The following is a 56,061-nucleotide window of genomic DNA, read 5'->3' on the forward strand; positions in this document are numbered from 1 at the left end:
CCTGACGAATCTGCCGCACCATCGGCAGGAAGACCGTGTCGCGCAATTGCGCGCGCTGGGCATCGACGTGCCGGTCTATTGCAACCAGGGGCCCAAGGGTCCGGCGCTGCAGAGGATCCTCGACGAACGCGGCGCGGATCGCACCGTGGTCTTCATCGACGATCTGGCCATCCACATCGGGTCGGTGGCCGAGGTTGCGCCGCAGGTGTCGCGTCTCCATTTCGTCGGCGAACCGGGGGTCGCTCCGCATTCGCCCTGCGCGCTGGAGGCGGGGCACGCCCACGCCCGAATCGATACCTGGGCCGAGGCGCTGCCCTGGCTGCTGCAACACCTGAAGATCGAAACGAAGGACACCGATTGATGAGCAAGATCGAAGCCCGCCTCGCCGAACTGGGCATCGCGCTTCCCGCACCCGCCGCCCCGGTGGCGAGCTATGTCCCGGCGGTCGAGGTCGGCGGCTTGCTGCACGTGTCGGGCCAGTTGCCCTTCATCGACGGCACGCTGGTCACCGGACGGCTGGGCGAGGACGTGTCGCTCGAACGCGGGGCAGAGGCGGCGCGCGCCTGCGGCGTGATGATCCTCGCGCAGGCGAAGCAGGCGCTCGGCTCGCTGGACCGCGTGGTCCGGGTGGTGAAGCTCGGCGGCTTCGTCAATTCCACAGGCGACTTCACCGACCAGCCCAAGGTGATCAACGGCGCCTCCGACCTGATGCTCGAGGTGTTCGGCGACGATGGGCGCCATGCGCGCAGCGCGGTCGGCGTGCCGGTCCTGCCGCTGGGGGCGGCGGTGGAAGTGGACGCGATCCTGCAGGTGCGGGACTGATCGCATCATGGTGCCGGGCCGGCTGCTGGCGAGTGTCGAGGGACAGGACTGGCTGGGCGACTGGATCTACGCCCACCGGGGCCTGCACGGCGCCGGCATCTGTGAAAATTCGCCGGCCGCCTTCGCTGCGGCCATCGCCGCGGGGCTGGGCATCGAGTGCGACGTGCAGCTTTCGCGCGACGGGCAGGCGATGGTTTTCCATGACTGGACGCTGGAGCGGCTGACGGCCGAAACCGGCGCGTTGCGCGAGCGGGACGCCGCCGATCTGGCGCGGATCGAACTGCATTCGGGCGAGCGCATCCCTACGCTTCCGGACTTCCTCGCCTTTGTCGGGGGGCGGGTCCCGGTGCTGATCGAGGTGAAGTCGAAGCGTCACATGGCGTGGAAACCGCTGGCCCGCGCCGTTGTCGCGGCGCTGCGCGGGTATCGCGGCGCGGCGGCGGTGATGAGCTTCGACCCGCGCATCGTCCGCTGGCTGGAAAAGCGCCTGCCCAACCGCCCGCGCGGGCTGGTCACCGGGCGCGGGGAGCGGCGGAGGCTGGCCTTCGGCATCGAGCGGGCGGTGGCCGTCGCCCATGCGCGGCCTACCTTCCTGGCCTGCGACATCCGCGACCTGCCCGATCCGTGGCTGGCCCGCCAGCGCGCCCGCGTGCCGCTGCTGACATGGACGGTGCGCACGCCCGCGCTCATGGCCCGGGCGCGGCTTCACGCCGATGCGCCCATTGCCGAGGGGGCCGGCCTGTCGTGAGCGAGGACGATGCCGTCACCGTTCGGCTGAACCCGTCGGTTTCGGACCTTTGCGCCGAGGAATGGGATGCGCTCGATCCCACCGGCAATCCGTTCGTCAGCCACCGCTTCCTGTCGCTGCTCGAAGCCTCCGGCAGTGTCGGTCCGGGCACCGGCTGGTCGCCCGCGCCGCTGACGATCGCCGGGCCGGACGGCACGCTGCTGGCCGCGATGCCCGCCTATCTCAAGGGGCACAGCCAGGGCGAATATGTCTTCGATCACGGCTGGGCCGATGCCTGGCAGCGGGCCGGGGGACGCTACTACCCCAAGCTCCAGATCGCCGCGCCGTTCACGCCCGCCACCGGGCCGCGGGTGCTCGCGCGCGATCCGGCCCTGGCCCGTGCACTGATCCACGCAGCGGAAACCTTGTGCCGCAACAAAGGCCTGTCCTCGGCCCATGCGACGTTCGTGTCGGAAAACCAGATTCCGCTTTTCGAGGAGGCCGGCTGGCTGATCCGCAGCGACATCCAGTTCCACTGGTCCAACCCGGGTTTCGCCAATTTCGACGATTTCCTCGCCACCTTGTCGTCGCGCAAGCGCAAGGCGATCCGCAAGGAGCGCGAGCGCGCGGTCGAAGGCCTGACCATCCGCCACCTGACCGGGAGCAGCCTGAAACCCGAGCATTGGGAGGTGTTCTGGCTGTTCTACCAGGATACCGGCGCGCGCAAGTGGGGCCGTCCCTACCTGACACGCGAGGCGTTCGACCTGATCGGCGCGACGATGGCGGACGACGTGATCCTGATGCTGGCCTATGACGGCGACCGACCGATCGCGGGCGCGCTCAACTTTCTCGGCGCCGATGCGCTCTATGGCCGCTACTGGGGCGCGCTGGTAGACCGCCCCTTCCTGCATTTCGAGCTGTGCTATTACCAGGCGATCGACGTCGCGATCGCGCGCGGCCTCTCGCGGGTGGAAGCGGGAGCGCAGGGGTCGCACAAGCTGGCGCGGGGATATGCGCCGGTGCAGACCCGTTCGGCCCACTTCATCCCGCACGACGGGTTTCGCGAGGCTGTTGCCGAGTTCCTGGCGGCGGAGCGGCGCGGCATCGGTGCGGAGCAGGCCGCGCTCATGGCGCTGGCACCGTTCCGCAAGGACGGCTGATCAGGCGACGCGGCGGCTGGTGTCGTGCTCGGCGAGGAAGGCGCGGGCGCGGCGCTGGGCTTCGACGATTTCGCGCGCGGTCATTTCCTCGGCCACTTCGGCGCGGCAGTGCTGCGCTTCTTCGTGCCCGCGCGAAGCGGCGAGATTGAACCACTTGTGCGCCTCGACGAGATCGCAGATCGCGCCGCGGCTGCCGGTCGAGAAGGCGCAACCGAGATCGAATAGCGCGTCCTCGTCGCCGTCGAAGAAATCCGACAGGCACTTTCCGACGAGTGCTTCGCTGCTGGCAAGCAGGGCCGGATCGATCGCCGGTCCGGTTTCGACGAGGTAAAGATGTTCACCGTAAGCCATGTTGATCATCCCCTGTTGTGCGGGGGTCTTCAAGCTTCCCCCGCAAGGCACAGGTTCGATCATCGTGGTCAACAATTGGTTAACGTCATAATTCGGCAAGAAGATCGGGCAACAAGCCCCGACGGCAACGGGCGGCCAAGTGTTCGGCAAAGCTTAATCTGTGGGTGACTATGGCTTTCGTTCAAAATGCGCTTGTTTGCGAATCGGCGGGAACCTATAGGCCCGCCATGGGATCGAAGGGCCGGTGGCCGCTAGTCGCCGGCCGATGCGGAGTGTAACGCATGGGCCTTGCGGCTGCTAATGAGATCGACGTACTCGCGGCGGCGCGCCGCAATGTTTCGGGGGGCTACGTGCCGGATGCCTCGGAACCCTACATGAACCCCGAACAGCTTGAATTCTTTCGTAATCTCCTGATCGAGTGGAAACACTCGATCCTCGACGCCGCCGCCGGAACGCTGCAACAGCTCCAGGACGGGCCGATCCGCGAACCCGACCTCAACGATCGCGCGTCGAGCGAGACCGACTGGGGTATCGAACTGCGCACCCGCGATCGCCAGCGCAAGCTTATCGCGAAAATCGACAGCGCCCTGCGCCGCATCGACGAGGGTGAGTACGGTTATTGCGAAGTGACCGGCGAACCGATCGGCCTTGGCCGCCTCATCGCCCGGCCCATCGCGACGATGACGGTCGAGGCGCAGGAAGCGCACGAACGCCGCGAAAAGATCTCGCGCGACGACTGAACGGCGCACTTCCATCCCTGCGGGCACGAGTTCCGCGGGCTGTCCTTTAAGGGCCGGGCCACCCCCGGCCCCGCCTCTTCCACTGCTGAAGCGCGGCTGTGCCGGATCAGAACAGGTGACAAACGCAGGTGTTTCCGCCCGGCCGTTTCTTTACATTTCGTTATCCCTAATCCGTTAATCGTGTTGCATCACGACCGGTGCGGGGAAGGCGACCGTCTGCCAATCGCCGGTCACGGGCCAAAGGGGTTGAGTCATGCGGGAACAGGACCACCGCAAGCACGATCGCGATTCGCTGTTCCTCGTCGCGGAACTGCGGCTGGAGCTTGACGGCGCCCCCTACGGGGTGAAGCTGCGCAACATCTCCGACGCGGGGGTCATGGCCGAAGGGTCGATGCGGGTGTCGCGCGGGCAGCAGGTCTATGTCGAACTCCACAATGTCGGCTCGGTCGCCGGAACGGTGGCCTGGGCGGCGGGAAACCGCTGCGGCATCGCCTTCGATCGCACGATTAACGCCGCCGCGGTGCGCTATCCGGTAGAGGACGTCGATCTGCCGGAGGGCCAGCGCGTCTCCCTGCCGCGGGACTGATCGGGCGCGGCTCGATCGTCTTTTACCCGGCCCGAGGGCTCTAAATAGCTGACCGGCGGGCTTGCGGCTGGTAGGACCGCGCACACCATGTCGGTCCGCTTGCGTCTCCTATGCCGAATCCCCGCGATCTGCACGGCAGTGCTCTTCGCCTCCGCCTGCGACGGAGGCGACAGCGCGCGCTACGATGTCCTGTTGGTCGGCGATCCGGAAGTGGTCGCGTCAGAGGCGGTGCCCCTGCCTTCGGCCGGCGCGCTTCTGCGCGAGGCGACGGCGAGCGGGATCGTGGCGCTCGATGCGGAGGGTCGGATCCAGCCGGACCTGGCGGCGCGCTGGATCGTCACCGACGACGGCCTAAGCTACATCTTCCGGTTCGAGGATTTCGAGACTGACGACGACAAGGCGCTGACCGCCCTCGACGTGCGCCGGGCGCTGCGCGACCGGATCCGGCAGTTGCGCGGCAGCGCGCTCGGCCTCGACCTTTCGGTGATCGACGGCATCTACGCCCGCACCGACGAGGTGATCGAGATCCGCCTGAAGACCGCGATGCCGGAGTTCTTGCAGCTCCTGGCCGAGCCGGAGCTGGCACTAACTTTCAAGGGCCATGAAACGGGCGCGCTGGTGCTGTCGGGCGAAGGGCCGGTCCTGACCCTTTCGCGACCGGAGCGGCCGGGCATGCCGGCGGCCGAGCTGGCGGTGCAGGTCTCGCCCGCGGCCGAAGCTGTGCGCCGATTCCAGGACGGGCAGGCCGAATTGATGCTCGGCGGCGATCTCGATGCGCTGCCCCATGTGGAGAAGGGCGGGCTGCTGCGCGGCACGATCCGGCTCGATCCGGTGGCAGGGATGTTCGGGCTGGCGATCGCGAAGGAGGAGGGCTTCCTCTCGCTCGCCGCCAATCGCGAGGCGCTGTCGATGGCCATCGATCGCCCGGCCCTGATCGAGCCGTTCGGCATCGGCGGCTGGCTGCCGCGGGCGAGGCCGGTGCCGGTGGGCCCGCTCGGCACGGTGCAGCCGCCCGACTTGTGGAACGCCTATACCATCGAGCAGCGCCAGTCCGTCGCCGCGCAGCGGGTCCGTGCGTGGGCGGCGACGCGGGGTGCCCTCGAACCCTTTACCGTCGCCCTCCCGCCGGGCACCGGCGGTGACATCCTGATGCGGCGGCTGTCGGAGGACATGGTCAAGATCGGCATCACGCTGAAACGGGTCGGCCCGGACGATGAAGCACAACTTCGCCTGGTCGAGGAGGTCGCCTGGATGGATCGTCCCGAATGGTACCTGCACCGTTACAACTGCGCCGTGACCAAGTCGGTCTGCGACCCGCAGGCCGATGCCCTTGTCGCCCAGGCAATCGCCGAACCCGATGCGGCGATCCGGGCCGAAATGCTGGCCGAGGCGCAGGCCAAGCTGACCGCCGGGCACGTCTTCATTTCGTTCGGCGCGCCGATCCGCTTTTCGCTGGTGCGCGGCGGGGTCGACGGTTTTGCGGTCAATCGCTGGGGCTTCCATCCCTTGTCGCAGCTTTTCGCGGACCCCATCTAGCACGGAGCGGCCCGTACTGGCGGTCGCCCCGGTGAGGATGGAGAATGCCCGCTTGACCCCTCTCGACACCGACACCCCCGCCGGCCCCGGCCCCGGCCCCGGCCCCGACGCCGCCGCGCGCGGCAAGGCCCGCCGGATGGAGATCATCGACAGCCTTCCGCTCGGCAATGAACCCGCCGCGATCCGCCAGAGGATCGAGGCGATGGAAATGCTGCTCGAACGCAGCATGACCGTGCCTGGCACGAACTATCGCATCGGCCTCGATTCAATCGCCGGACTGGTTCCGGTGGTCGGCGATCTGATCACCGCGGCGATGGGGGCCTATATCGTGTGGGAAGCGCGCAATCTCGGCATGCCGAAGTGGAAGCTGTGGTCGATGGGCGCGAATGTCGCGTTCGACACCGCGATCGGCGCGATCCCCGTGGTCGGCGATGCCTTCGATTTCCTGTTCCGTTCGAACAGCCGCAATCTGAAGATTATCCGCAAGCACCTCGACCGCCATCACCCGGCGGCCCGCACGATCGAGGGCTGATACCTTCTAGAAATCGATCGCGATTCCGTTCTTTTCCCAGTCGCCGAAGCGGGTGGGATCGGGGCGCTCTTCATCCTCGTGCCGCGAACCGGGTCCGGGCGCGGGCGCGGGCTGGTTGGTCCAGTGCGCGGGCTTGGCAAAAGGCGCGGGTCGCCTGGTGGCGCGGGGCGTCGGCTCGGTCATGGCAGACTAGATGGGACAGGCATGCGCGCGATGCAATGAGGCGTTGCCACGCGGGCCATGCGGGGCCATGGCGCGGGGCATGACCGAACCTGCCGGCCTTCCTGCCCGCCGCGCCGCGCTGCGCATGCTCGATGCCGTGCTGCGGCGGGGCGACACGCTCGACACCGCGATCGGCGCGGCCAAGGGCCTGCCGCCCGCCGATGCCGCGCTCGCCCGCGCGATTGCCGCCGAAGTCCTGCGTCGCCTGCCCGACATCGATGCCCTGATCGACGGCGCCACGCGCCAGCGCTTGCCCGACGATGCCAAGGCGCGGATGGTGTTGCGGATGATGCTGGCGCAGGCCTTGCGGATGGACATCGCGCCCCACGCGGTAATCGCGACCGGGCTGGAACTGCTGGAGGGCGGGCCTCGCCGCCTCGCTCATGGGGTCTTCTCCGCCATCCTCAAGCGCGAAACGGGACTGCCCGCAACGCCCCGCCTGCCCGGACCGGTGGCGAAACGCTGGACCCGTGCCTGGCCCGACCGGGTGGATGCCATCGCCGCCGGGCTGGCGGAACCGCCGCCCCTCGACCTGTCGCTGCGCGATCCTGCCGAAACCGATGCATGGGCCGCGCGGCTGGACGCGGCCGTGATGGCGCCTGGACAGCTCCGCCTGGGGCGGGGGCAGGCGGTGGAAAGCCTGCCCGGTTTCGACGAGGGCGCCTGGTGGGTGCAGGACTTCGCCGCCTCGATCCCGGCCAGCCTCCTGGGTTCGGGCGCGGGACGGCGGGTGCTGGACCTCTGCGCCGCGCCGGGCGGCAAGACGATGCAATTGGCGGCGGCGGGGTGGCGCGTCACGGCGCTCGACATCGCGAAACGGCGGCTGGAGCGGCTGCGCCAGAACCTCTTGCGCACCGGCCTTGCCGCCGATGTCGTCTGCGCCGACGCGCTGCAATGGCAGCCGGAGGCACCGTTCGACGCCATCCTGCTCGACGCCCCGTGCACCGCCACCGGCACCTGCCGCCGCCATCCTGACGTCCTGCACCGGATCGGCTCGCGGCAGATCGCGGAACTGGCCGAACTGCAATCGGCCCTCATCGCAAGGGCCGCCGAATGGCTCGCGCCGGGCGGAACCCTGGTCTACGCGACTTGCTCGCTGGAACCCGAGGAGGGCGAGGAACGGGCGGCAGCCGCGTCGCTGACGCCCGAACCGATCACCGCAGCCGAACTGCCCGAAGGCCTGTCTCCGACTGCGCAGGGTTGGCTGCGCACCGATCCCGGCATGCTGGCCGGGGCGGGCGGGCTCGACGGGTTCTTCGTCGCCCGCTTCCGCCGATAGCGGCTCAGCCCGGGCGCACCTTGTCGGCAAAGCTCTTGCGCAGCTTGTCGAGCTTGGGTGGGATGGTCGCGACGCAATAGGGGTTCCGCTGCCCGTCGTTGACCCAGTATTCCTGGTGGTAGTCCTCTGCCGGATACCAGGTCGCCGGGCCTTCGATGGTGGTGACCACCGGCTTGTCCCGCTCGGCCTGCGCCCGCTCGATCGCGGCCTCGGCCTCGGCGCGCTGCGCGTCGTCCATCGGGAAGATGGCCGACCGGTACTGGGTGCCGACGTCGTTGCCCTGACGGTTCAGCTGCGTCGGATCGTGCGTCGCGAAAAAGATGTCGAGAAGGTCGCCATAGCGGACGATCTCTGGGTTGAAGGTGATCTTCACCGCCTCGGCATGGCCGGTGCGGCCCGAACAGACCTCCTTGTAGGTGGGGTTCTCGGTTTCGCCGCCGATGTACCCGCTTTCCACGCCGCTGACGCCCTGGACGTCGTTGTAGACCGCTTCGGTGCACCAGAAGCAGCCGCCTGCCACGATTGCCGTTTGCATTGTGCCGATAATCTCCTTGCTCGCCGCCAGAGATGGGGACGGCAGGGGCAATTGTCACCCGCCGCGATGATCCCGTCGTCAACGGTTCAGCTTGGCCGCTGTATCCCGGCGATTGTCTTTTGCGTTTCGGGGGCCCGATCATGAAGAAAGCGATTGCCGTCGCGGCCCTGCCGCTCCTCGCGGCCTGTGCGGAAAAGGACGAGGACGTCCGCGGCGTCACCCATGACGAGACACTGTTGTCGGTGAGCGCCAGCGGCGAGGCGGAGACGCGGCCGGACCAGGCCCAGTTAGAGGCCGGCATCCAGGCGTGGTCCGCAACCGCGCGCGGGGCAAGCGACGCCGCGAATACGCAGATCGCCAAGGTCGTCGCCGCGCTGAAGGTGATGGGCATCGACGACAAGGACATCCAGACGCGCAATGTCGGGGTGGGCCGGATCGACTGGGGTGATCGCAAGGGGCAATACCAGGCCAGCAACACCGTCCTCGTCACCGTTCGCGACGTGGCGAAGGCGGGCGCGGCCGTCACCGCCGTGACCGAAGCGGGAGCCAATGTCATGGCGGGCCCGAACCTGCGCATGTCCGATCCCGAAGCCGTCGCCAACAGCGCCTATGCCGCTGCCTACAAGGCGGCGCGCAAGCGGGCGGAGGCCTATGCCGAGGCGGCCGGCATGGAGATCTCGCGCGTGCTTTACATTCGCGATGCGGGCGGTTCGCAAGGCAACCGGTACCTCCAGGCTGCGGTGCCGATCGCTCCGCCGCCCGCATCGCCCGTCAACCAGAATCATGCCCGGCCCGAGAGCATGGATGCGACCGGCGCGGTCATGACCGGGCAGACGACCAGCAACGTGACGGTTCAGGTGGACTTCGCCCTCGTCCCGAAATAACCGGGGCGCATGACAAGGATCACCGTCGCCGCGCTGCAATGCGCGCTGGGCTCGGATGACGAGCAGGACAACATCGGCCGCACTGCCGCAATGGTGGAGCAGGCCGCGGGGCAGGGCGCGCAGATCGTGCTTCCGCCCGAGCTGTTCTCCGGCCCCTACTTCTGCCGGGAAGAGGACGAGGCGCTGTTCGCGCTCGCCCGCCCGACGGCGGAGCATCCCAGTGTCGTCGCCATGCAGGCGCTGGCCGCAAAGCTGAAGATCGCGATCCCGACCAGCTTCTTCGAGCGGGACGGACATCACTACTACAACACGCTGGCGATGATCGGCCCCGACGGCGCGATCATGGGCACCTATCGCAAGAGCCACATTCCCGACGGGCCGGGTTACGAGGAAAAGTACTATTTCCGCCCGGGCAACACCGGGTTCCGGGTGTGGGACCTGTTCGGCACGCGCATCGGCGTGGGCGTCTGCTGGGACCAGTGGTATCCCGAATGCGCGCGGGCGATGGCGCTGATGGGGGCAGAAGCGCTGTTCTATCCCACCGCGATCGGGTCCGAACCCTATGACGCCGATCTCGACACCAGCCGCATGTGGCGCCGCGCGATGATCGGACATTCGGTGTCGAACTGCATGCCGGTCATCGCCGCCAACCGCATCGGCCGCGAAGGCGAGCACCAGACCTTCTACGGCCATTCGTTCATCAGCGACGAATGGGGCGATCTCGTCGCCGAATTCGGCTGCGACGAGACCGGCGTATTGGTGGCGGAACTGGACCTTGCCCGCGCCGCCATGCACCGGGCGGGCATGGGCTTCTTCCGCGACCGGCGGCCGCAGCTTTACGGGCGGCTGGCCGAAGACGTCTGAGCGCATGCTGGGCGAGCGTCACCGCTACCTCATCGCGCTGGGCGGCAACGTCCGTCATCACCGCCATGGCCCGCCCGAAGCGGTGCTGCGCGCCGCGATGGTCGCGCTGGAGGAACTCGGCAGGGTCCGCGCATGTTCGAACGTGTTGCGCTCATCTCCCCTCGGGCCGTCGAAGCGGTGCTATGCCAATGCGGCGCTCGTGCTGGAAACGAGGAAGCGCCCGCGCAAGCTGCTTCACGCGCTGAAGACGCTGGAGCGAAAGTTCGACCGGCGCGGCGGCGGACAGCGATGGAGCGCGCGCACGCTCGACCTCGACATCGTGCTGTGGTCGGGCGGGGCCTGGGGCGATGACGCGCTGACCATACCGCATCCCGAGTTCCGCCGCCGCGACTTCGTCCTGCGCCCCGCCGCGGCCATCGCGCCGCAATGGCGCGATCCGCTGACGGGTCTGACCGTGGCGCAGCTACTTTTCCGCCTCCGCCGCCAAGGCGCTTGACCCACGCCCACCCCCTGCCTAGTTGACGGCCCGTGGAACGGCTGCACCTGCGGCCTCTCCGGGCCCTTAGCTCAGTCGGTAGAGCAACTGACTTTTAATCAGTAGGTCGCTGGTTCGAACCCAGCAGGGCTCACCACACAGTCTCCCCAATCACCGTAAAAGTGTGTCTCACGAGCTGTGGGCCGATTTATGCCCGAGTTTCCGCGGGTTTGCAGAAGTCGCTCTGGCGGAGAGCAGGACGCGAGACGCCTTGTCCTGCGCTATCGGACGCAGAATGGCCGACTGTCTCAGCTGGCCGAAAAGTGTCCTACAAATCGGTGTGATGGTCAGGCGGCAGGGAAGTCGAGCAACGCACGTTGCTCCGCCCAGGACAGCGGCAGACTGGAAAGTCGGATCAGCTTGCGCGCGGTGACCTGACGAGGATGCGTGCCGTCGAGGATGGCGGTGACGATGTCGGGCGCAAGATAACTGAGCCGGGCGGTCCGTTCGAGATGGCGCCGCTGGGCAGAGGGCATGGCGCTGATCGCCGTTTCGGACAGGGCAAGCAACTCATCGCGTGCCGAGAATGCCCGGGCAATGAGCTGAACCAGATTGTCGACCATGACCGCATCGGGTTTGATCGAAGGGTTGAGCCGAAGCCTTGGCTCGTGGCCGTGGGCGGACGGGCAGCAGGAAATGACCAGTTCGATTGAGCTGGCATCGATGCCAGCGAGCCCGGCGGAGGCAAGAAGCTGGTTGCCGCACAAGGTGACGGTAATCCTGTGGTCACCCAATACCGCCGTGCATTCGAGTTGCTTCAGGACCTCGCGAAGGTCGCCGACCGCCATGCCTTCCATGCGATTTGCCAGGTTGGTGCAGGATCGGGTGAGGCCTGCCAGCTGATCGGTGGTGAGTGAGGGCGCAACCGTTCGAGTCTGCGACGGATTCATCAGATACTGGGAGACAGCCTTTCTGACCGCGTCATCGAGATCGCCCGCGGGCAGTCGAATCGCGGGCTCGATCGAACCGTCGTTCCGATTGGAGGCATAGTAGCGATAGCGCTTGCCATGGTTCCGGGTGTGCGCAGGCGACATCGGTCGCCCATGCTGATCACGGATCAGCCCTGCCAGCAAACTGACCGCTCCGCGACCGGACCGTCCATCTGCTATAGCGGATTTCTGCCACACCGTGCGCTGGGCCAGCTTGTCCTGCACGGCATCGAACAGGTCTTTATCGACAATGGCATCATGCTGCCCGGGATAGCGGGTTCCCTTGTGGACGGTCTCGCCGACATAGATCCGGTTGCGCAGGAGATGATGCAGCGCGCCCCGGCGGAAGGGAATTCCGCCACGGATCGAGCCGTCTCGCATGGTCACTTTCTTGCTGACGATGCCGGCGCGCTCGAGATCGACCAGAAGTTCACGGACGGAGGCTGCTTCAAGATAGCGCCGCATGATGCCCCGAACCGTTTCGGCTTCCCCGGGGACGACGACCAGCTTGCGATCCTCCACGCGATAACCCAGCGGTACCGGCCCGCCCATCCACATCCCCCGGGCCTTGGACGCGGCGACCTTGTCACGGATCCGCTCGGAGATGACCTCGCGTTCGAACTGCGCGAAGCTCAAGAGGACATTCAAGGTCAGCCGTCCCATCGAGTTGGTGGTATTGAACGCCTGGGTGACGCTGACGAACGAGGCCCCAGCATCATCGAGCACTTCGACGATCTTGGCGAAGTCAGCGAGGCTGCGGGTCAGGCGGTCGACCTTGTAGACGACAACGACATCGACGCGTCCCGCTTTCACGTCGTCGAGGAGCTGCTGCAGCCCGGGACGATCCATATTGCCGCCGGTAAAACCGCCGTCGTCGTAGAGATCGGGATGCAGAACCCATCCTTCGTGCTTCTGCGAGAGCACGTAGGCGGCACAGGCTTCGCGCTGGGCATCGAGACTGTTGAAGTCCTTGTCCAACCCTTCGTCCGTGGACTTGCGGGTGTAGATCGCACAGCGCAGGCGCGAGGAGGAAGATCTAGCCACTGGCTGATACGCCCAGCCTGCCCAGCCGGGGGCTGTGCAGGCCGAAGAAGCGGGGGCCGGACCAAGCGGCCCCCGTGATCGTCTTCGCCACCGCGCTCAGCGAGATATAGCGCTGATCGCGATACTCGAACCCGCTTTCCAGCACGATGACCAGATGCGTCTCGCCGTGCCACGTGCGGGACAGCCAGGTGCCGGGCTTGAGCGAAGGGGAGGGGGGCTTGCGATCCCCGCTCTTGCTGCCAACCGCTGCGATCCTGCGCAGCTGCGTCTTGCCAAGGCCGCCGGTCGCCTGTTCCTGTACGCGATAAGCCAAAGCCCGCGCCAGCAGCCCTGAGCCGAAGGCCGGTGGCGCAGAGGTGCCGAACACCCTTCGCCACTCGGCCTTGCGCTCGCGGGCCGACATCGCCTCGATGGCGGCAATCTGCTCAGCCAGCTTGCTCATTGGGCTGCCTCGGCGGTGTGCAGAACCCGATAAGTGCGAACGCCATCGACCTTGGTGCTGGCGATCTCATGCCCACGCTTGCGCAATCCCGTCAGCGCCGCCCGCGTCGTGTGCGGCAACCAGCCGGTCGCGCCGGTCATATCCTCCAGCGTCGCGCCTTCCTTGCGCTCCATGAGCGATACGATCGTGCCGGTCTTGGTCTGCGGAGGCACATCGGGCACCAGCTCGCGCCCGGCATCGGTGACGGCAAGACCGATCATGTCATCGCCCTTGCGGCGCCAGCAATGGCGTTCGTCCGTGACGGCTACCTCGGTGACAAGCTGGCGGCGCTTGAGGCTGGCGATGGCGCGGCCGATGGCGAGCCGGTCCTTGCCCGCGGCGACGGGCAGGGGATGGACAAAGCCGTGCTGGCTACGGGCGGCGACGATGAGGATGATGTCGGCAAGATCGCCGAGGGGCTTTTGGTCTGACATGGTGGGTCTCCGATAGCGGGCAGCGTGATTGCTGCTCCCACCACCTGCAGCCCCACCGATCGCATCGGTTAGGGCAGCGGCCGATCGGGTCGGCCGTCATCTGTCACAGCCACCAATGCTCCGCTTTCCCGGGAAGTCCAGTCGATCTCGAACAGGATCTGCAAGATCAGCAAATGCTGGGGATGGACTTGTCCATCATGTCGCGGCTTGGTGCAGGGACGAGGTGCAAGGATGAGCGACATTCAGGATGACGAACGGGCAGAGCGGATCGCTGCGGCGTTCGCGCTGCTGACAGCCAGGCTTGAGGATGCAGCAGGCCTTGCTGGCGAGGGGCAGGCCTATAAGCCGGATGTCGAGCTGAAGCTTCTGGCCAAGCAGATCGCCGAGCTGGCCAACGAGGCGGGCGTGATAGCGGCCGCCTTGGCTGAGCTCCTGCTTGCCTCCGACCAAGATCCCCCAGCGTGAGTCAGGCGTCGAGCAGCTCGCCGGGCGTCACCTCGAGGGCAATCGCCAACCGGTCGACTACCACAATCGTGGGATTGCGCGCGCCGCGTTCCAGATCGCTGATGTAGGTCCGATGGAGCCCGACCTCGAACGCGAAGGCTTCCTGCGAAAGCCCCCGCCGGGTGCGGAGCGCACGAAGATTGTTGGCGAGGCGAAGGCGGACATCCACGAGCCCACGGTCGCGGCAATGTCGCCGGACAGTCTACAGACTATCAGTGACATATCGCGTTCGGCCCGGTACCGGTTCGAAGACTGGAATCGGGAGGGCGAGATGATTGGCAGGTTGGAGCGGGTTCCACTCAGGGAAGTGTGGGTGCACGAGGCCCTGGACTTCACTCAGTGGCTCGAACTCAACATCGATGTTCTCAACGATGCGCTCGATCTCGAGATCGTCAACGTCGACCGTGAGCAGGCCGCAGGCAAGTTCAGCATCGATCTGGTTGCAGAGGATATCCACGGCCGCCAGCTGATCATCGAAAACCAGCTTGAGAAGAGCGATCATGATCATCTCGGCAAGCTGATCACCTATTTGACCGCCTTGGGCGCCAAAGGCGCAATCTGGATCGTGAAGGACCCGCGGCCCGAGCATGTGGCGGCGGTGCAGTGGCTCAATCAGGCACTCGATACCGACTTCTACATGGTCAAGGTCGAGGCGGTGAAGATCCTCGATTCTGCCCCGGCGCCGCTATTCACCCTGATCGTTGGCCCTTCACGCGAGGCGAAGGAGGTAGGACAGACGCGCAAGGACGTGGCGGAGCGCTACGCCATCCGCAATCGCTGGTGGGCAAATCTGATCGAACGCTCCGCGCAGCGGACGAGACTGCACGCCCATATTACTCCCGGTGAGTACAGCTGGATCGGCGTGTCAGCGGGTCACCCCGGTATCAACTACAATTACACGGTCACCCAGGGGGGACGAACCGTTGAACTCTACATCGACCGTGGGCGCGGGGCGGAGGAACTGAACAAGGCGCTCTTCGAGCAGTTGCATCAACACCGTAACGAGATCGAGACGGCATTCGGCGGCGAACTTGCATGGGAAGCGCTGGACGGGAAGCGGGCCTGCCGGATCCGGTATTCCATGGGCGACGGTGGTTATCGTAACCCGGAAGACGAGTGGTCCTCACTTCATGAGAGCCAGATCGATGCAATGATCCGGTTGGAAAAGGCAATGAAGCCGTTTGTGAGAGGACTCCGGTCGGCGTCCTAACCAAGGCGTCTGCTTTGCGCCCTCATCCCAGTCATTCGACAACCTTTGGCACGTCGCCCGAAGCTGTCGTTCCCGGAGCGGGAGTTTACGGCGACCCAATGGTCTGGATTTGGGACAATTCTGACGTTCCAGAGAAATAGTTCGAACGGCAGATCTCACCGGGAACGGACATTGAGCGATTGCGTGACTAGCGCTGTTGGTCGACAGAAAATTGGGGTAATGATGGTCATCCACCGAACATGGAAATAAGGGGTGCCCACACTGGTGCTGCAGCTATCGCCGTTCCCGCAGCGCCTCCGATTGCGCCTTCGACGATTGTCTTTAGAGATTTGCCTGCCGAGTCAATGATAGCCGGGTCCGGCTCGTCCATCAGCTGTGCTTCGATTGTCGCCACCTGCGCGTCGGCTTTCCGTCGCTTCGCGCCATCAAGCCCAAGCTCGTCTACATGTTGCCTGTAGAGCGCGACGATCGAACGAAGATCATCCGACGAATAGGTCGTCGTTTGTGTCCCATAACCGCCGGACGAAATGTGCTGAAGAGGTGAGTTGTGCATCTCGCCAATATTGTAGGTTACGCTAGACGGTTCCCGCGAACTTTGCTCCACTCGTTTCCTCGCGCTCGATGAAAGATCGACATAGAGCATGGCGCCGGTGGGATTGAGCGCCGACCCCTCTTCCAAAAGAGCTTCCGTGACACTGGTGAGGCGATCGCGATCCCACTCTGGAAAATACTTATTGGCGGCATCCTGGATAGATGGTCGCTTCCCATCCTGTCCTAGCCGAAACAACGCTTGGAGGAGATCCCTTTTATCCTCTTCGGTTACTATTTCTGATTTCGCACCCTGAAACGGCTCACCATGTGCGTGCTCTTCCACATATACGGCAAAGTCGCGATTAAACGGAATAACGACGGCCGCAGTTATCTTCCGAATGTTCGCTACAAGCTTTCTGCCACTGTAATAGTAAGTGTGAGAAAAATTCAAAAACCAGTTAGGGTCTGCAGCGCCGCGCTCGATTATATGTATGACTAGGCCCAGCTCTTCCTTACGGCTTGCGGGCCAGTTCAAGCGCGCACTGCCCATCATGCTGCCGCCTTGGTTCGCCCGCTCCAAAAACGCGTCGAAGTCAGCAGCTGCACGCAGATCACTAGTGATGGCGGCGAGATCGGACCCGTTTAGCGTTTGAGCCAGTCGCTCAAGTGGTCGCTCGTATGTGTTATAATCAGCGGACTGTAGATCGAGGACGGCGTTGTTCAGATCGCGCAGAGCGGACTTAACACTCATATTTCGCCTTCCTGTTCGTTCCGAGCTTCGGAAGCACGTTCGAGGATAGCTTGTCGATACCTCTCCTTGACCTCACTGACGATGCCTTCGATCATGTCGTTTCGGCTGTAGTCGCCGACCCGCTCATCGACCGTTTGCTCCATTTTCTGGATAGCGACCTCGATGCTTTGCGGGTCGTTCGGATCGAAGTTCACGGTGCCGATCTCGCCGTCCAATGCTGCAATCGCCTTCTCAAGCTCCTTCATCTTCCGCGACAACTCGTCCAAGCCCTTAACCACGCCACTCGCTCCTGTCGTCCGTTTCCGCCCCGCCGAGATGGCGCAGAACTGCAAGCGAGTCACGCAGTCTGGTCGACAGTAGGTAACGCCATGGCATCGAACTTTATCACAAGCATCTGGTCTTCGCGCTCAACACGATCCTCGAACCGGCCGGAGCTTTGAGAAGAACCACAAGATGATTGATCTATGGAAAGAGGTCGTCGACCTGCACGCGGCGATCGACCGGGAGCTGATCGGCTATTTCGACGCCTTCGATCCGACCGGCCAAGTGTTCCGCTATCCCGAGGACATCAAGGGCAACCGACATCTGGCCGAGCACAAGCTCATCAACGTTGAGGTGCTGCGCGACCAGACGGCCGAGCTGCGCGAAATTCTGGAGCGCTGGGTCTATCAGGCGGCCGATCATCGCGATTGGCAGATCGATCAGATCAAGACCTAGGGCGCGGAGCGAGCGTGACGACGATCGCTGTTGCGGTCGAGATATCGCCAAAGCAAGCCGAGTTCAGATCATGCCTGCATAGGCGCGCACATCGAGCATAGGCGCGGTCCCGATCGCCTGGAGCTGCGCGATCAGCTCTAGTAAGAAGCGCGTTGCAGCCTTGTCGATCGAGGTCACCTCGAAATCGTTATCCCGGCGCATAAACCAGCCGGCATTGGCGACACAGCCAAGATCGATCACCCCTTCCGCCATATCCTGCCGGAGATGACCAATCAGCGTGTCGCCTAGCGGCGGTGTCCACCCTGCGCCGAGCGTAAGTATGCCTGCCAGGATATGGTGGAGCGGCTTGGGTCGCGAAGGCCCTTCGATCGTCTCGGCGGAGAGGCTGGTGCGATGTAGGCGGCGCACGGACGCCGCTTTGTCACGCGCGTAGCGGATATGATCGGCCGTCAGTTCCTGCTTGGCTTCGAACACAGCATAGACGCTCTCCGCCGGGACGACATCGGTGCCTTTGAAGCTGAACACGAACGGCGAATATTGGCGGTCGTGAATGATGACGTCGATCTGCTGGCTGAAGTCGCCTTTGCTGTCGACGACAAAACCTTTCCGGCTTTCGTAGCGGCGCGGCAGATAGTGGTTGAGCACGTCGTTCCAGACCTGCTCGCTCGCATCTCCCTTATCCGTTGGGTGCCCGAGTTTTCGGGCGGTCGCGAGTTCGCGTTCGATCTTGTCGTGGAAATCGGCGAAGAGGACGGCGAGAGACCAGTCGGACGTCATTGGAACACGGTCTCCCAGGAGCTGTTCAGCGCCGAACGCGCGGCCACTGCGAGGGCGGCTTTCGCGACGGCCGTTAAGGCCGCCGATACGGTATTGTTGGTATTCGAGGGATCGATGAGCCTGCGTGTCGCGATTGACTGATCGATGGCGCGAAAGGCGGTGACGACGTTCTCCTGCACCGCGCCGACCCGAGCGCCCTTCAAGGCGTCGATCACGAAGAGTTCGAGGTAGAATGACGGCCAGTCCAGCCCGAAGCGATTGCGCCAGATCTTCATCAAGCGGATCTCGTTGATCCGGCCCGACCCGGAGACGACGCGAATATGTTCGTTGATGTTCGTCTGGAGCCAACTGCCGGTCTTGTTGCTCCACAGGCTATGATAGTTTCCGTACTGATCCTGCCGGCGCCCCGGGGTCACGTCGACCTTCCAACCGCCAACTGCGATGCCGATCGAGACATTTTGACGCCGCACCGCATAGCCCGCTTGCGACAAGGCATTGAACAGTGTGTCGTAGATCGACTGGAGCGTGTCGCTGAGCGTCGACGTCAAGGAAATGAAAATGTCGATGTCAGTGCCGCCGTGCACCGCCGTGCCTTTGGCAAAGGAACCGCTCGGGCGAATATCCACGATATACTGGGTGCCCCAGCGGCGGAGTACCGGGTCGATCGTGGCTTGGACGCCGCGCACAGGCGAATAGAGGCCCGTGTCAACGGTGTGCCGTGTCAGCACCATGCGAATATGTTCATCAATTCCCATCATCGCCGCCGAGTATAAGACTGAAATTCACTTGTCTCGTCGATAACCATTCGACGCGGCAAATGAGGTCGCGTCGCGGAGAGGTCATTAGCGGTAGCTTCTGTCAGGAGCAGACGTTCGAGGTGGCTGAACTGAACGACCGGCGTTGGTCGAGAACTGCCATGGCCAAGCTGTTTCAATGATCGTCCCCTATGTCGGCATTGCATTAGCAGACATGTAAACGGCGGCACCTAGAGAGTCGCAGGGAGATCTCTTTGCTTGCGACATCTGCTCCTGGGGAACCGCGGAGCCGTTCGTGATCAGGCAGGGCGAGGAAGGTAAGCCAGTTGCGCCTCGCACAAGAGTTTGCGCGCCGTCCTGATGCGTCTGCGTCTGCGTCTGAGGTATAACCGCGCCCAAACCCGGTCGAACTTCATCTACGCCGGGCCGTTCGGTGCTCAGGTTAGCAACAAGCCACCCGCCACTGCACCGGCTGCAACGATTGCGGGCGTAACCCATTTCCCTTTCAGCATCCACGCGCCGAATAGCGCAACGAGGAAAATAGGCGCCGCAAGCAGAGGCGACTCCAGCCTCGCGACTGCGCTGATCGCCAGCGAGATCAGTGTGGCGGCAATGATTCCCACGGCCGCCGCAGCCACGCCATCAAGCAGGCGGTGCAAGCGTGGATGATCAACGATGCTTTCCAGCCTCTCGTAGAACACTAGGCTGAAGGCAAAGGCGGGCAGGAACATGCCTGCGGTGGTCGCCAAAGCGCCGTAGAAACCACCCGCCAGGTATCCTGCGAAGGTGGCAAAGATAACGAGAGGTGCGGGCAGGACGTTGGCGAGCGCAACGCCGTCGAGGAACGCGCCGTCGCCAAGCCAACCACGCCCGACCGTATCGGCGCGGACGTACGGTATGGCGGTGTAGGCACCTCCAAACGTCAGCATCCCGCCTTTCAGACCTGCCAGAAACAGCGCTAAGGTATCTACCGGCTGACGTGGTCCAGCAACGTTCATTACCGTGGAAACGTCGCTGGCAGGCACCAGCAGCCAGGCAAGGACCACAATCACCGCTGCCAAGGCAATTGCCACGCCGGGCCTAGTCGGACGCGAATAGGCCAAGGCGCAAGCGACAAGAGGCACCCAGAAAGGCACCCCGACGAGAGTGGCAACAGCTGCGACGGCCGCAAAACCCCAGAGCGCGAGATCGTTGAGGATGTGCTGTCCGATCCGTTGTACCGATCTTGCAATGACCGCCAGCACCGCCACCTGCACGCCAAGCAGGATGCCGGAGAGTGCTTCTTGTCCCTGGATATATTCGGCGTAGGCCCAGCCGCATGCAAGCATCAGCAAAAAGCCGGGGAGCATAAAGCCCAGGCCCGCCAGCAAGCCGCCGATGCGACCGCGAGCCATCATGCCCATGTGTACGCACAACTCGTGCGCTTCCGGACCCGGCAGTATCTGCATCACTGCCAGCAGCCGATTGAAGCGGGCTGGAGGAATCCAATTCTCTTCGGCCACCAGCGACTGACGGATCATCGCGATTTGCGCTACCGGTCCTCCGAAAGCTAACATGCCGAAGCGAAGGAACTTGGCGAAAAGCGCAAGCAGCGACAAACGGGGAACGGCGGTATCTTCAATCTCAGGCATGCGAGCTCCAAGCCGCAAAGCGCGGCGTTACGGAGCGGAGCTTGGGTGCAGGCAACACCTGAGCGGGCGTCCGCGAGGGCCCGCTGTATATTGCTAGCAAATCAGATTTCAGAATTGAATGCTGAATTTGAAGGTGTCGTGCGGAAAGTTCAGGGAGGATTAGGACATGCTCAATTTTGTGATGAGTTAGCCAAATCCCGGGACTGATCTAATCAACGTGTTCTTTGATGGGTTGCGGTCGACATTGTCTTACACAAGGACAACTAAACCGAATTGGCCTCGTCAGCGCTGTGTCCGGCCCAGCTAGAGCCAGTGGCCTTTCCAGGCGGGAGGCCAGCGGATCACCCGTTAGCAAAAAGCGTGCCTTTAGTTGAAACAGCAAAAACTTCGCTTGACGGCGCATCTGTCAATCTAATAAGTAGACATTACTCCGCACGCACCCATGGCCGGGTGGGCGTGCAACACAAGGAGCTCGGCCCGCGGCTTTTGACTGGGATGCAGCTTGCTCCGCGTGACCAACCGCTAAAGCGCACGATGCTCAGGCGACCACGCCCGGCGTCGTGTTCCCCTCACAATATGATGAGGTGATACGATGCGCATGATTATCAGCATTTAGACTTCTTACGTCGCAGGCCGCCGGTCGATCCAACTTCGGCCCTGCCGCGCATCCATGTCATGCGCGGCCCCGCCGCCACCGGTCACGGCGGCCTGCTTCCAAATTTCTTCGTGCGCCCGACGCAAGCCGATCGCTGCGTCTTGATCCGTCCACTCAAAGTGGGGGGCGGAGCGCTGTGCCTATTTGTCAGGACTCCCAATGTTTTCTCGTCGCTTTCGATTTTCGCTTGCTCTTTATGGCGGCGCCAGCGCGCTCGCGCTTCTAGGTGGTACAACCGCCCATGCCGAGAACGCCGCTCCGAAGGTCCCCGCGGATACCTCCCAAGACACGCCCGTCCTGCCCATCGCCGCCGCTTCGACTGCGAGCGCTGCGCCAATCGACGTCGGCACGAACGACGGCGAAATCTTCGTCACGGCCCGGCGACGGGCAGAGAGGGCTCAGGACGTTCCGATCGCGCTAACTGCTGTTTCTGGGGAAACGCTGGAGCGGACCGGTGCGGTCAACTTGCTGCAGATCTCCGAACTCACGCCGACGCTCGTTATTCGCAACAACAATGCGCGCAATACATTTGCCAATATTCGCGGCCTGGGCTCCAACTCGGATCAGAACGACGGACTCGAGATCGGCGTGGGCTTCTACGTCGATGATGTCTATTACGGACGCATCGGCGCCTCGCAATTTGACCTCATCGATCTCGAACGCGTCGAGGTTCTGCGCGGGCCGCAAGGCACTTTGTTCGGCAAAAATACGACCGCGGGCGCTATCAGCATAGCGACGCGAGCGCCCCAGTTCACGACCGGTTTCAACGGTGAGGCAACGGTTGGTGAGCAAGGCTATCACCAGATTCGCGGGTCGTTGACCGGTCCGCTGTTGGAAGGGCTCGCAGCCTATCGACTGACTGTATCCGACACGCACCGGGACGGGTCCCTCACTAACCTGTTTAATAATCGCAAGATCAACGATTATGATAACTTCTCCGTGCGCGGCCAGATTCTGTTAACGCCGTCGCCCGACATCGATGTGCGTCTGATCGGCGATTACTCGCGCCAATCCGCCTACTCGCGGGTCGCCAGCGTCGTCGGCGTGTTTACGGAGTTCGCCAACGGCGCTCGGCTGGCAAACAACTTTCTCGATCGGGCCGCTCGGGCCGGTTATGTTCCTCCCTATGACATCTCGGATCCATGGGCGCGAGAGGTAGACGCAAACGCGGACATCCAGGCGGACATGGAAGGATATGGTGTCTCAGGCAAATTGGATTGGGACCTTGGCGCCGCGCGGCTGACGTCGATTACGGCCTATCGCTGGTGGGACTGGTACCCGCTCAATGATCAGGACAACACCTCGCTTACCGTGAACGTCCGCGGCGGCACTACCAACCGACAGCGACAGTTCAGTCAAGAACTTCGCCTCGCTTCCGAAGGGGAGCAGCGGATCGACTACGTGGTTGGTCTTTATTATTATTGGCAGGTCATCCACGGTCTTGGCCAATATGGTTTGGGTCCGGATTATGCGATCTGGAACAACCCCAACGCCAACAGGGTGCTAGCCAACTACGCTTATACGGGCTTTCAGTCGGACTCGGTCATCGAGCCGCGGACCAAGAGTTACGCCGCCTTCGGCCAGCTCACCTGGCGGGCGACCGACGCGCTGAGCGTGACCGCCGGCCTGCGGTTCACGCATGAAGACAAGACCGGGCTATTCGATCAACGCACGGTGGCGGGCAACGACCTCTCGCTGCTCAGCCCTGCCGACCGGACTGCGGCGCAAGGCCTGCGGGATGCGCTCTATCCCGAAGTCCGCTACACCACCGGACTGAAAGACGATGCGCTGACCGGGCAAATTAACCTGGCCTATAGGCTGGCGCCTGACGTTCTTGCATACGCCAGTTACGCGCGGGGCAGTAAATCGGGTGGGCTCAGCCTTGGCACATTGCCGGCGGGAATTTCTCCGGTTGTCGACCCAGAGACGATCGACGCCTACGAGATCGGACTGAAGAGCCAGTTCTGGGACCGCCGCGTAACTTTAAATGCTGCCGCTTACTGGACTAAGGTCAAGAATTATCAGGCTGCCATAAGCGAGAACATCGGGGGCACCACGTCCTTCCGGCGCTACATCTCGAACATTCCAGGCGTGCGATCGCGCGGCGTCGAAGCGGATTTGGCCGTAGCACCCAGTCCGTGGCTGCGCTTCACAGGGTCAGTCGCCTACAATGATGCGGTCTATATAGACTACACCAACGCCCAAGTGGCACCGGAGAACCGGAACGTCAGCCAGGTGCAGGATCTTAGCGGCGTACAGCTCGCAAACGCTCCGAAGTTGATCTTCCACCTTGCAATCGACGCGGCGCGGCCTGTGCAGTTGGCGACCCCTGACGACGAGGTCTATGCGCGCCTCGATTACAATCGCCGGTCTTCCAACGACACCAGCGGCAGCAATTCCATTTATACTCGGATCGCCGGTTATGGCCTCGCCAACGCCCGATTGGGGGTGCGGCTCGACGATAGCCGATTCGATCTGTCCGCGTGGGTCACGAACCTCTTCGACAAGCAGTACTTCACCTCACTGAGCGCGGCCAACACTGGCCTCATCACCGGCAACCTCGGCGATCCACGCACGGCCGGTGCCACGCTGCGCGTGAAGTTCTGACCTGCTTATCCCTTAACCTACAGGTGTTCCCATGAAGTATAATACAACGCTTAAAAATCGCGCATCGCGCATCGGGCTCGTCTTTTCCATCTCATCGCTGCTGCTGATCTCTGAACTGGCGATCGGCGCGCCCGATGGGCAGCAGACATCCACTGCCCCCGCGCTGGAAAGGCTGGACGGCATTACCCACGGCCCGCAGCTTGGCAACGTCAGCGCGACTTCGATCCGGATATGGGCTCGCACCCGCCAGCCCGGTGCCTTCAGTGTCATCTATTCCACCCAGCCCGACCTTTCCGAAGGCACAATATCGGCGCCGGTGAAGACCAGCTGGAGCGATGATTCCACTGGCTGGATCGAGCTGAAGGGTCTGAAGCCCGGCACCAAATACTTCTACGCGCTTTCGCTTGATGGGAAGGTGGCCGACACCCGGGTCAATGGCAAGGTGAACAGCTTCCTGACCCTGCCTGACAGCGCTGCCTACGTAGACCCGGAGCTCAACCCAAAGGGGCTGTTCAATTTCGCTTTTGAAGTCGGCACCGGCAACAACCAGACCGCGCAGGGCAGCATCCCGCCCACCTACGCGACCATGCTGGACCAGTTGAAGGACCGCATCCACTTTCAGATTCAGAACGGCGACTGGATTTACGAAGTCGGACGGCAAACCACGCAGGACCAATGGGCCGCTGCGAACGGTGTGACAGCGCCGCCGAATGTAACGAGCCTTGCCAAGGGAATCACTGGGGTCTGGGAGAATTACAAGATCTACCTTGATAATTCACCGTCCCTGGCCAATTTCTACCGTGAGGTGCCCCAGTTCGTCACCGCCGACGACCACGAAATTTTGAACGACGTTACGGGATCGGGCGAGACCGGCTTCCGGGTCGATGCGCGAGGCAAGCCGTGGCAGCAGAAACTGCAAAGCGACGATCACGACGCCAATGTCGAGCGGGCGGTGTTCCGCGATCCAGCCCTTGCCGGGTGGTATGACTACATCGGGTGGAGCAACCCTGACATCGGCAAATCGCAGGCGCAGGTCTTCGGCGAAACCCGGACGACAGCTGGCAGCAATGTATTGAGCGATCCGGCGGCCGATTTCACGAAGCTCGATCTTGCCAAGACGTCAAACCTGCATGTGCTTTGGGGCTATGGGAATACCGGCGTTTACCGGATCGTTAAGGTGCTTGGCAAGAATCAGATCCAGGTGGAACCGGCACTGACCGTATCTGAAAAAGTTCGTTATAGCATCGGCACGAACTACTACACGAAGTTCAGCGTATCGAACTCGGACTTTTTCCTGCTCGACACGCGCACCAATCGTACCTTGCATGACAAGGACAACCTTGCCGATCCGAACACCAGCATGCTTGGGCACACGCAGAAGCAGTGGTTGTTTGATGAACTTCGAAAGAGCAAGGCCGACTTCATCTTTATCACCTCAACCGTCAATCTTGCTGTGCCGCACGACAATGGCGCCTGGTATGGGCAGGGCAGCGGTGGTGCGGGCAAGGACGATGGCTGGACGGCCCATCTTCATGAGCGCGCCGAACTGCTGAAGGTCGCGGAATCTCTGGGTAAGCCGGTACTCTTCCTGACGGGCGACCTCCACAAATCATTCGTCGCGCGTGTGGCACCGGGCGTCTATGACATCGCCACCGGTCCGCATACCAGCAGCAACCACCGCCTCGGCGATGCCGGCGGTTCGCCGCCAAGCGGCTGGTATAAATCTGGCGACCGACTGGTGAACATCCTGTGGTCCAGCAACCAGTATCGCAACGACAGCGGTGGCGATGGAGGGCGCCCGAGTGGCAAGGGGTGGCCGATCTACACGGTGATCAGGGTCAACAACGCGTACAATATCCCAAGTGAGGGCGGAAAAGACAGGTGGATAGCCTATCCCGAACCCCAGATCGTGCTGGAGTTTCGTGATGGATATACAGGCGAACTAAGTTTCGCTCACTCGGTGTCGGCTTCCGAGGCGCGACCCGAACCAGTTCTTGTCTCGCCGGATCGGGTGAAAGCGCTCGGCGGGATCCCGGCTTCCGCTCAGGCGAACTGACTGTCCTGATCTCCCTCTCATCTGGGAGGGAGATCAAGAACTTCGTCAAATTGGAACTCCTCATGAACGACCATTTCCGCGCCGATGTTTTTCTCCCTGAACATGGAAAATCAGAATATGATTTCCACGCGGCGCGCGTACATAAAGTGGCGATTTACCTTTCGATGGGTTCGCTGACTTATGCGTCCGTCCGCTACAATCTGATCAAGGGGGTGCCGTGGTCTGACTGGCCAATGTACACCGTCAACAAGGCGGCGGCACTACTGGGAATGCTCCTTATTGCTAGCGCGTTGCTGTCACTCTTGGGGCGTGGTCCGACCACAAGCGGCCCGTATTTCCGGCTGGCGGGCTGGGCAATCACCGTCCATGCTATATTGTCCCTGTCCTTGCTTGATCCAGCTTATTTTCCAGCCTTTTTCAGCGGCGGCAAGCTGGTCATGTCAGCAGGGTTTGCCCTCTTGCTTGGCGCGATTTGCACCACGACCTTTGTCCGCGCCGGCCGGGACGCATCCAGATGGTCGACGCGAACGCAGCAGTACGTGACGGGCGTCATCGCCATTGCGAGCGGCTTCCACGCCGCATTGCCCGGTTGGACAACGTGGCTCGAGCCTGGCCGGTGGCCGGGCATGATGCCGCCCATCACGATGATCTCCTTCCTGATTGGAGTGGCGTGCCTCGCTATGGTCCCTGTGCGCGATTACCGGAGCCGCCGAGGGCAAACCTGACAGACCGAGCTCGGCGTCAAATTTTTCACCTAGCTCTGAAACTCTACTCAATTCATCGACATTCTCGCGCGCTGTGTCGCAGAGACATTGTCTACAATATGACTTGAGTTATGACTTGATCGTCGGGACGTATTCCGAGTCGACCGGCCAGTTTGCTTCGATGGAGAAGATTTAATGGCCAAGAATGATCACCGATGGGACGACCAGCAACCGCTGGTCCTGATAGTGCCGGGCCTCAACGACAGCGGTCCGCACCACTGGCAAACCCTTTGGGAACAGGAGCTGTCCTACTGTCGCCGAGTGCAATTGGGGATGTGGGACAACCCCCATCGCAATACTTGGGTGAACCAGATTAACCTTGCCATCCACAAGGCGGCGGGTCCCGTTATCCTCGTTGCGCACAGTTTGGCTTGCCATGCCTTGGCGTGGTGGGCCGAATACGAACGCCCCGCTTATGGCAATCCAGTTGTGGGCGCGCTGCTAGTCGCACCACCCGACGTTGAATCGGCGCATGTGGACGAACGCTTGAAGCGCTTTGCTCCCCTCGTCGAGAGACGATTGCCGTTTCGTAGCATCTTGGCCGCAAGCAGGAACGATCCTTATGCCAGTTTCGGATTGGCTAAGCGCTTCGCCCGCAAGTGGGGTAGCCGCCTCGTAGATGCGGGGCCGATCGGACATATCAACGCCGAGTCTGGCATCGCCGACTGGCCCTACGGGAAGTACCTGCTCGATCATCTCGTCCATGAGGTCGCGCCTACTCGCGAACCCAGGCCTTCTACCGCGTCAGTCGCGACCCATCAGGGGCATAGGGGGCACGGGTCAGAGGCGCGATCGTAGACAGCTCCGTCGAGGTGATAGCGAGACTATCTCGAAACCAAGAACTGCTTTGATGTCTATGTATTTGGTTGAGTTTAAGTGTTGGACACCACGAGGGAGACAACCATGACGACTATCGCTGCCGCAGGGCGCCGCCTGTTCCTTACTATCGCCGCCGTTGCCACTTTGGCGACAGCGGCGGGGTGTTCCGGCGGCGGCGATCACGGAGACAATGCCGTGGAGATCACCAATGTTTCCTATGATCCCACTCGTGAGTTATACCAGGCGATCAACCCGGCTTTCGCAGCGCAGTGGAAGGCGAAAACCGGGCAGGACGTCAGCTTCCGCATGAGCCATGGCGGATCAGGGAAGCAGAGCCGCGCGATCATCGACGGGCTGGAAGCCGACGTCGCCACGCTGGCGCTGGCCTACGACATCGACGCCATCGCCACGCGAGGCAACCTGCTGCCCGGTAATTGGCAAAAAGCGCTGCCGAACAATAGCGCGCCCTATACCTCGACCATCGTTTTCCTGGTGCGCAAGGGCAATCCAAAAGGCATCCGCGACTGGGGCGACTTGGTGAAGCCGGGCGTGGAGGTGATCACGCCCAATCCCAAGACCAGCGGCGGCGCGCGCTGGAACTTCCTTGCCGCCTGGGCCTACGGCCGCAAGGCCGGTGGAAGCGAGATCGCGGCCGAAGCCTATGTCCGCCGACTCTTCGCGCAAGTGCCGGTACTTGACAGCGGCGCGCGTGGATCGACCACGACGTTCGTCGAGCGCGGCATCGGTGATGTGTTGCTGGCATGGGAGAACGAGGCGTTCCTGGCCGAGAAGGAGCTTGGCACCGGCAAGTTCGAGATCGTCGTACCGTCCATCTCGATCCTCGCCGAACCTTCGGTTGCGGTCATCACCGCTAATGCGAAGAAACACGGGACGGAGGAAGTGGCAAAGGCCTACCTCGAGTTTCTTTACACGCCTGAGGCGCAGACCGCGATTGCCCGAAATTACTACCGTCCGCGTGATCCGAACGTTGCCGCGCAGTTCAAGGACCAGTTCCCCAAGATCGACCTCGTTACGATCGACGGCGACTTCGAGGGCTGGACCAACGCGCAAAAGAAGTTTTTTGACGATGGCGGCGTGTTCGACCGCATCGCAACAAAAAACTGAGCGACAGTTCTACCACTTGTAATCGAGCAGGCCACTGCAGATGTCATCACGTGCGATCCGCAAGGCGGGCTGGCGTCAGCCATCCGTAGTGCCGGGCTTTGGGCTGACCTTCGGGTTCACCCTTGCCTGGTTAACCCTCATCGTGCTCATTCCGCTGGCGACGATCTTCCTTAAATCGGCTGGCATGGGCTGGCACGATTTCGTCGCTGTGGGCTTCTCCGACCGGGCGATCGCCGCCTATCGCCTCAGCTTCGGGACCGCGGCGGCAGCGGGTCTCGTTAACGCCGTGTTCGGCCTCATCGTGGCTTGGGTGCTGGTGCGGTACACGTTTCCCGGCAAGCGCGTAGTCTCGGCACTGGTCGACCTGCCGTTCGCGCTGCCGACGGCGGTAGCGGGCATTGCGCTGACGGCGCTTTACGCGCCCAACGGCTGGGTCGGCCAGTATCTGGAGCCACTTGGCATCAAGGTCGCCTTCACCGCACTGGGTATCACCGTAGCGCTCGTCTTCATCGGGCTACCCTTCGTAGTGCGCTCAGTCGAGCCGGTCCTAGCGGATCTCGGCAAGGACGTTGAGGAGGCAGCCGCGACTCTGGGCGCCAGCCGTCGCCAGACATTCTTCCGAGTTATATTGCCGGCGATTTTTCCAGCCTTGCTGACGGGCTTTGCGCTCGCCTTTGCGCGGGGGGTGGGCGAGTACGGTTCCGTGATCTTCATATCCGGCAACATGCCGGGCAAGACGGAGATTGCACCGCTTCTGATCGTCACCCAGCTCGAACAATATTCATATGATGGTGCCACGGCGATTGCGACGGTGATGATGATCGTCTCTTTCGTGATCCTGTTCGGCCTCAACATCTGGCAGGCGGTCCATCGCCGGAGGCTGGGAGCATGAGCCGCACTGCATCCACCGCGGAAAGTCGCCAGGCCCGCTTCGCCCTTATCTCGGTTGCGCTGACCTTCTTGGCATTCTTCCTGCTGCTGCCGCTGGTGGCGGTGTTTACCGAGGCGCTGCGGCAGGGCATCGGCGAATTTGCCGAAGCGGTTGCCCATCCGGACGCCTGGGCAGCAATCCGGCTGACCCTGCTCATCGCGGCGATCAGCGTCCCACTCAACGTCGTCTTCGGCGTGGCGGCGAGCTGGGCGATCACCAAGTTCCGGTTTCCGGGCCGGAACCTGCTGGTCACCTTGATTGACCTGCCGTTCTCCGTTTCGCCGGTGGTGTCGGGCCTGATCTTCGTGCTGCTGTTCGGCGCGCACGGCTACCTTGGTCCGTGGCTCGCGGAGCATGACCTAAAGATCATCTTCGCAGTCCCGGGCATCGTGCTTGCGACATTATTCATCACCTTTCCGTTCGTCGCGCGTGAGCTGATCCCGCTAATGATGGAACAGGGGAAGGACGACGAAGAAGCGGCAATCTCGCTCGGCGCCAGCGGTTGGCAAACCTTCTGGCACGTTACCCTCCCCAACATCCGCTGGGGTCTGCTTTACGGCGTGTTGCTCTGCAATGCGCGCGCCATGGGCGAGTTCGGCGCGGTGTCGGTGGTCTCCGGCCACATCCGGGGAGAGACCAACACCATGCCGCTGCATGTCGAGATTCTCTACAATGAGTACGATTTTGTCGGAGCCTTCGCGGTCGCCTCGCTGCTCGCTGCCCTCGCGCTGGTGACGCTCGTCGTCAAGAGCGTGCTCGAATGGCGCTTCGATCTCCATCACCAAGGAGCAGGACATTGATCAAGGTCCAGAACATCACCAAGAACTTCGGCGAGTTCCCGGCACTGCACGCCATCGATCTAGAGATCCAGCCCGGCGAGTTCATCGCGCTGCTTGGCCCTTCGGGCTCGGGCAAGACGACCCTCCTGCGCATCATCGCGGGCCTCGAATTTCAGGATTTGGGCGAAGTTCTCTTCAATGGCGAGGATGTCTCCAGGCGCGGCGTTGGCGAGCGACACGTTGGGTTCGTATTTCAACACTACGCGCTGTTCCGGCACATGACGGTAGCACAGAACGTCGCCTTTGGCCTCACTGTCCGCAAGGCGAAGGATCGCCCGTCGAAGGCGGAGATCAAGGCGCGGGCAGAGGAATTGCTCCGCCTGGTGCAACTCGACGGATTGGGCAGCCGCTATCCTGGCCAGCTTTCGGGAGGGCAGCGCCAGCGTGTCGCTCTCGCTCGCGCGCTGGCAATCGAACCGAAACTGCTGCTGCTCGACGAACCTTTCGGCGCGCTCGATGCCAAGGTCCGCAAAGATCTGCGGCGCTGGTTGCGCGATTTGCATCGGCAAATGGGGCTGACCTCGATCTTCGTCACCCACGATCAGGAGGAAGCGCTGGAGCTCGCGGACAGGGTCGTGGTGATGGATCATGGGAGCATCGACCAGGTCGGCACCCCAGAAGAAGTCTACATGGAACCGGCCACGCCCTTCGTCTCGCATTTTGTGGGCGAGACGAACCAGTTGCCGGGAGGCCTGCACGTACGCCCGCATGATCTCGAAATCGTGGCGGATGGCGGCCACTCGCTCCTCGTCGACAACGTGTTCCGCAAAGGCGGGTCCTGGCGTGTCGAAGGCACATTGCAGGATGGCGATAAGGTCGTCGAACTCGACCTCGATGCCAGCCATACCGCCCCCGCACCAGGCACGACCGTCCTGATCCGGCCGCGCCGTTCGAAAACCTTTTCCCAGACTGGAGACTTGCGATGAATACCAGCAATTCCCAGCACGCGCTTAATCCCGAAGCGGCGCGGCTGCTCGAAGAAAGCCTTGCCAGCGTGCGCGAGGCTCTGTCCGGCCTCAAGTACGGCAACGTTTCGTTGACCGTGCACGAAGGCCGCATCGTCCAGATCGACGTGACGGAAAAGAAACGGCTCAAGCCGAACTGATCCGCGCGCATTTTCTCGTCCCACCAAAGATTCCACAAGCCGACCGGACCACTGGAGGCATCGTGATTTAGAACCAAAGGAAAACCGATGATCTCCCGTACCCTCCTGCTCGCGGGCGTCGCTTCCGCGACGCTTTTCGCGAACCCTTCGCAGGCTAGCGAAGCCCAACTCGCTGTCGATGATCCGCCATCGTCGGTCGGCACCGGCGCTTCCGATGCTTCTCCTGAAATCTTCGTCACTGCCCGCCGCCGGCAAGAAACCTCGCAGGACGTGCCCCTGGCCATCTCTGTGATCGGCGGCGAACACATTGACAACACCGGCAGTTTCAATGTCGGCCGCTTGCAGCAACTCACGCCGACGCTGCAGTTTTACTCTTCCAATCCGCGCAACAGCGCGGCCAACATCCGTGGTTTGGGGGCGCCATTCGGGCTCACCAACGACGGGATCGAGCAGGGCGTGGGGATCTATGTCGACGACGTCTATTACTCGCGCGCCGCGTCCTCGACCTTTGACTTCCTCGATGTGGCGCAGATCGAAGTGCTGCGCGGGCCGCAGGGCACGCTTTACGGCAAGAACACCACTGCCGGCGCGATCAACATCACCACCCGCGCGCCGACGTTCGATTTCAAGGGGCGCGCCGAAGTGACGATTGGCAACCTCGGTTTCAAGCAGGCCAAGGCAGCGGTTTCAGGTCCGTTGTCGGATACCGTCGCGGCTCGATTCGCGCTCTCCTCCACTAGCCGTCAGGGCACGATCTTCAACGTGGCCAGCGGCAATCGAATTAATGAACAGGACAACCTCGGCCTTCGGGGGCAGTTGCTCTGGCGTCCGACGGAGACTGTCGACGTCACACTGGCCGGGGATTTCAGCAGGCAGGATACAGAGTGCTGCGGTACAGTCTATGTCCGGACCGGATCGACTCAACGTTCACTCAACCGCCAGTACGCGGCACTGACCTCCGCGCTGGGGTATACGGTGGTCAGCACCAATCCCTTCGACCGGCTTACCGACATCGACGCTGACCTGAACGCCGGCAACACCCTGGGCGGTGCTTCGCTGCGCGTGAAGTGGGAAGTGGGGGCCGGCACGTTCACGTCCGTCACCGCGTGGCGATTCTGGGACTGGAAACCAGAAAACGACCGCGACTTCACCGGCCTGCCCATTGTCACGCGTTCGCAGAACCCATCACAGCAGGACCAGTACACTCAGGAGCTCCGTTATTCGCAATCGGGCGATGCGCTGGACTTCGTGATCGGCGCATTTGGCTATCATCAGCGGATCGACACGCAAGGTCTTGAACAGCATGGTCCGGCCTCGAGCCGCTGGAACATCAATCCATCAAATCCGCTGTCGAACGATCCATCTGTTCTGGCGGGTTTGACTGCCTACAACACGCAGGCGCTCAGCAATACGAGCGCGGCGCTCTACGGTCAGGTCAGTTGGAAGGTGACCGATGCCTTCACGATCCAGCCTGGTATCCGGCTCAACTACGACAAGAAGAAGGGCCTTTACGACCGTCAGGTTTTCGACGGGCAGGGTAATCCGGTTCTGCTTGGCCAAACCGGCGCGATGAAGGCCGCCCAGCTGGCGATCTTCTCACCTCAATCGTATCGCCCGTCAGGAAGCGACTGGAACTTCAGCTATGATGTGACGGCTAGCTACAAACTGGCGCAGGACGTTCTTGCTTATGCGACTTACGCCAAGACCTTCAAGTCGTTCGGCATCAATCAGAACGGGGTGCCTAATGACGCAAGCGGCGTCCCGGCCCTTGCTGCGCAAACGATCAAGCCAGAATCACTCAATCACTACGAAGTGGGGGTGAAGGCCCAGTTTCTCGATCGTCGCGCAACGCTCAACCTTTCGGCATTTCGCACCGAGATCGCGAACTATCAGGCGCAAGTCACGAATGGCCAGTTCGGCACCGTTCGGGGGTATCTTGCCAACGCCGAAAAGGTTCGCACCCAAGGGGTAGAAGCTGATTTCTCGCTGCGTCCGAGCCAGCGATTTAATCTTTATCTCAATGGTGCTTATACCGATGCCACCTATCGCAAGTTCGAAGATGCCCCTTGCCCGCCGGAATTGTCTGGCGGCGGCAGCGGCGCCGTGATTGGTGCGCCGGGTGCGCCAGGTACCAACAGCCCCGCCTTCTGCGACATTTCAGGCCAGCGTCTGCCGGGCGTGTCGAAATGGTCGTTCTCCTACGGGGCGGAATACAATCGGCCTGCTGCGGTGCTTGGTCAGGACGGGGCGGTCTATCTGGGCGTTGACGGCAATTACCGCTCGCGATGGTCGTCCAATCCCTCGCCCTCGGCTTATACCTGGGTGAAGGGCTATGCCCTCACCAACGTCCGCGCCGGGTTTCGGACCGATGCCGGCTTCGAGATCTACGGATGGGTGCGCAACGCCTTCGATGTAAAGTACTTCGACGAGCTCAACGTGCCGGGTGGTAACACCGGGCTCATCACGGGAAAACCGGGCGATCCGCGCACTTGGGGTGCGACAATCAAGACGGAGTTTTAGTTATGGCGGGCCGGAAGCGGGGCTTCCCGATCCGGCCCCGCCGCATTCGAGGCCTGCTCAAGCGTGTGACGACACCCCATATCGCCAAGTCCGAAACGTCCCGCCCCAGCCATTATCAATCGCACTGGTTGATATTCCCGGCGGGCGCGCATAGGCAAGATTCATGCTCTCGCAGAAAGTCCGTTATTCCATCCGCGCGCTCCAACACTTGGCAGACCAGTATGGCCACGATCTCGTACCCCTTGCCGAGATTGCAGAAAAGCAAAACATCCCCGCCAAGTTCCTGACTGTCATCCTGTCGGAGCTGTGTCGCGAAGGCATTGTGGAGTCACAGCGGGGTCGAGACGGTGGTTATCGGCTCGCGATTCCGCCCATCGATATCCGCTATGGCGATATCATTAGACTGACGCGTGGATCTTTGGCGCTAGTCCCTTGCGCCAGCCTTTATGCACACGAAACTTGCGACAACTGTCTTGATGAGGCGAATTGCAGACTGCGCAGCATAATGCTTCGTGTGCGTAACGAAACAGCTTCTATTCTCGACGGTATCACGCTTGCAGACAATATCGCACCTGCCTTACGGAAGGAAGGTGTATCTTAGCCTCAGAACGTTTTGAGGGGGCACAAGACAAAAATCGGGACTGGACCTAGCATCGCCTGCCTGGGGTTTCCGACAGTCTTCACTTCTGGTTTTTCTTCTCTTGCGACTCGCCCGAGTTCTGTAGGCAGAGCGTGCCCAGTGTAACCCGTTAAAGGACCGAAATTGCATTCTCACCAAATCGAAGCGTTGCAGCATGATCATGTGTTCCTTGGTGATGCTCACGATACGCACGCAACGAGGACGCGATGGGTGGTTTTACTGACCGCCGTCATGATGGTCGTGGAAATCGCCGCGGGTTTGATGACCGGTTCGATGGCCCTGCTGGCCGACGGGATCCACATGGCGACGCATGCGGGCGCCTTGGGAGTAGCGGCGTTTGCCTACAGCTTTGCCCGCCGACATGCCAAGAATTCGCGGTATACGTTCGGCACGGGCAAGGTGGGGGATCTGGCTGGCTTTGCGAGCGCATTGCTGCTGGCGGTGTTCGCAGCGGGTATCGCGGTGCAGTCGTTAGAGCGGCTGTTCGAGCCCGGGAAGATTGCTTACACCGAAGCAACCGTTATCGCCGTGCTCGGCTTGCTGGTGAACCTTGCCAGCGCATTCCTGCTAGGTGCTGATCACCACCACGACCATGACCAGCACCACGGCCATGGGCATCCTCACAGTCATGGCCACACGGACAACAATCTGCGCTCCGCCTATTTCCACGTTCTGGCAGATGCGCTGACCTCGGTGCTTGCGATCGGCGCTCTGCTGGCCGGCCGCTACCTCGGCTGGGTGTGGATGGATGCTGCGATGGGACTGGTCGGTGCCGCCGTAATCGGCCGCTGGTCCTGGGGCCTGATGTGCGACACCGGCGCGGTCCTGCTCGATGCAACATCTACGACTTGCCTTGAAGGTGAGGTGCGCGAGGCGATTGAGGATGGCGACGCCCGGATCGTCGATCTGCACATCTGGCAGGTTGGACCGGGAAAATTCGCTGCTGTCGTTTCTCTTGTCGCGGAGAGCCCACTCGCGCCGACCGACTATGCAGAGCGCGCCCAGATCCATGAGGAGCTGGTGCACATAACGGTCGAGACCCATCGCTGTCCCGGTCCTCACCGCAACTTGCACGCCGCTTGAGGTTTCGGGCCGCTCACGCTCACCACCTTCGCCAACAGCAAGCCGAGGGGTGAGGGAACCCGGCTGGCTCAGATCGGGGCCTCGGTTCTGGAAGGAAGGGCGATGCGTGTTTCCCAAGCCACCCAAGCAGCGATCGTCACTACCGAGCCAATCCAGAATATCGCCGCGAAAGGCAGATCGTTGCCGAAGCCCATCCGCAGCAGCAGGGTCATCGCCAGCACCAGCGGCATGCCGTAGACAACGCCGTTCCAGGCCGCCCTGATCCGCGGCTGACGAATGCCGCGCCGCTCGCGTTTCCCGAGCCAGATGTAGACGCCAGTGGCGGATATGACGGTCAGGGCCAAGCCAAACACCAGATAGGCGAGCTTCACTGGCAGGTCGCCGTAGGTTCCGAAGTGCAGCTTGTAGGTCGATGCGGCTGCCTGCTGGCCCAGTTCGCCATCTGCGAGACCCGAAGCGTGGAGGAACCGTCCGGCCGCATCGAAACCGTAGTATTCACCGAAGATAAGACGGCGATCATGCGAGCCGACGATCTGGACATGCTGACCAGCTGTTAGCGGATCGTGCAGGATTGCATAAGTGACCGTCACATCGGGATGATGGGACGCCATGTAGCGCAATGCAGTCGCGACATCGGGCAGCGCCGCGGGCGTGGCGTCGGGTTTGCCCTCTTCGCCGAAGATCGGTCCATAAACCGCCTCGACATCACCGTCGTAATCGATCGCGGCGATGGTCCAGGCGGTTACGGTCGCCATGCCGATCAGCGCACCGGTCAGCGCGATCGCCAACGAGAACGGCAGGGTCCAGACGCTCAGACGGTTATGCCAGTCAGCCAGGCCGACGCCATTGCCGTTCCTTGCCCGCAGGCGGAAAGCGTCGCGAAAAATGCGCGGGTGGGCGACGACGCCTGACAGGGCAAGCGCCAGCATCATTACGCCAAGCGCACCGACAATGGTGATGCCGACCAGACTGGGCAGGTTGAGGGTATAATGCAGCTTGATGAGAAAGTCCGACCAGGCGATCTCTTCGGGCATGGCGAGCGTCCCGTCGGCATTGACATGGTACGCTTGCGTATCGGTCGTGATCGTCGTGCGCGGCAGGTCGTCCACCGGGAGATGCACGAAAAGATGGGTGGTCGTGGGCTTTCCGCGTTCGAGCGCGATCATGGCCGCCACGGCGCTCTGGACGCGGTCGGGATCGATCGCGGTCATCTCAGGCGCATCGGGTTGTTCGAGGCGCTGCAACTCCGCGTAAAAGACGGACAGCGTTCCGGTCAGCGAGACGAGGTAGAGCAAGGCGCCAGCAAGCAAACCGATCGCGGCGTGCGCGGACAAGGCTCGCTTGACGGTGCCGGGTTCCGGTGCGGTGTTCATGCGATTTTCCCGATGAGGGCGAGAGGCAGGGCCGGCAACGTGGCCAGCCCGAGAATTAGCAACTGCGTGCGGCGGCGGGGGGTCATAAGGACGGCATAGACGAGAGTGGCCCAAGCCAGCGGCATGGCGAACAGCGCGACGACATTGGCATCAGCCTCGCTCGCGCCCGCAAGAGCGGCGATTGCTCTCAAGGCGATGGCAACGCCGAGGGCCGATGCCGTGGCGAGGCCGATCGTAATGGCAAACGTCAATCCGCGTCTGGCCAAGGCAAGCGGTTCGCCCGCTTCGGGCAGCATGCCGACGCGGCGGTTTGAGGCGGGCGCCTCTTTACGGGGAGAGGCGAAGCCCGCGACAGCCAGCAGCACGAACGCCGCTCCCATGCCGACAAGGGCAGCGATCGATACACCCCAAGCCCCTGCCTCCTGTCCGCCCGCCAGTGCGGCAAGGGCCAGCAAGACCCATCCCAGACCGTTGATGGCGCGGGAACGCTGGGGCTGCGCCCAGGCAACCCGCAAGGTGGCGACGCCCCCGGTCGCCGCCAGTGCCGCCAGCCAGAGCCCTTCGCTTGCCATCAGAAACGATAGCTCACGGTGCCGAACACGTTGCGCTCCGCACCCACGAAGCAGTCACCGCGGGCCAGACATGCCGAGTAATAGTCCTTGCCGAGCAGATTGGTGGCGTTGAGCCCCACGCTCCAGTTCTGCCAGTTCACTTCGGCGAGCGCATCGACCAACGTGTAGGACGGTGTGCGGATGCCCTCGGGAAATGCAAAGCCGAACGACCGCTGGCTGCCGACGTAGCGTACGCCGCCGCCAAGCCGCAGCGACGTGTCGGTTGCGAGCGGAACGACCTTCGTCGCCCAGATCGAGGCGTTGTGCTGCGGCACGTTGTCGAGTTGCCGCCCGGTGTCGTCGATCTCCGCTTCGTTGTAGCTGTAGTTTGCGATCAGCTGCAGGTCGCCCGGCAGCAGGGCGTTCGCCTCGAACTCCACACCCTTCGAGGTCAGTGAGCCAACCTGTAGCTGCCCCGTCAGGGTGATATCCGGGTTTTCGGGGTCTGGCACCGCCACCGCGACGGGTCGGTTGGTCTCCTTGATATGGTAGGCAGTTGCCGTGACCATCACGCTGTCGTTGGGATGGAATTTGATCCCGGCTTCGTATTGCCGTCCGCTCTTGGGCACGAAGGGATCGTCGTAGACGTCCGAACCGCCGATCGGCTCGAAGCTCTCGGTATAGCTGAAGAAGGGCGAGATGCCGGGCAGGACCTCTGCAATCACGCCGGCGCGGAAGCTGGTTGCGCCGGTATCGTAAACCTCAGCCCCGAATGAGTCCGAACGCGCTTCGTCCCGCCGCACTCCGAGCACCACCGAGACGCGGTCCCAGAACCGGATCTGGTCTTGAAGATAGAAACCGAGCTGCTTCTGGCTCACGTCCTCCGCGCTGGCGCGAAGGAAGCCGGGATCGCCGGGCATGGGGATGGTGCCGTTGAAATCGGACAGCGCGGAATAATCGATGTCGTAGATGTCGATCGGCTCCAAAGCCAGACCGCCCTGTTTGCGCACCCGGTTCCAGCTGTAATCGACACCGGCGAGCAGCGTATGCTCGATCGCTCCGCCGGTGCGGAAATCGAACTGGACGTTGGTGTCGGTCGAGAAGATCTCCATGCGGGCCAGGCTTCCGCTGGCGTAGCTGCCGATGATCCGCTGGTCTTGGTCCAGATAAGGATTGGTCGGGTTGCTGTAGCTGTTCGGATAATGGGTCAGATAGGTGAGGTCGCTGTCGATGTAGCGCGCCTTGAGGTTCAGCTTCAGCGCCTCGGAAAAGCGGTGATCGAGCAGGGCGGTGCCTTGCAGCAGGCGACCGTCGTAACGATCCCAGCCCGGCTTGCCGATGAACAGGTCATTGGCGAGCTGGCCGTTGGGATTGGGCAGGATCGTGCCGACCAGCGGCAGGAACTGCGATGTCGAACCGCCATCGTCTTCCTGGTAGAGAGCAAGCAAGGTCAGGTTCGTGGCATCGGTCGGCGACCAGGTTATCGATGGAGCCAGCATCACGCGGTCGTCGGAAACATGATCGGTCTGCGACCCGGAAGCGCGCACTCTTGCCACGACACGAGCGGCGATGTCGCTGGTAAGCCCGCCGGTGATGTCGGCCAGTGCCTCCTTCCGATCATGCGAGCCGTAGCGGAGAGAGAACTCCCCCGACGTTTCGAACTCGGGCGTTTTCGACACCAGATTGACAAGGCCGCCGATCGAACCCGCGCCGAACAGGACCGAGGCTGGCCCGCGCACGACCTGCACTTGCGAAAAGTTGTAGGGATCGGCTCGGACGCTGGCATAGAAGCTGTAGATGTCGCGCATGCCGTCACGGAACTGGAGCGCGTTGATGCCGCGGATAAAGCCGCCGTCGACCCGGCTGTCGGGGCCATAGGGATTGGCCTGCACCCCCGCGACGTAGTTCAGCGTGTCGCTGATCGACACCGCGCCCTGAGCCTCGAAAGTGTCGGCGGTGATCACGGTGACGGGCTGGGGAACTTCGATGGCGGGCGTATCGGTCTTCGTCGCAACGCCGCCTTGCGCCTTCTCGCCGGTCACGACGATCTGGCTGGCCTCGAAAGCAGCCTCCGCCGCCCACGCGGGACTGGCGAGGGCAGTGGAACAGGCAAGTGCGGCGGCCAGGTGAGACTTCATCGAATGCTCCTCATCGGATCCCGTGATCAGTTGACGACGGGCAGCTAATGCGAGTCGATTGCAAAAGCAACCCGAGATCGGTATTCGAGTTGCCGGCCGGCTTGAAGTCGCCCGAATGGCGGAGAATGTAGCAATTGCTTGTACATAAAGGCACGATGCGCCCCCCGAACTAGGAGCAAAGCTTTAACTTGACGCGCGCATGTCCACGCTCCACGATTTGCTAATGAGAACGACTCGCATAACATTGCTGCGGGGAGAAGGGCTGTGATTGAACCCGATCGTGGAGCGTTTGCGCAAGGCATGGTCATCCGCCTCTCTCCGGATGTGGTCTGCGCACAGAGAGGACGGCACTCCGCATTTGCCCGCGATGCAGGACAGCGCGATGCCCGAGGTGCGGCAAGCCGGGATCTTCGTTATCGCTTCTGGATCGGCTTTACGCTGGCGGTGCTTGGCTGCTGGGTGAAGGCTTTGCGATAGCAAGAGGACGTCGGCTCAGACGTACCAGCTCAGCGGTTTACAATAAGGCTGTGAAATCGAGCCAAGTGGGGCCTCATACAGGTTGGATGGGAAGTTGACATGATAAAGACGATCACGTTTTCAGCGGTATTGCTTATGGGGTCAGTTTTTGGTGGACCGGCGTCTGGAAGCCCGGAAGTCCGACCATTGGTGCACAGCCAACACAGCGGGAAGCTGCATTTTTACCGAGCTGGAGTAACGGTCCGGGAAGGACAAGCGAGGGTCCATGGCTGGGTCAAACCGGCGGTCCGCAACAAGACAGCTGTAAGTGGCTTGGTCCGGATTGAAATACGGAGCGGCGATCGCTGCGTTAACGTCAGGCACACCCGGTGGTCACTCATGTCCCCCCATTACATGGGCCATTTTTCGGTCAAAATGCCAATGACTGCGCGAGCAACGGCAATCTATATTTCACACGTTCCGAAAAATGCTGTTATCGCTTGCTGAAATTTTGACTTCCGATGTACTCTCCTTCGACCACCTACGTCCTCGACGCCTGCGACCCCAAGCCTTGGCTTAAGTCCTCGATTTTTCCTTCCTGGTGAGCAGCTCTCAAACCATACGCGCCGTCTTGTTGGCGAGCGCGACCGAGAGGAGAATGCGCGGTTTGTGCGCGCCAGCATCCGCTACAGCCATGAGTCTGCCGGCGCGCCGATGGCCGACAAAAACTCGAGCAGCTTGGTTCTCGTCCGCTTGCGACTGAAAGCATGCCACCGCGCTCATCGGCGCCGTGCGCACGAAGAACGTTCTTGGCGATATCCAGACCGATTATGTTAGCTTGCTCCATGTTTGGCAGATTAACCGGTTAAGTCGCAATCGCCGCATGGTTGCTCTGATTCTGTCAGGTGCATTGAACCAGAACATCTATCAGAATAGCGGGAGCCCAATACGAACGCCCGTCGTGAAGTCCGGCGCCCCCACGGTTAAGCCTGCAGAGCCATAAAGCCCGAGCGAAAGGCCTTCACCAAGCCGTGTGTTCAGGCCCGAAAGCAGCCGCTGATCGCTGGAAATCAGACTGCTGGCGTTGTCGGCATGGCGATAGGACAGGTGAGCTTGGGTTCGCGCAGCGATCATCACGGCAACTCCGGCCGATACCGCATAGCTATCCTGCAACGTATAGCCGTCCGGACTACCCGGCAGAGTATAGGCGAAGCTCGCGAAAGGCACGATGCCGCCAGCAAGCGGCTTCGACACTTCTGCACCCAGGGTATAGTCCAAGGCACCGGTGCCGAGATTGTTTTCGGCGGTCGGCAATTTGACCGAACCGGAGAACGCCATGTTCACGACACGCGTTGGAATTGAGTAGATTGCGCCAATTTCGAGATCGCCCCGACCTTCGCGCGTGATGCTTTCGGATTGCGGTTGGCTTGGATCGAAAAGGATCGGCAATCCGAGTATCCCGCCGGGAACGACATTCGACGGACCTTCGACCCGTCGATAAGGTAGTGTCGCGACAAGCTGCAGCGGTCCGGTCGACAGCGTCAGGCTTGTCGGGACGGAAAGAATGTTGATCTTCGTTCCGGATCCATAATTGCCTTCTTCGTATTCGACACCGGTTGAAACCTCGATCTGTGGTCCGTCATCCTTGCTGGACGACGTTGGAATTTCCCGCTCGGTGGCCAGAGCTGGGAGCGGTATGAGAAGAAGCAGAAGGGCAAGCAGGCTGCGCATGGATCTCGTCCGGTTAATGGGCGCCAATCATTGCCGCCCAAAGCCTCGACCTCGCGCGCGACGGTATTGGTGGCACCACGTTTTCTCAATGTAAGATGGTCCCGGGACAGGCGGTTCGCTTGTCCGGGGATCATCGATCGTCCGTTGGTTATTGGGCCGCGGGTTCTTCAACCTGCTGCTCCCCTGCCTGCTGTTCCGGGGCCTGCTGCTCCGCGACGTGGCGGATTTCGCCTTCGCTCATGGCGGAGATGAGGACATTGCCACTCGCGCTGAAATTGTCTGCGGGAAGCAGGGCGCTCATTCCGTCGACGTCGACCAGCACTTGCTCGAGCTGTCCGCGCGCATCGGAGACAACCTGGCGGACCGTACCCAGCGTATCGCCACTGGGATCCGATACAGGTGTGCCACGAGCGACCGCTATGGCTCCGTTCGCCTGCGCGGCGGCACTGCCTGCGGCGGCGAGCTGAGCGCTGGTCAGACCTGCGGTCATACCAGCCATGCTATCGGCCGACCCCTTTAGAACTCCAGTGGCAGACGCCCCGCCGGTCGTGGCGACACTGACGGCGCCATTTGCTGTCCTGCGCGCATGCGCGATCTTTTGTCCAGCGGTTCCGGCAGCGGAGCTGACCGTCGTGCGAACCTGATCGGTCCCGATCAATTGGGCGTTGGCGTTGGCGCTGCCGCTCCCCGAACCCGATCCGCTGGCTGAGCCTGTTGCCGCATTGCTGCCGAGAGGCCCGCGGGTAGCCTGAGCGACAGTGCCATTGATGCCGGCCTCGCTGCTTCCATTGGTCGCGACGCTCCCGCTGCGGGAATCGATCGACTTGCTGCCTTTCGTTTTGGTGCTGGCATCGGCGGTGCCGCGTGTTGCAGATCCTACGGTGCGTGTCGGCGCGCTGAGCGTCCCGCCGAGCGAACCCTGACTGTTTAACGTTCCGCCGATCATGCCGCCGAGACCACCGCCACCCAGGACCTGGGCGTGGGCAGGAGTTGTCACAGCAAGTGCCGCGATCGCAGTTGAAATGAGGAGCGTCTTCATGATCCAGTCCTTCCATCAATTGTGGGAACGATGTCCGTTCCGTCCGTTCGATGGGAAAACGGATCGCGAGCGTCGTTTAATTCAGGGTTGCAAAAAAATCAGTCACGGCCGGCAACGACCGCAAACAAGACCGCGACCATAAACGCGATCAGGTCCCCGTTCACCCAGGTCGTCAGCCTCCTCGTCAAGGTGCGTTATGATCTGGGAGATTTCGCCACGATGGGCGGCGGCACGGGCGGCAACCAGAGGCACGGCAAATGAAGTACCTCTTACACGGGTCGCCTTGCCGTCAGCGTTTCTGACCCGCAAATCGGCACCAGGTGCGGCATAGTCGAGATGATCGGCCTTGCCGGCCTCGATCAAGGCACGGTTGCGTCCGTCGACTGCGGTCACGGCCAGGACGCCGCGGTAGGACGCCGGATAAGCGGGCGGAGCCGCCGGGCCATCGTTGCCGACTGCGGCGACGATGATCACGCCGTGTTTTTGCGCCGAAGCAATCGCCCGCTCCAGCAATGCGTTGCGAGGGCCGACAAGGCTGATGGCGATGACCTTCGTGCCAGTTTGTGTCAGCCATCCAAGGGCCTTGGCAATCGCCATGGCATTGCCGCCTGCGGGATCGGTCCCATAAACGTCGGCCACGCGAATGTCCTGCACCCCCGCATAGTCGAGCAGCGAGACGATCGCGCTACCATGATGGCTGGGTTGGGGGGCGCCTCGAGCAAAGCCGCGCATCGCCGAGGGACGGGCATGACGTCCGGGGGCACCGTCGATAATCCCGACCGGGGTGCGGACACTTCTGGCAGATGAGCTGGACCCTGTAGTTGGTACCCGCTTGCCAGCGTCACCTGCGGGGAAGTGAAGGGTATCGACGCTGACGGTTGTGTCGGGCAGCAGGCGACCCAACGCCATTTCGGCTTCTTTCAGCGAGAGATTTTCAGGAATGCCGAGCCGAACCAGATCAACGGCAAGCCCTTCGATCTGCTCGTGCCCGATGACGGTAAATCCGGCTTGCCGCGCGGCATCTATCTCGGCGGGCGCGGCATCGAGAAGAAACAATTCTCCCGCTCTCGCCAGATCGCCATTTGCGTCCCGCTCTATCTGCCCAGGATGATCACGCATCAGTTTGGCCCGCCGGATCTCGCGGATGCGCAGCATGTCTCTTGCTGTTCGGACGGTCTCCGCCCCGGCATCGTCAAGCGTGTTACCGATGGTTTCTGTTATGCTGTCAAGCGCTGGCAGCCTTACCGGGGGCAGGCCCACCTGGGCCATCGCCGGCCGGATGGCGATCGCAAGCAAGCCTGCAATCAGGAGATAGCGAAGTCTCATCAATGTCATCGTTCAAGAATCTGTCTTAAGCATGGATGAAACGCGCGGTCTCATCCGTTTAATCCACGAAAGGCAGGAAAACCCTGAGCATCGGTTTCGAGGATGGCGTGCTGGCCCTGTTGCCCCGATTGCGTCGTTTCGCAATCGGACTGTCACGCAATCCGGTCGATGGGGACGATCTCTGCCAGATGACTATCGAGCGCGCGCTGTCTCGTCGCGAAAGCTATGAGCCTGGTACCCGTCTCGACAGCTGGATGTACCGGATCATGCGCAACTTGTGGATTGACGAACGCAGGGCATCCCGGCGCCGATCTCAGACCTTCGTATCGGAAGAGGCGGGCGCATTCATAGGGGCGGCGGGGGCGCAGGATGCTGCCGCGGAGTTGGGCGATGTCGACCGCGCCATGGCGAGCCTGCCCGACGACCAGCGCGTGGCCGTGCTGCTTGTGATGGTAGAAGGTTACACATATCGCGAGGCGGCCGAGATCGTCGGCTGTCCTGTCGGCACTCTGAATTCCCGTCTAGTGCGCGGCCGCGATGCGCTTCTGGCAAGACTGGGAGAAACGGTATGAAGGTAACGCGCGAGGAGCTGGCGGCGTTTTCTGATGGCGAACTCGACTTCGAACGGCACGTCGAAGTCGAACGAGCCGTGGCGGCAGATCCGGACCTGGAGCGGGCTGTCGCGGCGCATCGTGCCTTGCGCGCCCGGCTCTCGACGCACTTTGCGCCCATCCTGGATGAACCTGTGCCCGAACGTCTTCGCACCTTGCTGCAGCACAAGAGCAGCGTCATCGATTTTGACAAACAACGCCAGTCCCGATCCACGACGCGCTTCAACGCTCCGCGTTGGGGCTGGATCGCGGGGCCGGCGCTGGCGGCGTCGCTTATCCTGGCCCTTCTCATTCCCCGCGAAATTGGGTCCGAGAGCTATGCTAGCGGGCAAGTTGCGGCTGCCCTCGATGGTCAGCTGGTTGCAACGCAGCCTGCTGATGCACCGGTACGTGTCATGCTGAGTTTCCGTGACCGTGCCGGTGCCTATTGCCGGGCCTACAGCGGAGCCGATCAGGCGGGAATTGCGTGCAAGGATGCCCACGGCTGGCGCATGATTGAGCACTTTGAAGATGCCACCGCGGAAAGAGGCGAATACCGCCAAGCCGGCAGCGGCCAGGCTCAGCTGATGATGCGCGCGCAAGATATGGCAAGCGGATCCGCACTCAATGGCGGTCAGGAATTGCAGGCGAGGTCGAAGGGTTGGAAACCCCATTCGTGAGGTCAATCCGCCCGATAGCTCTACCATCGTTCCGGAGCCAGTAAGGGGACGTCTAATCGCAACTTGAGCCTGGTCGACGCGGCCAATCATGTCCTCTGGTCCAAGCACATGAAAAAAATTGGCCTTCCAGCGCATCCGCAAGGCATCGCGCTCCGTATCTTCCTGTGCGGCATCGAATTCCGCTATCGCATAGGAGACGAAAAATGCGCAGACTTCTCGTGACAGCTGCTGTGGCAACAGCCACTCTCGTAAGTTCAACGGCGTTCGCCCAGGATACCGGGGTGAAGTTTTCGGTAGCACTCGATGGTGATCAGGTCACGTTCGGGGGCGATCCCGACGGAAGCGGCATGGCCAGCATCCGGATTAATCCCGGCAAGGGTGAGATCTGCTATACCCTGACAGCGCAGATGATCCAGACAGCGACCCTGGCCCATATCCACGAGGGGCCGGCCGGTGGGAATGGTCCGGTCGTCGTCGATTTCATCCCGCCGTCGTCTGGCATGAGCTCCGGCTGCGTTTCCGTGGGCCGTGAGCTTGCCAGGGAAATCGTCCAGACTCCGTCCGATTATTATGTCGTCGTGCACAACGCCGAGTACCCCGCCGGGGCGCTTCGCGGCCAGATGGACCGGTAGCAGACGAACCGGAGCACGTTGTGATCCGGAAGATGATCAGGCGGCCCTTATCAGGGTCATCAGAAACGGACCCGCCGAGACGCGGTGGGTCCGTTTTTCCAGTGTTCCACGCTTCCTGTTGCCTGCTTGCCGGCTCCGTTTCGTCGGCTTGCTTCGCGCAATCGTCGACCGAGCCGGGCATCATCGTCGAAGGTCGACGCGCGCCCATGCTGGCCTCGCAGCGAAGCGTGAGCGGCGAAGATCTCCTCGCCTACGGGGCGGCCACCGTTGGCGAGTTGGTGGAGGAGGTCGCGGCAGAGGACGGGGACCGGGGCGACAGCGTGACTGTATTGGTGAACGGTCGGCGCGTTTCCGGACTGGGCGATATTGAGAGCTATCCTGCCGAGGCCATCGAACGGGTCGAACTGCTCGCCAGGGAAAGCGGCGCGGCGGTTGGAGCGCCAGCTGGGCGCCGGGTCTACAACGTCGTGCTCAAACCGGAGACGCGCCTTCTCGTTGCACGCGGGCGCTTGCGCGGAGCGACCGACGGAGGAGCGATCGGCGCGACCGCAGACATCAGCGCGACCCGGATCCGCCGGCCCCAGCGTCTCAATGCAGCCTTCGAGGTTCGGCATGACGGCGCAATCCTCGAAAGTGAGCGGCAAATCGAACAGGTCGACGGCTCTCCTGAAAATCTGGGCCGGTTCCGTACCCTGCGACCCAAAACCTCCGGCTATCTGCTCAGCCTGTCAGGATCGGACCAGCTGCTCCCGTGGCTCGATGGATCGGCGACGCTGAAAGTCCGGCAAAATCGCAGTCAGGCAGGGCTCGGCCTGTCCTTGTCGGGGGACGGGGTCGAGCGTCTGTCGCGCGGTTCGACGATTGATCTCAATACCCAGCTCAATGCGCAGACCGGCAGCTGGTCCTTTTCGTTAGACGGGGGCCTGCGCCGTGATTGGCGGCAGATAACGACCGACCTCTCGCCCATGCCGTCACGCAACCGCATCGTCACGCACTCGACGCGCGCAGAACTGCTCGCGCACGGGCCGGTCTGGACCATGCCGGCAGGCCCGCTGCACCTCACCCTAGCTGCGGGCTTGCGCCTTGAACGGGTCGAGAGCCGAGGCCTTGGAGATCGCATGGAGTTCGGCAGGACATCCCGCGATATACGCCTTGGCGTCGATGTGCCGATCCTGTCCGAAAGCGGGCCGATCCCCTGGCTCGGATCCCTCGCGGTCAGGGCAGAAGCCGGTGAAGGAAGCACGAGCGGGGCGGGGAAGCTTCGGTCAAGAATCGTCTCGCTGCGCTGGTCGCCGGCCAGATGGATTCAGTTGAGCGCTGTCCATAACGATGTGCGTAACGCCCCTGGCGTCGATCTGTTGACCGACCCGCTGATCGAGACCAGCGGCGTACGCTACTTTGATCCGCTGCGGCAGGAGACCGTCGAACTCGTGACGCGGACAGGGGGCCGTTTCGAGCTTCCGGTCCAGGCCAGCACAACCCGAAAACTGAGCGCTGACTTGCGCCCATTGAAGGACGTAGATCTGCTGTTGACGGTTGAATACGGCACAGCCGTCAACTCGAACGTGATCAGCGTCCTGCCGGCGGCAAGCGCGCTCGTCTTCGAACTTTTCCCTGAAAGGTTCGAACGGAATCCGGCAGGCCAGCTGACCGGCGTCGACCTTCGGCCCGTCATCTTCCCTTCGCAGCGCGAGGAGCAGTTTCACACGAGCTTCAACCTCAACGTTCCACTCGATATCGGCGGAGGGAGATCCCGTCTGCAATTTTCCGGATCCTATCGCCCCCTCCTCAGCAGTCGTCTCGCGCTCGGCAGAAACTTCGGAACGATAGATCTTCTCGAACCCGGCTCGATCGCACTGGGCGGATCGACACGGCCTCGCGATCAGTTCGATTTTACGGTAGGCTATTCCGAGCCTGGACTGGGGGTTCGTTTCAGCGGCGAAAGGCGCAGCCGGAGCGTTCTGCAGGCAGGGGGACCTGCCGATGTCCTGACATTCTCGCCGCTGACGACGTTCGGCTTGCGAGGCTTCATCGAAGGCCGACGATTTGTCGCCTCGTCATCCTTGCTGCGCAACAGCAGGATCGGGATCGACATCGATAATGTCCTGAACAAGCGCGAACGGGTGAGCGATGGTCAAGGACGTACGCCGTTGTCATATCAGTCAGCCATCCGCGATCCGGTCGGACGCAATATCCAGATCGAGTTCAGGAAAACCTTCTGAGAAAAGCAGAGCTCATTTTGCGATATGTGATCCCCTGTGCCAGTCCTTGCACATGAGGACCGTGGAACGATCTTCGGACAGTGATTCGCGGGCGGCGTTAGCCACCGCCTTGGGTGACGTTGCTGCTGGCGATCGAGCCGCGTTGCGCACGATTTTCAACGCGACCTCGCCAAAGCTGCTGGGCATCTGCTTACGGGTCCTCAAGGATCGCGAAGAGGCGGAGGACGCCTTGCAGGACGTTTTCGTCAGTGTCTGGCAACGGGCATCCAGCTTTGATCCCGCAAAGGCCAGCGCCATCACATGGCTCGCCACGATCGCACGCAACCGGTCGATCGATCGTCTCCGGTCGCGCAAGCAGCAGCGGTTTTCGGCGCCCCTGGAAGATGGGCTGGAAATCCCCGACGATGCGCCGGACGCCTTTACCCTCGCGGCAGATGGTCAGGGGCGCCAACAGCTCAAGGGTTGCATCGCGGAACTGGAGAACCGCGCGCAGTCGATGATCCGGGCCGCGTTTTTCGATGGCCTTGCCTACTCGCAGCTCGCTGAGAGGGCAGGTGTCCCGCTTGGCACCCTGAAAGGCTGGATGCGCCGGGGCCTGCGGCAACTTCGTGAGTGCCTGCAGAAATGAACGAGGCCGAACTTCTTGCGGCGGAATACGCGTTGCGGCTGCTCGAAGGCGAGGAGCTGATGGAGGCCCGCAGGCGGTCGGCCGATGATCCGGCGTTCCCCGCCAGTGTGGCCGAGTGGGAGGAACACTTCGCTGCGCTATATGAGGATATCGAGGCCGAAATTCCCGCGCCCGGCACGTGGGAAGCGATCGTGCGGCGGCTGGATGGCGAAGCGAATGACGCGAGCGGGTCTACGGTCGTGGTGTCGCTGCGCAGGAAGCTGGTCAGATGGCAGGCCGGCGCAATCGCGGCTTCGGTTGCCGCCGTCATCATGCTGGCGCTGCAGCTGACCCCGCCGGATCGCTCAACGATCCCTGCACCCGTTGAGAAAAAGCAGGTTGCGCCGTTGTTGCTGGCCTCGCTGGCTGGTGACCAGGCACCGGAAGCGCTGACAGTCGCTTTCAATCCCGAAAGTCGCGAACTGATGATAACGCCAGCCCGAATCGCTGCACCCGCAGGACGCGTCCGTGAGCTGTGGCTGATTGCTCCGGGCGCGGCGCCCGTGTCGCTCGGGCTCGTCAACTCGGCGGGAATCCAGCGCCGCCAGATTCCGGCAGATCTGGCCAGGGGCTTTCAAACCGGCAGTACTCTGGCGCTTTCGGACGAACCGACGGGTGGGTCGCCAACCGGGCAACCGACCGGCGCCGTTCTGGCATCGGGTAGTCTGTCGCAGGTCTGAGGGCATTATCCAAAGAATGGCTGGCCAGGGCGCCGCTATTAACCGGAGCGGATGAGCAAGGCCAATACCCGTTCAGATCTTTTCAGTCTTCGCCGGGTGTCATCCGCATTGTGATCCGACTTCACGGGGAAAGGGCGGCGACGGCGAAAGCTTCGGATGGGCGACGCGCACGGGAACACGCAATGACGGCGGGCTGAGCGGTCTGAATTCTCAGATGAGTTCGGATCCGTGAGGAGCGGCACTGTCAAAGATGGTGTCCCGGCCGATGCCGACATGCGCTTCTCAGCTTCCAGTCAGAAATCGAACGCAGGTAGGGCGGAGACCGGAGTCGCCGGGTCACCTCAACTATCCCCACAGCGCAGTATGGTCGCCTGTAATCAGGCGGATAGACCAGATGATCGCGCCATGCCATTACCGCTGGATGCCAGTGTCCGGAGCCTACGACCCGCTCCTTGTGGGTCTGTCCATCTTTATAGCGGTCTTCGCGTCTTTCACGGGGCTGAGCCTTGCCCGCCGCATGGGGGCAGCCTCGGGGCACGCTCGGAGAATCTGGCTGGGTACCGCGGCCTTCGCGCTCGGCGGTGGCATCTGGTCGATGCATTTCGTCGGGATGCTCGCTTTCAGCCTGCCAGGGATGCACTCTAGTTACGATCCGGGAATAACAGTCTTGTCGTTCCTCTTCCCGATCATTCTTACAGGGTTTGGCCTTGCAATAGCTTCACAGAGGAATCGTTCGCCCGCACGACTTGGCCTGGCAGGCCTCCTCATGGGCTCGGGCGTTCTTGCGATGCATTACCTCGGCATGGCAGCGATGCAGATGCCAGCCGGTATCGTGTTCGATCCGCTCGGGGTATTCTGGTCCATCGTGATCGCCATCGTGGCATCGACGATTGCAGTCTGGCTTGCTTTCGCAAATCACGCCTTGGGTCATCGCGTCGCGGCATCGGTGGCGATGGGGCTGGCCATTGCGGGAATGCACTATACCGCGATGAGTGCCGCCAGTTTTGTCGCGCATACGATGCCGGACAACTTGCCCAGCGAGGCCGGAATCAACCAGGCCAGTCTGGCGATGATCGTGGCCGTATTCTCGGTGTCGCTGTTTGTCGTCGGTCTCGGGGCAGCCAAGCTCGATCAGCTCTTCACGGCGTATGACCGGCGCGAAGCACGCATCGCCTTGCGGTTGCGCGTAGCCGACATACTCCGCGAGAAGGGCAGTGACGCTGCGCTGGAAGAGATCGCTTCTCTCATGGGCAGTCATTTCGGCGTGACGCGCACAGGATATGGCGAGCTCGATTCCGCGGAAGATGTCTTCGACTATCGTATCTGCTGGACGGACGGGACCGTTCCGCCTCTGCTGGGCCGGTATCCCGCCGCTGCCTTCGGTGAGAAGATCGTCGCTGCCCTCAGCGCGGGGAAGACGATTGTGGTCGAAGATCTTCTCAACGAACCGATCAGCGATGAAAGCCGGACCCGTGACACGGCCCGGGAAGTGGATACACGATCCATCCTGGTGGTCCCGTTTGTGCGGGACAGCCGCCTGCGCACGATCGTCTACCTGAACGATCGTGAGCCGCGGTACTGGAACGGCGACGACATCGCTTTCATGGAGGAACTGGCCGAGAGAACGCGCCTCGTGATCGAACGGGATGCGGTCGAGCAGCAGCTGCGTGATCTCAATGCGACGCTGGAACAGCGGGTCGCGGAGCGCACGCTTGATCTTGAACAGACACAGGAGGCATTGCTCCAGAGCCAGAAGATGGAAGCGGTAGGCCAGCTCGTGGCGGGTATGGCGCATGACTTCAACAATGTGCTCGCCTCGGTGATCAGCGCGTACAACCTGATTCTCCGCAAGCCCGAGGACCTCGAGAGAGTTCGGCGTTTCGCTTCAGCGGGCGCCGAGGCTGCGGAGCGAGGCGCGAAACTGACCGGCCAGCTGATGGCATTTTCGCGCTCGCAGAAGATCCAGTTCCGACCCCTCTATGTATGCGACGTCCTCCAAGGAGTGGCGGATCTGCTGTCGCGCACGGTCGGTCCGCTGATCGAACTGAAGATGCAGCTCAATCCCGATCCTGCACCCGTGCTGGCTGATGCCGTCCAGGTTGAAATGATGGTGCTCAATCTTGTCATCAACGCGCGCGATGCGATGCCGGCTGGAGGGACACTGACCATCTCTACCAGCAAACAAACGCTTGAGGGCGACGTCGAGATCGGCCCGGGCGACTATGTTGAGGTCGCTGTGCGCGACACCGGGACCGGCATGGATGCGGAAACACTGCGCCGGTCGATGGAGCCCTTCTACACGACCAAGCCGATGGGCAAGGGGACCGGTCTCGGTCTGGCCCAGATTTATGGCAGTGCGCGCCAGGCAGGCGGGACGGTGCGGATCGAAAGCGTATTGGGTGAGGGCACGACAGTCAGGGTATATCTTCCCTGCACGAGCGCGATTCCCACGGCCAAGGACCACGGGCATTCTCCAACAGATGAGACTTCCTCCACGCCGCCTCTGCACGTCCTTCTTGTCGACGATGATGACGCGTTGCGCGACATCCTGGGAGCGGGTTTGTCCGATGCGGGGCACAAGGTCAGCGCCTTCGCCCACGGCAGGTCCGCGCTTGCCCTTCTCGAATTCGAGCGTCCACATGCGGCAGTTCTGGATTTCGCGATGCCCGGGATGAATGGCGCGGAGCTGGCGCAGCAGATCGTCGCGCGATGTCCGGATCTGCCGGTCATATTCGTGAGCGGCTTTGCGGATACCACCGCCATCACCAACGCCGTCGACTCCGATGCGGTGATCCTGCAGAAGCCGTTCGATATGCGGGACCTGCTTCAGGCGCTGAACAAGGCTTGCGGCTGATCGCGGCGTCGGCTCAGGACCGGGACCGTGTCGCCATGGAATTGGTGGTTGCCGGGCAGCGCCTCGAACTCTCAGGTCGCATTATTGATGCATCGACCCATACCTCCGGACCAGTTGAGGCACCGGTCAGCCTCGTCGGAATGTTTCGCAGCCATCGCACGCGGCGGGCCGACGGCACGCTCTGTAATACTTCCCATTGATACCCTTGGATGCCCAGTGCTTTGCTTTCCTCGCAGCAGCACTTGCGACGTTGATCCTCACTTTTGCTTTCGATCGGACGTCAAATTATCGGGCTTCGGGGGCGGTTTCCATCCTAGTGGAGGATCATGTCGCTGCTGGCTCGTACCCAGCCCCATGGCGCCCGGTTGCTGGCGAGTCAGACCTGAGGTGTCCGCCTGCGAGGCCTCTGCAGCACTAGCTCCGTTTCGCATCAGATTAATGCGGTCACGAAGGCGCCGCGCCTGCTCGAAATCCAGAGCGCTCGCGGCTGCTTCCATTCTTTGTTGCAATTCCCAAATCGTGTCGGTCATCTCTCCTAAACGCGCGAAAGCGTCTTTGGCCGACGTTTGCATCAGAAATGGTCGGTGGTCGTCGGCGCTGACGTTCGGTCGCTGAAGGCCGCCCTCGGCCTTCGCCTCAGGCGCTCCGGTGGGCGGTTAATACAGTTTACAACGTCTCAATCAGTGCAGCCTCGCTGAAGGGCTTTTCCAACCGCCACAATTTCGCGCGGCGCTCCATCTGGAGTATTAGCATAGCCCGTCGCCAGGATTATTGGCAGTCAAGGCGCCGGCTGCGATTTGCGAGGCCAGTTTTACACCGGTCATGCAAAGCATTGTTTGGTCGGTAATGACCACCTCGATCCCGGGTTCGCGTCAAGCGACCGAAGGGCCTCAGAGCCGGACACAGCCTCCAACAAGGTGTGCCCTAGATCCTCAAGCGTTGCAGCGGTCCCAAAAAGTACAAGGGCGTCGTCGTCGACCGCAAGGATCGTGAGTTTGCGCTCAAGGCGGCGTGATTCCGGGCCTTGGCCAGCTGTAACGTAAAGCCCCGGTTGATGCTCACATCTAAGCATGGGCATCAAACCGGGCACAGGCTCTGTTCATAGCTGGTAGAAACCTCGGGCTCAGACTTGTCTTCCCGGTCTTGGAACGCTCTGCTGCGTTGCTCATTCCCACATTGATGAGACATGCAACACGCAAATCATGAAGCAATCATGGCCCCGCTCTTTATGGGTGATCCGACATGGCCAGAGCGCCGGAAATGTCGCGCGATGATGCTCATGCCCGTGGGCTTGCACGGATCGACCTGACCCACCGCGACGTCGACGTTCCCCTCTCCCAACTCGGTGAACAGCAGGCCTTGGCCCTCGGCAAGGCGTTTTCCGCACTAAAGTCGGATTTGCGGCCTGAGGTTCTTCTCGCCAGTCCCTACGCCCGCGCCGTTCAGACAGCCGAGTTATTCAGAAAGGCTGGGGGTTGCAGCGGCGATACCGCCATCTGCATCGATGAGCGCCTGCGCGAAAAGGAGTTCGGAATCCTCGATGGCTTGACCACCTTGGGGATCAAGGAATTTCATCCCGAGCAGGCGGAGTTTCGTTCAATATTGGGAAAGTTCTACCATCGCCCTCCTGGAGGCGAAAGCTGGGTCGACGTGATTTTCCGCCTGCGCGCGCTGATCGACACGGTGTCTCTGCATCACGGCGGACGGCGGGTCATGATTGTCGCACATCAGGTGGTCGTACTTTGCATTCGCTATATTCTGGAGGGGCTAACGGAAGCGGAGGTGCTGGCCATCGACACGGCCGAGGACGTCGCCAACTGCGCAATAACAGAATATAGATTCATACCTACCGACGATGGCGACGGTAAACTGACGCTTTCACGTTACAACGTCACCGCTCCGCTCGTCGAAGAACATACCCGGGTCACCGTCGAGCGGGACCGGATGGTTGCCGCTCGTGGTTGACGCACCCGGTTCCTTCAAAGCTCTCGACAGCGACTGGCTCCGCGCCCATCCGGTCAGGCCCCCGGCGAACGGCGTCGACAAGAACAGTCGCGGACGGGTGCTAATTATAGGTGGCAGCGTTACCGTTCCTGGTGGACTGCAATTGACCGCTGAAGCGGCGTTGCGGGCTGGCGCCGGAAAAGTTCAATTGGCCACGGTCGCCAGTGCGTGTCTCCCGCTCGGCATAGCCCTCCCGAAGCGGCGGTGTTTCCGTTGCCGGAGAACGAGGGCGAGATCGTGGCGGATCTCGACTTGATTGCACCGCATGTCCGGGCCTGCGATGTCGTGGTGGTAGGTCCGGCTATGAGCGATGCGAAGGCAGCTGGCCTTCTTGTCGATTGCCTGCTCACACTCGGGGGCGAGCAGGCCGTCGTGCTCGATGCCGCAGCGCTCCTGCACCTCGGAGAGCGAGCGGAGCGCCTGCGTGTCAGCGATGCGCATGTGATCCTGACCCCGCACCTTGGCGAGATGGCGGCAATGCTAGAATGCGAGGCTGCCGACATCGAAAGTGATCGCGAGACTATGGTCCGCCGCGCGGCTCACCACTTCGGTGCTACCGTCATTCTCAAAGGTCCTACGACACTGATCGCCACACCAATGGACGAACAGATGGCTTACGCTGGCGGTGGGGTCGGCCTGGCAACCGGAGGTTCCGGGGACGTACTGGCGGGGATCGTAGCTGGCCTCGCCGCACGAGGGGCGGAGCCCCTTCTCGCTGCGGCGACCGGTGTCTGGCTTCACGGCGAGGCGGGACGGCGTTGCGGCGAGGAGATGGGGCCGATCGGCTTTCTCGCCCGCGAGTTGCTCGCCCGAATTCCACGTTTGATGAGCGCTTGGTAACCGCAAATTGATGCTGACTATGCCTTTTGATGGATTTCGTAGTGCCGCACGCAAGGTCGGTTAGCCCTCTTGCATCCAATCTGGCTTTCTCAGGTTGACTGGGGCAGGGCGCGCTAAGCATCAAATTCGCAATCTCATCCCGTGACGGCGGACGCGGCCTCATCCCGTGACGGCGGACGCGGCGCGCCACTCCGCCATCGCGGCGGTTTGAAAGGTGCAAAGTGTCTTGCGCGAAACGAGATCGCGCTGGAGGTTAAACGTGCTGTAGATCGCAGAATGAGTGGCGACAAAGCGCCTTGGGGCTTACCTCGCTGCATTTTCGGCCCTCGTCGTCGGATAGGAAGATGCGATTTTTCGAACTCTGTTGTTTTCGCGTAATCGACCGGGTTGATGGCGATCCTGGCAACCCAGGATCTTCATTGCCGCGCGATACGAAGACAGCCGTCGGTGACAGTGGTGCCGGGCACCGCACCTTGGCTTTTTAGCAGTTTCCTGCGCGATTTCAGTGCTGCCGCCTTATCGCGTCGACTCTCGACAAGGTCTTCCAGCACTTCGCCTTCCTTGTACACGGCCCGCCACATGTAAATGCGCTGGCCG

At 62.2% G+C, this 56,061-nt stretch carries 56 protein-coding genes, 1 tRNA gene and 2 pseudogenes (2 of these 59 running past the window's edge); 39 read left to right on the plus strand and 20 right to left on the minus strand.

Annotated elements, in window-relative coordinates:
- The 4 genes in view from J2X37_RS09910 to J2X37_RS09925 are tightly spaced (at most 7 nt apart) and all read left to right on the plus strand, a layout consistent with a single transcriptional unit that may run on beyond the window.
- Positions 1-361 carry the 3' portion of an HAD family hydrolase gene (locus tag J2X37_RS09910; RefSeq protein WP_310020618.1) on the plus strand. The gene continues 278 nt to the left of window position 1, outside the view, so only the last 361 of its 639 coding nucleotides appear in the window; its start codon lies beyond the left edge, outside the window; the stop codon is at positions 359-361.
- On the plus strand, positions 361-822 hold the full coding sequence (locus J2X37_RS09915) for a RidA family protein (RefSeq protein WP_310020620.1): 462 nt from the start codon (positions 361-363) through the stop codon (positions 820-822). The genes J2X37_RS09910 and J2X37_RS09915 overlap by 1 nt, the downstream gene beginning before the upstream one ends.
- Before the next feature lie 7 nt (positions 823-829).
- The gene (locus J2X37_RS09920) at positions 830-1,570 is read left to right on the plus strand and encodes a glycerophosphodiester phosphodiesterase family protein (RefSeq protein ID WP_310020623.1); all 741 of its coding nucleotides are present in this window, start codon (positions 830-832) and stop codon (positions 1,568-1,570) included.
- Positions 1,567-2,709 (plus strand): GNAT family N-acetyltransferase, encoded by a 1,143-nt coding sequence (locus tag J2X37_RS09925; RefSeq protein WP_310020625.1) that lies wholly within the window; start codon positions 1,567-1,569, stop codon positions 2,707-2,709. Before J2X37_RS09920 ends, J2X37_RS09925 begins: the two co-directional genes overlap by 4 nt.
- On the opposite strand, the gene J2X37_RS09930 is transcribed toward J2X37_RS09925, so the two are convergent.
- Complete coding sequence (locus J2X37_RS09930) at positions 2,710-3,060, minus strand: hypothetical protein (RefSeq protein WP_310020627.1); 351 nt, start codon at positions 3,058-3,060, stop codon at positions 2,710-2,712.
- A gap of 281 nt (positions 3,061-3,341) precedes the next feature.
- Between J2X37_RS09930 and dksA the strand changes: the two genes are divergently transcribed.
- The 4 genes from dksA (at position 3,342) to J2X37_RS09950 (ending at position 6,454) form a co-directional block, all read left to right on the plus strand.
- A complete protein-coding gene (gene dksA, locus J2X37_RS09935) occupies positions 3,342-3,800 on the plus strand; it encodes an RNA polymerase-binding protein DksA (protein WP_310020629.1) in 459 nt (152 codons plus the stop codon).
- 253 nt (positions 3,801-4,053) lie between these two features.
- Positions 4,054-4,386 (plus strand): PilZ domain-containing protein, encoded by a 333-nt coding sequence (locus tag J2X37_RS09940; RefSeq protein WP_310020633.1) that lies wholly within the window; start codon positions 4,054-4,056, stop codon positions 4,384-4,386.
- Positions 4,387-4,524: 138 nt separating this feature from the next.
- Positions 4,525-5,922, plus strand: coding sequence for a peptide ABC transporter substrate-binding protein (locus J2X37_RS09945; protein WP_310020639.1), 1,398 nt, complete (start codon positions 4,525-4,527; stop codon positions 5,920-5,922).
- A gap of 136 nt (positions 5,923-6,058) precedes the next feature.
- A complete protein-coding gene (locus J2X37_RS09950; RefSeq protein ID WP_310021093.1) occupies positions 6,059-6,454 on the plus strand; it encodes a DUF4112 domain-containing protein in 396 nt (131 codons plus the stop codon).
- Positions 6,455-6,460: 6 nt separating this feature from the next.
- Here J2X37_RS09950 and J2X37_RS09955 read toward each other — a convergent pair whose 3' ends face one another.
- Positions 6,461-6,637: a DUF1674 domain-containing protein gene (locus J2X37_RS09955; RefSeq protein WP_310020643.1), complete on the minus strand. Its 177-nt coding sequence runs from the start codon at positions 6,635-6,637 to the stop codon at positions 6,461-6,463.
- A gap of 79 nt (positions 6,638-6,716) precedes the next feature.
- On the opposite strand from J2X37_RS09955, the gene J2X37_RS09960 reads away from it, so the two are divergent.
- The gene (locus tag J2X37_RS09960) at positions 6,717-7,955 is read left to right on the plus strand and encodes a transcription antitermination factor NusB (RefSeq protein WP_310020646.1); all 1,239 of its coding nucleotides are present in this window, start codon (positions 6,717-6,719) and stop codon (positions 7,953-7,955) included.
- Positions 7,956-7,959: 4 nt separating this feature from the next.
- On the opposite strand, the gene msrA is transcribed toward J2X37_RS09960, so the two are convergent.
- Positions 7,960-8,490, minus strand: coding sequence for a peptide-methionine (S)-S-oxide reductase MsrA (gene msrA / locus J2X37_RS09965; RefSeq protein ID WP_310020648.1), 531 nt, complete (start codon positions 8,488-8,490; stop codon positions 7,960-7,962).
- 140 nt (positions 8,491-8,630) lie between these two features.
- On the opposite strand from msrA, the gene J2X37_RS09970 reads away from it, so the two are divergent.
- From J2X37_RS09970 to J2X37_RS09985, 4 genes are all read left to right on the plus strand, one after another.
- Complete coding sequence (locus J2X37_RS09970; protein ID WP_310020650.1) at positions 8,631-9,374, plus strand: SIMPL domain-containing protein; 744 nt, start codon at positions 8,631-8,633, stop codon at positions 9,372-9,374.
- 9 nt (positions 9,375-9,383) lie between these two features.
- Entirely contained in the window at positions 9,384-10,238 is an 855-nt protein-coding gene (gene aguB, locus J2X37_RS09975; protein WP_310020653.1) for an N-carbamoylputrescine amidase, read from the plus strand.
- Positions 10,239-10,242: 4 nt separating this feature from the next.
- Positions 10,243-10,734, plus strand: a complete 492-nt coding sequence (folK, locus tag J2X37_RS09980) for a 2-amino-4-hydroxy-6-hydroxymethyldihydropteridine diphosphokinase (protein ID WP_310020657.1) — start codon at positions 10,243-10,245, stop codon at positions 10,732-10,734.
- 60 nt (positions 10,735-10,794) lie between these two features.
- Positions 10,795-10,870 (plus strand) — tRNA-Lys (locus J2X37_RS09985).
- Positions 10,871-11,060: 190 nt separating this feature from the next.
- Here the strand turns inward: J2X37_RS09985 and J2X37_RS09990 are convergent.
- The 3 genes from J2X37_RS09990 to J2X37_RS10000 are packed head-to-tail and all read right to left on the minus strand — an operon-like array spanning position 11,061 to position 13,661.
- Complete coding sequence (locus J2X37_RS09990; protein WP_310020660.1) at positions 11,061-12,746, minus strand: recombinase family protein; 1,686 nt, start codon at positions 12,744-12,746, stop codon at positions 11,061-11,063.
- The gene (locus tag J2X37_RS09995; RefSeq protein WP_310020663.1) at positions 12,739-13,188 is read right to left on the minus strand and encodes a DUF2924 domain-containing protein; all 450 of its coding nucleotides are present in this window, start codon (positions 13,186-13,188) and stop codon (positions 12,739-12,741) included. The genes J2X37_RS09990 and J2X37_RS09995 overlap by 8 nt, the downstream gene beginning before the upstream one ends.
- The gene (locus J2X37_RS10000; RefSeq protein WP_310020666.1) at positions 13,185-13,661 is read right to left on the minus strand and encodes a DUF3489 domain-containing protein; all 477 of its coding nucleotides are present in this window, start codon (positions 13,659-13,661) and stop codon (positions 13,185-13,187) included. Before J2X37_RS10000 ends, J2X37_RS09995 begins: the two co-directional genes overlap by 4 nt.
- A 231-nt stretch (positions 13,662-13,892) precedes the next feature.
- Between J2X37_RS10000 and J2X37_RS10005 the strand changes: the two genes are divergently transcribed.
- On the plus strand, positions 13,893-14,126 hold the full coding sequence (locus tag J2X37_RS10005) for a hypothetical protein (protein WP_310020669.1): 234 nt from the start codon (positions 13,893-13,895) through the stop codon (positions 14,124-14,126).
- Between the two features lies 1 nt (position 14,127).
- Here the strand turns inward: J2X37_RS10005 and J2X37_RS10010 are convergent, their stop codons facing one another.
- Positions 14,128-14,334, minus strand: a complete 207-nt coding sequence (locus J2X37_RS10010) for a helix-turn-helix transcriptional regulator (RefSeq protein WP_310020671.1) — start codon at positions 14,332-14,334, stop codon at positions 14,128-14,130.
- Between J2X37_RS10010 and J2X37_RS10015 the strand changes: the two genes are divergently transcribed.
- A complete protein-coding gene (locus J2X37_RS10015) occupies positions 14,239-15,375 on the plus strand; it encodes a DUF4268 domain-containing protein (RefSeq protein WP_310020674.1) in 1,137 nt (378 codons plus the stop codon). The genes J2X37_RS10010 and J2X37_RS10015 overlap by 96 nt on opposite strands.
- A gap of 226 nt (positions 15,376-15,601) precedes the next feature.
- Here the strand turns inward: J2X37_RS10015 and J2X37_RS10020 are convergent, their stop codons facing one another.
- Both J2X37_RS10020 and J2X37_RS10025 read right to left on the minus strand, forming a co-directional pair.
- On the minus strand, positions 15,602-16,657 hold the full coding sequence (locus J2X37_RS10020) for a hypothetical protein (RefSeq protein ID WP_310020677.1): 1,056 nt from the start codon (positions 16,655-16,657) through the stop codon (positions 15,602-15,604).
- The gene (locus J2X37_RS10025; protein ID WP_310020680.1) at positions 16,654-16,989 is read right to left on the minus strand and encodes a hypothetical protein; all 336 of its coding nucleotides are present in this window, start codon (positions 16,987-16,989) and stop codon (positions 16,654-16,656) included. Before J2X37_RS10025 ends, J2X37_RS10020 begins: the two co-directional genes overlap by 4 nt.
- Before the next feature lie 121 nt (positions 16,990-17,110).
- Between J2X37_RS10025 and J2X37_RS10030 the strand changes: the two genes are divergently transcribed.
- Positions 17,111-17,374 (plus strand): hypothetical protein, encoded by a 264-nt coding sequence (locus J2X37_RS10030; RefSeq protein WP_310020682.1) that lies wholly within the window; start codon positions 17,111-17,113, stop codon positions 17,372-17,374.
- 63 nt (positions 17,375-17,437) lie between these two features.
- Here J2X37_RS10030 and J2X37_RS10035 read toward each other — a convergent pair whose 3' ends face one another.
- From J2X37_RS10035 to chrA, 3 genes are all read right to left on the minus strand, one after another.
- Positions 17,438-18,151 carry a DUF6602 domain-containing protein gene (locus J2X37_RS10035; RefSeq protein ID WP_310020685.1) on the minus strand — a complete coding sequence of 238 codons (714 nt, stop codon included), beginning with the start codon at positions 18,149-18,151 and terminating at the stop codon, positions 17,438-17,440.
- Positions 18,148-18,909 (minus strand): hypothetical protein, encoded by a 762-nt coding sequence (locus J2X37_RS10040; protein ID WP_310020688.1) that lies wholly within the window; start codon positions 18,907-18,909, stop codon positions 18,148-18,150. The genes J2X37_RS10035 and J2X37_RS10040 overlap by 4 nt, the downstream gene beginning before the upstream one ends.
- 434 nt (positions 18,910-19,343) lie before the next feature.
- Positions 19,344-20,537: a chromate efflux transporter gene (gene chrA / locus J2X37_RS10045; RefSeq protein ID WP_310020691.1), complete on the minus strand. Its 1,194-nt coding sequence runs from the start codon at positions 20,535-20,537 to the stop codon at positions 19,344-19,346.
- Between the two features lie 814 nt (positions 20,538-21,351).
- On the opposite strand from chrA, the gene J2X37_RS10050 reads away from it, so the two are divergent.
- The 12 genes from J2X37_RS10050 (at position 21,352) to dmeF (ending at position 35,681) form a co-directional block, all read left to right on the plus strand.
- Entirely contained in the window at positions 21,352-23,799 is a 2,448-nt protein-coding gene (locus J2X37_RS10050) for a TonB-dependent receptor (protein ID WP_310020693.1), read from the plus strand.
- 31 nt (positions 23,800-23,830) lie between these two features.
- Positions 23,831-25,855 (plus strand): metallophosphoesterase family protein, encoded by a 2,025-nt coding sequence (locus J2X37_RS10055; protein WP_310020695.1) that lies wholly within the window; start codon positions 23,831-23,833, stop codon positions 25,853-25,855.
- Between the two features lie 62 nt (positions 25,856-25,917).
- Positions 25,918-26,580: a hypothetical protein gene (locus J2X37_RS10060; protein WP_310020697.1), complete on the plus strand. Its 663-nt coding sequence runs from the start codon at positions 25,918-25,920 to the stop codon at positions 26,578-26,580.
- Between the two features lie 174 nt (positions 26,581-26,754).
- A complete protein-coding gene (locus J2X37_RS10065) occupies positions 26,755-27,417 on the plus strand; it encodes an alpha/beta hydrolase (RefSeq protein ID WP_310020699.1) in 663 nt (220 codons plus the stop codon).
- Between the two features lie 81 nt (positions 27,418-27,498).
- On the plus strand, positions 27,499-28,563 hold the full coding sequence (locus J2X37_RS10070) for a sulfate ABC transporter substrate-binding protein (protein ID WP_310020701.1): 1,065 nt from the start codon (positions 27,499-27,501) through the stop codon (positions 28,561-28,563).
- A gap of 40 nt (positions 28,564-28,603) precedes the next feature.
- Complete coding sequence (gene cysT / locus J2X37_RS10075) at positions 28,604-29,455, plus strand: sulfate ABC transporter permease subunit CysT (protein ID WP_310020704.1); 852 nt, start codon at positions 28,604-28,606, stop codon at positions 29,453-29,455.
- Positions 29,452-30,294, plus strand: a complete 843-nt coding sequence (cysW, locus tag J2X37_RS10080) for a sulfate ABC transporter permease subunit CysW (protein ID WP_310020707.1) — start codon at positions 29,452-29,454, stop codon at positions 30,292-30,294. The genes cysT and cysW overlap by 4 nt, the downstream gene beginning before the upstream one ends.
- Positions 30,291-31,259, plus strand: a complete 969-nt coding sequence (locus tag J2X37_RS10085) for a sulfate ABC transporter ATP-binding protein (RefSeq protein WP_310020709.1) — start codon at positions 30,291-30,293, stop codon at positions 31,257-31,259. The genes cysW and J2X37_RS10085 overlap by 4 nt, the downstream gene beginning before the upstream one ends.
- Positions 31,256-31,438 (plus strand): YezD family protein, encoded by a 183-nt coding sequence (locus J2X37_RS10090; RefSeq protein WP_310020711.1) that lies wholly within the window; start codon positions 31,256-31,258, stop codon positions 31,436-31,438. The genes J2X37_RS10085 and J2X37_RS10090 overlap by 4 nt, the downstream gene beginning before the upstream one ends.
- 87 nt (positions 31,439-31,525) lie before the next feature.
- Positions 31,526-33,958: a TonB-dependent receptor gene (locus J2X37_RS10095; protein WP_310020713.1), complete on the plus strand. Its 2,433-nt coding sequence runs from the start codon at positions 31,526-31,528 to the stop codon at positions 33,956-33,958.
- Positions 33,959-34,121: 163 nt separating this feature from the next.
- Entirely contained in the window at positions 34,122-34,559 is a 438-nt protein-coding gene (locus J2X37_RS10100; protein WP_310020715.1) for an Rrf2 family transcriptional regulator, read from the plus strand.
- A gap of 162 nt (positions 34,560-34,721) precedes the next feature.
- A complete protein-coding gene (dmeF, locus tag J2X37_RS10105; protein WP_310020717.1) occupies positions 34,722-35,681 on the plus strand; it encodes a CDF family Co(II)/Ni(II) efflux transporter DmeF in 960 nt (319 codons plus the stop codon).
- A 68-nt stretch (positions 35,682-35,749) separates the two neighbouring features.
- On the opposite strand, the gene J2X37_RS10110 is transcribed toward dmeF, so the two are convergent.
- The 6 genes from J2X37_RS10110 to J2X37_RS10135 all read right to left on the minus strand — a co-directional run bounded on the left by J2X37_RS10110 (position 35,750) and on the right by J2X37_RS10135 (position 44,295).
- Entirely contained in the window at positions 35,750-37,054 is a 1,305-nt protein-coding gene (locus J2X37_RS10110; protein WP_310020719.1) for a PepSY-associated TM helix domain-containing protein, read from the minus strand.
- Positions 37,051-37,626, minus strand: a complete 576-nt coding sequence (locus J2X37_RS10115) for a hypothetical protein (RefSeq protein WP_310020720.1) — start codon at positions 37,624-37,626, stop codon at positions 37,051-37,053. The genes J2X37_RS10110 and J2X37_RS10115 overlap by 4 nt, the downstream gene beginning before the upstream one ends.
- On the minus strand, positions 37,626-39,743 hold the full coding sequence (locus tag J2X37_RS10120) for a TonB-dependent siderophore receptor (protein ID WP_310020723.1): 2,118 nt from the start codon (positions 39,741-39,743) through the stop codon (positions 37,626-37,628). Before J2X37_RS10120 ends, J2X37_RS10115 begins: the two co-directional genes overlap by 1 nt.
- A gap of 1,383 nt (positions 39,744-41,126) precedes the next feature.
- Positions 41,127-41,930: a hypothetical protein gene (locus J2X37_RS10125; protein ID WP_310020725.1), complete on the minus strand. Its 804-nt coding sequence runs from the start codon at positions 41,928-41,930 to the stop codon at positions 41,127-41,129.
- Positions 41,931-42,078: 148 nt separating this feature from the next.
- Positions 42,079-42,969 carry a hypothetical protein gene (locus J2X37_RS10130; RefSeq protein ID WP_310020727.1) on the minus strand — a complete coding sequence of 297 codons (891 nt, stop codon included), beginning with the start codon at positions 42,967-42,969 and terminating at the stop codon, positions 42,079-42,081.
- A 102-nt stretch (positions 42,970-43,071) separates the two neighbouring features.
- Positions 43,072-44,295 (minus strand): S8 family serine peptidase, encoded by a 1,224-nt coding sequence (locus J2X37_RS10135; protein ID WP_310020729.1) that lies wholly within the window; start codon positions 44,293-44,295, stop codon positions 43,072-43,074.
- Positions 44,296-44,384: 89 nt separating this feature from the next.
- Here J2X37_RS10135 and J2X37_RS10140 point away from each other — a divergent pair, with 89 nt between their 5' ends.
- From J2X37_RS10140 to J2X37_RS10180, 9 genes are all read left to right on the plus strand, one after another.
- Complete coding sequence (locus J2X37_RS10140) at positions 44,385-44,867, plus strand: RNA polymerase sigma factor (protein ID WP_310021096.1); 483 nt, start codon at positions 44,385-44,387, stop codon at positions 44,865-44,867.
- Entirely contained in the window at positions 44,864-45,565 is a 702-nt protein-coding gene (locus J2X37_RS10145; RefSeq protein WP_310020731.1) for a hypothetical protein, read from the plus strand. Before J2X37_RS10140 ends, J2X37_RS10145 begins: the two co-directional genes overlap by 4 nt.
- Positions 45,566-45,628: 63 nt before the next feature.
- The gene (locus J2X37_RS10150) at positions 45,629-45,787 is read left to right on the plus strand and encodes a hypothetical protein (protein ID WP_310020732.1); all 159 of its coding nucleotides are present in this window, start codon (positions 45,629-45,631) and stop codon (positions 45,785-45,787) included.
- Between the two features lie 59 nt (positions 45,788-45,846).
- Positions 45,847-46,197: a CHRD domain-containing protein gene (locus J2X37_RS10155; protein WP_310020734.1), complete on the plus strand. Its 351-nt coding sequence runs from the start codon at positions 45,847-45,849 to the stop codon at positions 46,195-46,197.
- Positions 46,198-46,298: 101 nt separating this feature from the next.
- Positions 46,299-48,419 carry a hypothetical protein gene (locus J2X37_RS10160; RefSeq protein WP_310020736.1) on the plus strand — a complete coding sequence of 707 codons (2,121 nt, stop codon included), beginning with the start codon at positions 46,299-46,301 and terminating at the stop codon, positions 48,417-48,419.
- 52 nt (positions 48,420-48,471) lie between these two features.
- Positions 48,472-49,047 (plus strand): sigma-70 family RNA polymerase sigma factor, encoded by a 576-nt coding sequence (locus J2X37_RS10165; RefSeq protein WP_310020738.1) that lies wholly within the window; start codon positions 48,472-48,474, stop codon positions 49,045-49,047.
- A complete protein-coding gene (locus J2X37_RS10170; protein WP_310020740.1) occupies positions 49,044-49,766 on the plus strand; it encodes an anti-sigma factor domain-containing protein in 723 nt (240 codons plus the stop codon). Before J2X37_RS10165 ends, J2X37_RS10170 begins: the two co-directional genes overlap by 4 nt.
- Before the next feature lie 394 nt (positions 49,767-50,160).
- A complete protein-coding gene (locus tag J2X37_RS10175; RefSeq protein ID WP_310020742.1) occupies positions 50,161-52,620 on the plus strand; it encodes an MHYT domain-containing protein in 2,460 nt (819 codons plus the stop codon).
- Entirely contained in the window at positions 52,611-52,820 is a 210-nt protein-coding gene (locus J2X37_RS10180; protein ID WP_310020744.1) for a hypothetical protein, read from the plus strand. Before J2X37_RS10175 ends, J2X37_RS10180 begins: the two co-directional genes overlap by 10 nt.
- Positions 52,821-52,877: 57 nt before the next feature.
- On the opposite strand, the gene J2X37_RS10185 is transcribed toward J2X37_RS10180, so the two are convergent.
- Entirely contained in the window at positions 52,878-53,150 is a 273-nt protein-coding gene (locus tag J2X37_RS10185) for a UvrB/UvrC motif-containing protein (RefSeq protein ID WP_310020746.1), read from the minus strand.
- A 712-nt stretch (positions 53,151-53,862) separates the two neighbouring features.
- Here J2X37_RS10185 and J2X37_RS10190 point away from each other — a divergent pair.
- On the plus strand, positions 53,863-54,585 hold the full coding sequence (locus tag J2X37_RS10190) for a histidine phosphatase family protein (RefSeq protein WP_310020748.1): 723 nt from the start codon (positions 53,863-53,865) through the stop codon (positions 54,583-54,585).
- 97 nt (positions 54,586-54,682) lie between these two features.
- A pseudogene (locus J2X37_RS10195) lies at positions 54,683-55,464 on the plus strand (NAD(P)H-hydrate dehydratase).
- 159 nt (positions 55,465-55,623) lie between these two features.
- Here the strand turns inward: J2X37_RS10195 and J2X37_RS16545 are convergent.
- A pseudogene (locus J2X37_RS16545) lies at positions 55,624-56,061 on the minus strand (IS6 family transposase); it runs 248 nt beyond the window's last position.

The organism is Croceicoccus sp. BE223, assembly GCF_031457155.1.
In the GTDB taxonomy this organism is placed as follows: Bacteria; Pseudomonadota; Alphaproteobacteria; order Sphingomonadales; family Sphingomonadaceae; genus Croceicoccus.

Coding starts and splice junctions, on each gene's coding strand:
- J2X37_RS09915 (WP_310020620.1), top strand. CDS start 361: ATGAGCAAGATCGAAGCCCGCCTCGCCGAACTGGGCATCGCGCTTCCC.
- J2X37_RS09920 (WP_310020623.1), top strand. CDS start 830: ATGGTGCCGGGCCGGCTGCTGGCGAGTGTCGAGGGACAGGACTGGCTG.
- J2X37_RS09930 (WP_310020627.1), bottom strand. CDS start 3,060: ATGGCTTACGGTGAACATCTTTACCTCGTCGAAACCGGACCGGCGATC.
- dksA (WP_310020629.1), top strand. CDS start 3,342: ATGGGCCTTGCGGCTGCTAATGAGATCGACGTACTCGCGGCGGCGCGC.
- J2X37_RS09940 (WP_310020633.1), top strand. CDS start 4,054: ATGCGGGAACAGGACCACCGCAAGCACGATCGCGATTCGCTGTTCCTC.
- J2X37_RS09950 (WP_310021093.1), top strand. CDS start 6,059: ATGGAGATCATCGACAGCCTTCCGCTCGGCAATGAACCCGCCGCGATC.
- J2X37_RS09955 (WP_310020643.1), bottom strand. CDS start 6,637: ATGACCGAGCCGACGCCCCGCGCCACCAGGCGACCCGCGCCTTTTGCC.
- J2X37_RS09960 (WP_310020646.1), top strand. CDS start 6,717: ATGACCGAACCTGCCGGCCTTCCTGCCCGCCGCGCCGCGCTGCGCATG.
- msrA (WP_310020648.1), bottom strand. CDS start 8,490: ATGCAAACGGCAATCGTGGCAGGCGGCTGCTTCTGGTGCACCGAAGCG.
- J2X37_RS09970 (WP_310020650.1), top strand. CDS start 8,631: ATGAAGAAAGCGATTGCCGTCGCGGCCCTGCCGCTCCTCGCGGCCTGT.
- aguB (WP_310020653.1), top strand. CDS start 9,384: ATGACAAGGATCACCGTCGCCGCGCTGCAATGCGCGCTGGGCTCGGAT.
- folK (WP_310020657.1), top strand. CDS start 10,243: ATGCTGGGCGAGCGTCACCGCTACCTCATCGCGCTGGGCGGCAACGTC.
- J2X37_RS09995 (WP_310020663.1), bottom strand. CDS start 13,188: ATGAGCAAGCTGGCTGAGCAGATTGCCGCCATCGAGGCGATGTCGGCC.
- J2X37_RS10000 (WP_310020666.1), bottom strand. CDS start 13,661: ATGTCAGACCAAAAGCCCCTCGGCGATCTTGCCGACATCATCCTCATC.
- J2X37_RS10005 (WP_310020669.1), top strand. CDS start 13,893: ATGAGCGACATTCAGGATGACGAACGGGCAGAGCGGATCGCTGCGGCG.
- J2X37_RS10015 (WP_310020674.1), top strand. CDS start 14,239: ATGGAGCCCGACCTCGAACGCGAAGGCTTCCTGCGAAAGCCCCCGCCG.
- J2X37_RS10020 (WP_310020677.1), bottom strand. CDS start 16,657: ATGAGTGTTAAGTCCGCTCTGCGCGATCTGAACAACGCCGTCCTCGAT.
- J2X37_RS10030 (WP_310020682.1), top strand. CDS start 17,111: ATGATTGATCTATGGAAAGAGGTCGTCGACCTGCACGCGGCGATCGAC.
- J2X37_RS10035 (WP_310020685.1), bottom strand. CDS start 18,151: ATGACGTCCGACTGGTCTCTCGCCGTCCTCTTCGCCGATTTCCACGAC.
- J2X37_RS10040 (WP_310020688.1), bottom strand. CDS start 18,909: ATGATGGGAATTGATGAACATATTCGCATGGTGCTGACACGGCACACC.
- chrA (WP_310020691.1), bottom strand. CDS start 20,537: ATGCCTGAGATTGAAGATACCGCCGTTCCCCGTTTGTCGCTGCTTGCG.
- J2X37_RS10050 (WP_310020693.1), top strand. CDS start 21,352: ATGTTTTCTCGTCGCTTTCGATTTTCGCTTGCTCTTTATGGCGGCGCC.
- J2X37_RS10055 (WP_310020695.1), top strand. CDS start 23,831: ATGAAGTATAATACAACGCTTAAAAATCGCGCATCGCGCATCGGGCTC.
- J2X37_RS10060 (WP_310020697.1), top strand. CDS start 25,918: ATGAACGACCATTTCCGCGCCGATGTTTTTCTCCCTGAACATGGAAAA.
- J2X37_RS10065 (WP_310020699.1), top strand. CDS start 26,755: ATGGCCAAGAATGATCACCGATGGGACGACCAGCAACCGCTGGTCCTG.
- cysT (WP_310020704.1), top strand. CDS start 28,604: ATGTCATCACGTGCGATCCGCAAGGCGGGCTGGCGTCAGCCATCCGTA.
- cysW (WP_310020707.1), top strand. CDS start 29,452: ATGAGCCGCACTGCATCCACCGCGGAAAGTCGCCAGGCCCGCTTCGCC.
- J2X37_RS10090 (WP_310020711.1), top strand. CDS start 31,256: ATGAATACCAGCAATTCCCAGCACGCGCTTAATCCCGAAGCGGCGCGG.
- J2X37_RS10095 (WP_310020713.1), top strand. CDS start 31,526: ATGATCTCCCGTACCCTCCTGCTCGCGGGCGTCGCTTCCGCGACGCTT.
- J2X37_RS10100 (WP_310020715.1), top strand. CDS start 34,122: ATGCTCTCGCAGAAAGTCCGTTATTCCATCCGCGCGCTCCAACACTTG.
- J2X37_RS10110 (WP_310020719.1), bottom strand. CDS start 37,054: ATGAACACCGCACCGGAACCCGGCACCGTCAAGCGAGCCTTGTCCGCG.
- J2X37_RS10115 (WP_310020720.1), bottom strand. CDS start 37,626: ATGGCAAGCGAAGGGCTCTGGCTGGCGGCACTGGCGGCGACCGGGGGC.
- J2X37_RS10120 (WP_310020723.1), bottom strand. CDS start 39,743: ATGAAGTCTCACCTGGCCGCCGCACTTGCCTGTTCCACTGCCCTCGCC.
- J2X37_RS10125 (WP_310020725.1), bottom strand. CDS start 41,930: ATGCGCAGCCTGCTTGCCCTTCTGCTTCTTCTCATACCGCTCCCAGCT.
- J2X37_RS10130 (WP_310020727.1), bottom strand. CDS start 42,969: ATGAAGACGCTCCTCATTTCAACTGCGATCGCGGCACTTGCTGTGACA.
- J2X37_RS10135 (WP_310020729.1), bottom strand. CDS start 44,295: ATGAGACTTCGCTATCTCCTGATTGCAGGCTTGCTTGCGATCGCCATC.
- J2X37_RS10145 (WP_310020731.1), top strand. CDS start 44,864: ATGAAGGTAACGCGCGAGGAGCTGGCGGCGTTTTCTGATGGCGAACTC.
- J2X37_RS10165 (WP_310020738.1), top strand. CDS start 48,472: ATGAGGACCGTGGAACGATCTTCGGACAGTGATTCGCGGGCGGCGTTA.
- J2X37_RS10170 (WP_310020740.1), top strand. CDS start 49,044: ATGAACGAGGCCGAACTTCTTGCGGCGGAATACGCGTTGCGGCTGCTC.
- J2X37_RS10175 (WP_310020742.1), top strand. CDS start 50,161: ATGATCGCGCCATGCCATTACCGCTGGATGCCAGTGTCCGGAGCCTAC.
- J2X37_RS10185 (WP_310020746.1), bottom strand. CDS start 53,150: ATGACCGACACGATTTGGGAATTGCAACAAAGAATGGAAGCAGCCGCG.
- J2X37_RS10190 (WP_310020748.1), top strand. CDS start 53,863: ATGGCCAGAGCGCCGGAAATGTCGCGCGATGATGCTCATGCCCGTGGG.